Origin of the sequence: uncultured Acetobacteroides sp., assembly GCF_963667355.2 — a bacterium.
In the GTDB taxonomy this organism is placed as follows: domain Bacteria; phylum Bacteroidota; class Bacteroidia; order Bacteroidales; family ZOR0009; genus Acetobacteroides.
In genome coordinates this window covers 3,349,213-3,406,883 of record NZ_OY763328.2, presented here as the reverse complement: position 1 = coordinate 3,406,883, position 57,671 = coordinate 3,349,213, and the positions used below count along the sequence as shown (strand labels likewise).

The window sequence follows — 57,671 nt, the reverse complement described above, 5'->3', positions numbered from 1 at the left end:
TTATCCATTTCGGTAACCAAGCCTGTCCAGTTGGCAATGCACTCACCAAGCCAAAACCCGTACAATTTGTTGGCGTATTCCGACCGAGAAATTACCCGATCGCTCTTCTTCGGATGATAGCTTTTATAGGTCAACTCCGGGTCGAAAATGGTTTTCCCTGATTGAGCATACGAGCTACTGCCAAATAGTACAGCCAAAATCATCAAAACAGCAAGCTGTCTGACATAAAAGTATCCTTTCATCGAATTATATGCTTCTGGTTTATTGTATCTCTCTTACTTTACGGCGTTACTTCAACACCCTTCTAACGGTAGCATATAGAATCTAGCTATCATCACTACGACCTGAAGCCCGTGAAGGCTTTAATTTTAATAGCCCCGAGTTTCACTCGGGGAGTTAGGTTGGAAGATGGAAACAAACCCGAAGAGGGTTGAATAGATTCTCTGAGAAACGAGCTAACTCATCACTAATACCCACCCTATTCGTTATCGAACCGCTAAGCGTAGGTGCTAGTTTAGTAGACATCTTCCCATAACACCCCGTTACGGTATTCGTTTTATTGCGGTCAAAGACCGCTACTTACCTTCGACATAGTCACAGACTATGCCGAGCCTTGTGCCGCTGCTAAGCGTAGGCTCTGCCTACGCTTTTATGCCTTACGGCCTCCGGCCGTACTGTGGCAAGATGGAAGCCTTGGCTACATAAGTTTAGAGAGAAAACTCATAGCCGAAAAACTCAACCTACTCCCCATATACAACCCCTTTTCTTGCATCATCCGAATAAATATGCAACGAATAAGAGATATCGCTCAAACAGGTAATCCGATGAATATGGTTAGTCATAACATTAGCCTTACCCAACGCATAAAACCCGGTATTATCGTCTACTTCAACCACTCTTGCAAGCTCAACTTCGCCGGTGCCATCTACCTCTTCGAATATCTCCAGCTTCAGTTTACCCTTTAGTAGGTTGTAGGCAGCAAATTCGGGGTGACCATGAATGCTGCTCTGCGCCCCCTTGTGCCAGGTCATAATTAAGGCTTCCCATCCAGACTCATCCCTTCCTATAAGCGTACGCTCGTAAGGTGTATCGCTGACTTTACGAAACTGGGTTAAGTCATTCTTGCAGGAGAAAGTCAACGCTAGCTGCTTTAGCTCTTCACCCAGCTTATCGTTGATTTGTCCTTTTCTAACTATATCCATTATCTCCCCAAAAAACTCTTCAAATCCAGGTTTAACACCAAGAATCTCATTGGGGTTTCCAACTGTTTCTTTCAACTCCATTCTACTTTAGTGCTTTATTCCACATTCCTACAAATACTCCTTTTGCCAGCATGCGCTCTACGGCAGGTAGCTGCAAAGCGCGTGACTGCGGTCTTCAAGCTTATCAAACCGCACCGACATTAAGGCCAGCAACAGCCCTTAAATATACTATTATCCCGTTGCTAAACGTAGGCTCTGTCTACACTTTTATGCCTTACGGACTCCGGCTGTATAGGTAAGCTAGAGAACTTGGTTACTTGAGCGTAACGATGAGGTAACACTCTGCTGGGGGCTGCCTTTCTTCCTGTTTTTATATGTCACACAATGCGGTCACAGGATATTTTCTTTGCTGAAATAATTTTATGTGATTTTCTAAGTCGCCAAAAATTGTTTCAAACCTTTCAAAGCTCTCTTCATAACCAAAAGAACCTGTTTCTTTTAGACCTTCGACTATTTTTAATGTTCCAACCTTTTCAAATCTGTCTTTGAAATTGATGAAGTCTTTGTGGTCAACTGCAAATTTGATAACACCAAAGAAGAAATTACAATTACCGCCAGTTAATTGCCAAATTCTCTCTATTCCTGGTTGACGCTGTTTTGTTGTTTGCTGGTCGTAACCGCTACCAATTTGTCTGCCTAAAATTTCTTTGTCCTTCAAATCGTCAGCTGTCGGTTTTTTACTTGAGTTGTATGTTGTTGGAACTAAGATATAATTGCATTGTCCTCGGTATTGCTCTATAGAAGCACAGATAACAGCTCTGTAATTCCCGTCTCTAAGATGAAACGTCAATAAGTCGTCAGGTTGAAAATAGAATTTAGTTATTTTTCTGAACTTTTTCCTGGCTCTTACTTTCGTGTTTGTCTGACTGATTTTCTTCCACAATTTGTCAAGTTCTTTTTGTCGTGCCTTGCCTTCTTTCAGATCATATTCCTCAGTCCAAACCTTTACACAAGCTCCTTTGTCGATTACCGATTTAACGTAAGAAAGTTTATCTTCTGTCATTTGTCCTATTTCCCAAAGAGCCAAAGCACAGGAAGTAACATAAATTTCATTGTCGAAGTCGTCAAAGTAGTCTGCTTGAATAAGAGGAAACTCTTCGCTTATATTATCTACGTCTACACCACTGTCATACAAGTCTATAATACCCCAGTAAGTGTCGTGGGCTGTATCTCCGTCAATTATTTTAACTCCGTCTGTTGCCATTACAGTCTTTCTTTAAGGTTGCTCATAAATCGCATTACTGTTGAGGTAAACATAACCTTTAAATCATAAATTGGCACAAGTTCTCTACCTAGAATAATCCATAATTCAGACCCCTGAATAGAACATTTGATACTTTCAGGAATTTCAATAGGGAAAAGTGGTCGCAATCTTCGTGTATAATGAGTGTACGAACAATAATGGTCGATAAGTTTTGTTCAGTGAAATACATATCTTCATAATTTTCACTCTCGCTAAGCACAGGCTCTACCTAAGTTTTTATTCCCTACGACCTCCAGCTGTACTGTACAGGCAAGCTAGAAGCCTCGGCCACCTGAGAGTAGCGAGGAGGCAACGCTCAACTAGAGAATACTGTTACTACATCCCATTTTCAATTAATGTCATATTGTATAATTGTTCATTATCAAAACAATTTCTACCCCGCTTTGAAGTCAATAAGCCAAAACCTTCAAATTTGATAAGGCGGATTTGAAATTCATCTTCTCCACTTTCTGTTTGAATATCCTTTGTGATTTCTGTTTGCATCTTATTTGGTTTACTTGTCGCCAACGATGGGGGATGTAGCATTAGTGGCGGATTGCGGACGAATCTCCTTTCAAGCCGTTAAGTGGCAGATGCGGGAAACGAACCTTACGGAACGTGCTTCACCCGCCATTAATGCTACACAATGTTACCAGCTGACGTCTTTGGGGAGAGTTAGTTGAAATCATACGGATAACCAATTTCATTCAAGTCGGTTTCAAGTTGTTTCCAGTCTTCAAGTTTCTCTACGATTGTCAAAACCATTTTCTTTGTCAAAGTTTGTCCGTTATAAATTTTTGATGCTGTCTCTAATGGAATTCCACTTTCAATATAACTTCCTTCAAAATATTCGGTCGCCCAATCAATGTAAGTCTGTGGATTCTCATCAAAAATTTTTAACAAGTCATCCGAGCCATCTCGAAAATGTTCAAGTTCTCCAATCTGCCAATTGTTTTGTTCGGTGATCCAAATACAAAACGTTGTGCCAACTGATTGTACAGGTTCTCCAAATATAAACTCACTAAATATCTCAGGTAATTTTTGTGTCAACTTTTCTTTTGCAGGCAGTTCTTCTTTATAATCATAGAGTTCGTGAGCAAATCCATTTATTACACAACCATTTTGTGTAAATAAAATTAGCATTTGATCGCCTTCACCATTTCTCATTTCACAAAATTCTTCATTGTCTGCCCATTGATTATTGTAAGAATAGTAACGGTATTCCCATTCTTGCGAAAGTATTGCATCTAAAACAGAAATGGCTTTACAAATTGTTTGTAGCTTTATTCTATCTGGAAGTAAATTCAGCTTTTTAGTTGAAATCATTTGTCAAATTATCTTTATGTTGTGTATCTACTTACGCTTGCTGCTTGCGGCTGGGCTTTACGTTCGGGCTACCGAACTTCACTATTTTACTTCAGCCTACCTGACGCCAAAGCCAGTGCTAGCATTAGGTAAGTCGTTTAAAATTCGCTACTAAATCCCATTTTCACTTAATGTCATATTGTATAATTGTTCATTATCAAAACAATTCCTACCCCGCTTTGAAGTAAATTTACTTTTCCAATAATCTCTGATAGAGCTTATATAGTTTTTAAAATTATCAGACTTATCCTTTACCTCTCCTTTTTCGATATGCTGAACTCCAAAACGAAGAACGTATATTCCGTTTGTTCCGTTAAGGATACTATTTGTCATAGGACAATACATTTCTATCAGCTCATTTTTCCTCCATAAAGCTTCGTGTGTAACAGCTCCAGCTTTGTCATCCGAATAAGCAATAAAGCGATCTATGGCTATTTCTTCTTTGGCGATGTATATTATAAAGTATTTATTTTCAAAAGCTACCTTTGACACATTCTTACAATCAAGCTTTTCGAAGAATCGCAAGGATTTTTCCTTGTCCCAATACCATATATATAGATGTGATTGTAATGCTTCTTCTGTAAATCTTAGAAAATTCTCAACATCGGTAAAACTCCAGTACGTGTTAATCCATTCCGACTTACATTTCAGTTTTGGCTTTTCACAAAAAGTAATCGGTTCATCAATCAGGTGTTGTGTTGGTGAATATCTGATGTCAATAGAATACTGTGTTATTTGCTTTTGACATTTTGTACAAGTTGACTTTACAATGATTTCTCTTACATCTTCTGTTTCAAATCTTGGAACATAGGTAAGTTGAATATTAAACCAAATATTTTTACAAGAACATTTTTTCGCCGTTGGATATTTATCCTGTATCAGGTCATACCAATAATCAATGCTGTCTAAGAGTAAATAGCTCTTTTCAGATTTTGAAGTCAATAGGCCAACACCTTCAGATTTAATGAGGCGGATTTGAAATTCATTTTCTCCACTTTCTGTTTGAATATCTTTTGTGATTTCTGTTTGCATCTCGTTTGGTTTACTTGCCGCCATCGGCATGTAGCATTAGTGGCAGATTGCGGGCGAATCTCCTTTCAAGGCGTTAAGTGCATGATAAAAAAACAAACCTTGCCAAACGAGCTTCACCCGCCGTTAATGCTACACAATGATGGCAGTAGTTGTTTTTACCATGTCCTAGTTTCTTCAATTTGTTGTTCTATACTTGTCTTATCTATTCCTTTAGATAATGCAATCTCTGATAATTTCTCAATAATATTTTCTGCTTCTATTGTAGTTATAAACGTTTTCTTATCATCAAGCTTGTTTATGGCTAGAATGCTTTTTTTTAACTCTTTTGAAAACATTCTAGGGTCTGAACAATTTTCAAATTTTGCAATAATCTTTTCAGTCTTAATGATTTTTTCAGAATCCACATATTCTATCCATCCTTTAAAATATTGTGGTTTGACGCTAAGTTTTCTCTTTGTTTTGCCAATTTCTTCCTGCTCAATTCCCCAAAGTAAAACTTGTAACTCTAAATGTTGGTATGTTACTTGAATACCTTCATCATTTAACTTGCATTCATTTTGTGGAGAAAAATCATAGCTAATCTCAGGTTTAAGCTGCTTACAAACCGTTGTGTTGCCAAAGTATGTCAAATGATATTTGTCTTTTAGATTGTAGTACATCATATCCTTTCTAAATATAATGTTCGGTTCGTCATTCCATATACCGGTAAAAAGAAGTGTTTTTTTCCATAAATATTTAGGTTGATAGATATTTTTTAAGTCTAATTCATTCATTGAGCTTGGTAAGCATCTAAAGGTCTTGTCAAACACAACTAGAAAGTAACCATTCTTTTTTTCGATTTCATTTGCTCGTTCAATATGAATTATCTGCAGAAAATAATAGGTCTTATTGACATTAACATAGAAAATGTCTCCTTTTTTAATGTTTGTTAGTGCAATATCGCTTGTCTGCATATAGGTTCTTTTCTTACAATTACCGGCAACTCATTTATCAACACTTTAAGCTAGGCGAAGTCACAGATTTCGCCATTGCTAAATTGCGATCTATAGCCTACAATCAAAAGTAGCAAAAAAGTCAGCGCAGCCGTTGTGCAGACTGCGCTTTTATATGGACCGTTGCTTTGGCGTTATATTGCTATCAAAGACCGCTACTTACCTTCGACATTGTCATAGACTATGCCGAGCCTTGTGCTTCTATTCTACGCTTATCAGTGGATGCAACCGTATATAAAATCTACTAGCGGTAATGCTTACCTCGTTATTACTTGAGCATCCAGCAAGCTAACTTCGCCATTGGGCAGGTACTGGTACAAGTTAACAAATAGGAGGTTCGAGTTCTGGTCCTTTGGTGGAATAAGTACCACAAATGTCATCGTCGGATTACTCTTATTGCTATCTATCCATGTACCCGAATTGGCGTATACCGCTCTTTTATTGTCGGTGGTGGTATAGGAAAGGATGCGCGCCACGTGCGAATGGCCAAAGATGACAACCCGCTTGTTAGAGCTCGCATTGCCGAAGTACTGAACGTTCGACATATCATCGGTACCATCAGCGCTATCCGATTGCTCAATTGCCGTAATTGTGGGAATGGGTACCGCCACACGATTATACCGCTGACGCTCGCCCCATGTATCCTGAATCCCTGGATATAAGATAGTGTAAAGCCTACCATCAGTGCCAACTTGGGGCGTTAGGTCTTGCTCGGAGTAAGGACCAGCTAGCCCATCGATATTGGTAACAATGAATTTCTCTTCGTACTTCTGCTTAACCGGAAAATCTTTAAAAACAGATTGCCAAAGCTGTCCGTATAGCGAGCACAAGAATTGGCTTTCATCACCGTAGGTTAAGCTAATGCTGTAGGGCGAATTTTGACGCTGCTGAAGTCCGTTGTATACCGATTCCACTGCTATTCTTGTAAAGAAATAGCCAGGAGGAAGAATTGGCCCCTTGCCCGGATAGTTTTTGTTGTTAGAGATAGGATCTGGAGCGCAGAAGAAGTTGTAGCGGTGCCCGTGCTCAATAGCAACCTCAGGGAAGTCTTTGGGCTCGTATGTTCCTAATCCAATAATAACGTTGCCCGCTGCGTCCCTTTCACGAGCCTGCTCCATTTTGGGTAAAACGTTTCTGATTTCGTCATCCGTTATCAACAAATCGTGATTTCCAGGAACGTATGTCACCTCAATCTCAGGATTCTCGCATATAGCATTGAGTCCATCAAATACCGTATTATTATTATCCCGAATCTTATTCACAAAATCCTGCTGACTTCCACCTTTTAGGGTATCAACATTTGCAGGCAGAAACCATTCGTCAATAAGGTCGCCTGCAATAACCAACTCTTTAACGTTAGGAGAATCGTTAACCTTTTGCAGAAAATTTATCAAGGAATCGCGGTTTAGCCTACACTCCGTGTACCTTTCGTAGGCACCAAGATGTATGTCGCTTATGCAAACCAGCAGCTTTCGCCCATTAAGAGCGCTCATTCCGGCACTGCCCAAGCTAAGATTGTAGTTTACGGCAAAGTAACCATAATAGTCGTAGGGTATTTTCGACTTTCCCCTATCTGGTACTGCGATGGTTACGCAAACCATATACTCCCTACCCTCATCAAATTTCGCCCCATCACTGGTGGTAATCTTTCGAGCATAATGACAACCAGTAATACTCGACAACTTAATGCTAACCGGGATTGTGGTACCATCGGCATTTACCATATCGAGCTTTACCCCTCTTATTACATCGCCACTAGTACCTATCAAATCGCTAAAATCAACAACTATCGAATTTGTTGGATTAATGACAACAGGCCTGCTTGCGTCGTTGGACATGGCGACATTTATAATCGCCTTTTTTGCTGTTAGAGTCTTCATATAATTCTCGTTTTAAGTACTATTCTTACCTTAATATTTATCCCATTTATTTCAATCCAACCGCATACTACCATTGTAGCCTATGCAAAGCGCAAGCTCTGCCGCTCTCTTCTACCTTTGTTCCCTCCGCTAAGCTAAGACGCAGCCACGCCTTTTGCTCTTTGCAGGTTCGACCCGCAAACCTTGCAAACCAAGCGTAGCGAGAACGCTAGATTTGCTGATCTCTTCCCATAACACTCCGTTATAATATTCGCGTTATTGCAGCCAAAGACCGCTACTTACCTTCGACATAGTCACAGACAATGCCGAGCCTTGTGCTTCGGTTGTACTACGCTCAACCGGGGGGCTTCATGCTGGGCGCTGCGTGTCGCTTAAAGCCCTATTTATCGTACGCTGGCCTTTTTTTCTATATAACTAATGATGAAACAATCTTATACCTGTATTTATTATAGTTATCCCATATTTGTTTGCAGTATCAATTATTTCATTGTCCCTAATTGAACCCATTGGAGTTGCTATATATCTTATTCCAAATTTGTTTGCTAATTCAATATTGTCTTTTTGTGGAAAATATCCATCAGAAAGTAAGCATGTATTTGGCAATTCATTTAATATAACTCTATCACCATACTGGCTCTGTCTTTGTAGCTCAATCAATTGGTCAAGGTCAGTTCTTTTTATGTTTTCAAGTGGATTTAAAAATGAATAATTTAGCCTCAGTTTTTGATACCAAATATTTGCTTTTGTTAAAGCTAAGCTTGAGCATAGAATTCTGGATTGTTGACCTGAACCTATACCAATTACCTGACCATTTGACACAACACAAATTGAATTAGATTGAGTATACTTCAACGTAAGCATCCCAAGTTTTAAGTCAGAAAGAATATCTGACGGTATTATTTTTTTGGGGGTTACTACATTTGAAAAATGTTCATCATTGATTTTTAAATTGTTCCTTTTTTGTTTTATTGTTATACCAAATACTTCCCGTGATTCAATTTCGTTAGGTTCAAAATCTTTATCTATTTGAAATATTACATAACTCCCATTTTTTTTTGAGCGCAAAATCTCTAAAGCTGCATCATTGAATTCAGGTGCTATAACACCATCAGATACTTCTGATTTTATTAATAATGCGGTTTCCTTATCAACACAATGGCTTAATGCAATAAAATCTCCAAATGAAGCCAGTCGGTCTGCACCTCTCGCTCTTGCATAGGAAGTAGCTAACTTAGTTAATGATTTGTTTATCAAATATGCCTGTTTATCAATAATACTCAATTCCCTAAAAATTGCCACTCCTGAAGGTGTAACATGTTTAAAAGATGTACTACATTCTGAATTTAATGTTTGACTTGCTTCTTTTACCAATTGCCAAGAATTCAAAGCATCCAATATATTGATAACACTTGGATTTCCATTTAATAATCTCAAAGAGTTTGAATCATCAATAATTTCTGCGTAATCTTGATACGGATTCATTCCATATTTTAATTTCATAGAATCAAATTAATCGTTAATATTTCGTTCGTTCTTTTGGCTTGCATACAACGCTGCAAATAAGACTGTGGCGGACTGCGGACAAAATTTTCTCAAGCCGTTACAAAGTTGAAGCGGGCAACTGAACGCCCCAGACGTGATAAACCCAAACTAAGCACAGGCCCTGCCTACGCTTTTATACCTCACGCCTTCCGGCCGTACTGTATAGGCAGGCTAGAAGCCTTGGCTACTTGAGCGTAGCGAGGATACTACGCTAGCGGAAGGATGAAACGAGGGGTTGTTTAATTTTTGTCATCTATTGAATTCACCTTGTAAATGAATTGAAATTTAATTGTGTACTTATTAGACTTAGGAAATCTTTCCGATAGAACTCGTTTTTCAAATTTTCTCATAATATTCAAGTCTAAATTATCTCTAATTGAAAATCTAATTACATTATCAATGTCTTTTTTCAACTCAAATTGAATCATAATCTTTCCAGATTGCTTAGACTCTCCAAAAAGGTCAATAAATATTTTATCTATCTTATCTTTTATGGTTTTAAACTCTTCAATTGAAATAGATTCATTTAGTTCTTCATTAGAACTTAATAAAATTACTCTTTCTAACTTTGTTTCTTTTTTTAGACTACGTTGAATTGTATCAACTTCCACTCCGTTCCTATATCTTTTAAAACTCCCTTCGGTTCTATAAGTTCTATTTTCAATAGGGTTGTAATATTTATCTCTGGAAAGAGTGTCATTTTCAAATTTGCTCTGTCCTAAACAAAACTTTGAAACTATTAATAAAGTGATAATTAAATGTAGTGCTTTCATGTTTCTTGTTTTAATAACCTTCAATTCGTTTATATCCCCCTTACACTGTAGTCTGCATCAGCGCTAGAGGCTAGGCGAAGTCGCAGACTTCGTCTTTGCTAAATTGTGGTATATAGACCGCAATCAAAAGTAGCAAAAAAGTCAGCGCAGCCGTTGTGCAGGCTGCGCTTTTATATGGACCGTTGCTTTGGCGTTTTATTACGGTCAAAGACCGCTACTTACCTTCGACATAGTCACAGACTATGCTGAGCCTTGTGCTTCTAGTCTTCGCCTAGCAGAGTGCTAATGATTTATTTGTAACTATTATCTTCTTGTCCATTCCAACGATAATGCTTAACTCGTCCATCAGATGAAGATTCGTATGTTCTTTTATCATCATTTAGCATTTTCTTTAACAACCATCCTGCATCTTTACCAGCTTGCTCTACATCTTCTGACTTTTCATATAGTGCAATCATTGGTGTACCTTCCCAAAAGAAATTTTCTCCACCTAATAAATCTCGTGCGGCAAACCATTCATCTCTTCTATTTTTACACCAACAATAAACCGCTCCTTGTAAAAAGTCAAGAATTCTTTGCCTTTGTTCATCGGTGATGCCGTGAACTTCTCTGATTTCTGATTCTTTTACTAGCATATTAAATCTTAGTTTAGTTTATTATACTCATTTTCTGAAAAATCAATTTCACTCTTAAACGTATCGTCTTGTTTTTTTAAACATCTATATTCGTCTTCTATTGTTCTGAAAATCTACTGTATTCCTTTGCCATTCGAATAATCCAAGTTGGGTCACAGACTTCGTCTTTGCTAAATTGCAGTATATAGCCTGCAATCAAAAGTAGCAAAAAAGTCAGCGCAGCCGTTGTGCAGGCTGCGCTTTTATATGGACCGCTGCTTTGACGTTATATTGCAGCCAAAGACCGCTACTTACCTACGACATTGTCACAGACTATGCCGAGCCTTGTGCTTCTATTCTACGCTTATCAGAGGATGCAACCGTATATAAAATCTACTAGCGGTAATGCTTACCTCGTTATTACCTGAGCATCCAGCAAGCTAACTTCGCCATTGGGCAGGTACTGGTACAAGTTAACGAATAGGAGGTTCGAGTTCTGATCCTTTGGTGGAATAAGTACCACAAAGGTCATCGTCGGATTACTCTTATTGTTATCTATCCATGTACCCGAATTGGCGTATACCGCTCTTTTATTGTCGGTGGTGGTATAGGAAAGGATGCGCGCCACGTGCGAATGGCCAAAGATTACAACCCGCTTGTTAGAGCTCGCATTGCTGAAGTACTGAACGTTCGACATATCATCGGTACCATCAGCGCTATCCGATTCCTCAATTGCCGTAATTGTGGGAATGGGTACCGCCACACGATTATACCGCTGACGCTCGCCCCATGTATCTTGAATCCCGGGATATAAGATAGTGTAAAGCCTACCATCGGTGCCAACTTGGGGCGTTAGGTCTTGCTCGGAGTAAGGACCAGCTAGCCCATCGATATTGGTAACAATGAATTTCTCTTCGTACTTCTGCTTAACCGGAAAATCTTTAAAAACGGATTGCCAAAGCTGTCCGTATAGCGAGCACAAGAATTGGCTTTCATCACCGTAGGTTAGGCTAATGCTGTAGGGCGAATTTTGATACTGCTTAGGTCCGTTGTATAACGATTCCACGGCAATTCTTGTAAAGAAATAGCCAGGAGGAAGAATGGGACCCTTGCCCGGATAGCTTTTGTTGTTAGAGATAGGATCGGGAGCGCAGAAGAAGTTGTAGCGGTGCCCGTGCTCAATAGCAACCTCAGGGAAGTCTTTGGGCTCGTATGTTCCTAATCCAATAATAACGTTGCCCGCTGCGTCCCTATCACGAGCCTGCTCCATTTTGGGGAAAACATTTTTGATTTCGTTCTCCGTTATCAACAAATCGTGATTTCCAGGAACATATGTCACCTCAATCTCAGGATTCTCGCATATCGTGTTGAGTCCGCTAAATACCTTACTATTATTATCCCGAATCTTATTCACAAAATCCTGCTGGCTTCTACCTTCAAGGGTGTCAACGGATGCTGGCAGAAACCATTCGTCAATAAGGTCGCCCGCAATAACCAGCTCCTTAACGTTAGGCGAATCGTTAACCTTTTGCAGAAAATTTACCAACGATTTGCGGTTTAACTTACACTCGGTATAGCTGTCGTAGGCACCCAGATGTATGTCGCTTATGCAAACCAGCAGGTTTCGTCCAGTTAAGGCACTCATTCCTGTACTACCCAATTTAAGGCTGTAGTTTACGGCAAAGTACCCATAGTAGTTATCGTCTACTGGCAGCTTCTTTGAATAGGAAGTCGCTATATGTACATGAATCCGATACTCCCTACCCTCCTCAAGATTACTACCATCGCTAGTAGTGATTTTACGCGCATTAGGACAACCGGTAACTTCCAAAGACGTAATACTAATCGATTTCATGCTCCCGTCGGCATTTACCTGGTCGAGATATAACCCGACTATTTGACTGCGACTTGAACGCATCGAGTCACTAAAATCAACAACTATCGAATTTGTTGGATTAATGACAACAGGCCTGCTTGCGTCGTTGGACATAGCGACATTTATAATCGCCTTTTTTGCTGTTAGTGTCTTCATATAATTCTCGTTTTAAGTACTATTCTTACCTTAATATTTATCCCATTTATTTCAATCCAACCGCATACTACCATCGTAGCCTATGCAAAGCGCAAGCTCTGCGGCTCTCTTCTATCTTTGTTCCCTCCGATAAGCTAGGGCGCAGCCTACGCCTTTTGCTCTTTGAAGGCTCAGCCCGCAAACTTTGCGAAATCAAGTATAGCAAAGATGCTAAGCTTAGCTGATCTCTTCCCATAACACCCCGCTACGGTATTCGTTTTATTACGGTCAAAGACCGCCACTTACCTTCGACATTGTCTCAGACTATGCCGAGCCTTGTGCTTCTATTATACTACACTCAAAAAGGAAACAAAACATGCGGTACGTGTTTCACCTGCTATTAATGCACAGAATATAAAACCCCATATTATTCTATCTTTAGTTTTTCAAATAGTATTCTATTTCGTTTTCTTGCGTCATCAAGAACTTTTTCAAATGGCATTACTTCAAAATATGCAGTATAAAACTTACTTTTTATTTTAAACCAACCTATACCATCAGGGGTGTGCTCAAATTCTCTTCTTTCTAATATTTTCTGTAGCGAAGGTCTTATGTCACAAATAATGTAAACATAAAATGGAGTTCTTTTATCAACTTCTACTATTCGTCCATTTCGACCTTTAACTTTCCCTTCTAGTAATAACTCAATGTATTTCTCTGTTTGTTCAATTGGATTTTTACTATCGTCATAATCCTTATAATCATCTCTTTGTGGTTTTTTAAATTCCACAATTGTAAATGAATTATGAGGTGCATTCTTAGAGTCAGAAAATGCAAACGCTTCATTATAAATCAACAAATCACTTCTATCATTATCAGTTGATGATATTTCAGGAATGCTATTAAATGTTTTATCAGAAGCTAAAAATGAATGATATGAAAGTCTTTCGTCAATCAACCACAAATTTTGTTTGTCAGAAGGAACTTCATCAGAAGATGTTCTAATTGGGAAGAATACAGAATGTATTAAATCTTCATTTTTAAATTTGCCTTCACCATTTGATTCAATTAGCTGTTCTAACAATTCAATAATTGTCTTTCTATGGACTACATATCTTGCTAAATCTGATTTACCTATTTCATTAAAATTACTTAGAAATTTTTCATACTTAAGTCTATAATCCTCACGGCTAGTAACATCCTTATCTTCTGAAAGAAGTTTTATTTTTTCTTTCTTTACTTCTAATCTCCAATTAGCATCAATTTTATAAAGTTCGATGTCTAGTTGTTCTTTTGATAAACTCGGTGGCAATTTCTTTACTTCATCTGCCTTGAAGTGCATTGTGCTTTTATACTGTGGTAATTCCTCGTCAATAAGGGGTTTGTATGATTCTATTTTAAGTTCCCGTACATTACCTAAATAATCAGCCAATAATCCTTCAATGCAATTTATTGATGCTCGTCTTATTTTTGCCAAATTAATATCAACAGATTCTTCTTCTTCTTCTTCTCCATCTGGAAAAATAAACCCAATTCTTTCAGTATCTACATTTTCATTCAAAATTTCACTGACAACATGAGCCTGATAAAAGAATTTAAAATCATCTTCTACAATTGGCTTTTTACCTAGGTCAACAAGTTTTGAATATAAACCTTCAGTTATTACACTTCGATTATGTGCACAGAAGTGTATTTTGTGGCTTTGAAATTCCGATGATTTTGTTAGATATAATTCAAATTTATTATCGCCAATAGAAAAACTATCTGATTTAACATCAGATTTAAATTCAGTTCTAAAAAGAGTTTCTAAATCGTAATGGATATTATTTTGATTTCTAATAATAATTTGAGGATTGGTGCTTCGAATGAAATAAAGTTGAAAATGAGTAACAATTTCTCTTGCAATATAAGACAACTCTTTGGGTAAAGTTTTTTGATATTCTTCTCTTATACCATTGAGTTTAATTATTGAACCATGGGGAATCCCATTAAGGTCAGGTTTAGAGAAATTGTGAAAACCGTCTTTTGTTGGTTTAAAGTCAAATTGAACTGATTTCCTTATTTTATTCTCAACATAGAAACTTGTTATGTTCAGTTCTTTGAATGCTTTTAAGCATACAAAACGACCAACTCCTTTCCCTCCAATTTCAATCTTATGATCAGTATCTGCCTCTATAAATGCTTTTAGATTCTCGTCATCAAGTCCAATGCCATTGTCTGCTACAATAAAAGAATGAATTGGGTAGGTATCATTATTAACAAGTTTTTCTAGTGTTTCTTGCGAACCATTTCTAATACAATCAATAACAATTCTACCTTCATTCGACTGGATTATATTTTTACTAATTGCTTCTTCAATTGAGTGTATTGAATTGCTAATCAACTCAAAAAGAGGCAGTAAAGGTTTTGTTCTTGGTAGTCTTGTATTTCTTACTTTATTAGCAATATTTGATGTCGGTGTGTAATTCATATTAATCTAATTATTGTAATTTAAATTGGCTGAGTGTTTTTGTATATGGTGCACTACATTTATCGACATGGTTAACAAGCGCTTGCAGGTTTCTATCTTTTTAACTTACACTGTGGCTGCTGCGACATTGTAAACTAACACCGACCACTTCATTCGATTGTTGACTACACCGTGTGTTAGCAGTAGTTTTTAGATTCCTTTTTTCACCCATTCTCTAAGCCACCATTTTGTTGTTCCACTTTTTTTAATGCATTGCATTTTCTCTAAATCAAATAGAACTTTCCTGAAATCCTCAAGTATAACTTCATTTTTATTTTTTGATTTTAAATATTGATTAAAAAGGTTATAAGCATCAATTTCATCAATCTTGTTATTGGTTGTGTCTCTATTTTCCCACATTAACATAATTGTCATCGCATGATTTTCGTCTAAATCTATTTTGACATTTGACCATACTTTATTCCAGACAACTAATGCCGCTAAAGGAATCAAATAAGGTGTTGAAATTACACCTGCAATTGTTAATCCTATTTCAGCTGAATTAATTAATAATTTTTTCATATCTAAGACAATATTCCCAGGTTTAATGGAACTCCCTTTGGTGTTAAATTCATCAATGGTTATATATTCAAAATGCGCTTCTGGAAGTTTAAACTCAGGTTCTTGTATTCGACATAATTTATCAATGATTAACATCGAACTTTCTTCTGTTAGTTCAGGAATTTTTTCTCTAATTGTACTTATCAGTTCTTTTTCCATTTTTTTATTGTTTAAAAAGTTGTAAACAAACGTTTATTGTTTAATTGAGTGAGTTAGAATTACTGCTAACTCACTCATATATACACCTCCATCCTCCCAAAAATGCATATAAACACCTCTATTTGTAATGGTATGTATACCTTTTCCGCAAAAAAGGTGTATCTACTATCTATCCCGTAAACCCAAGCATCCCCGAAACAGGACGCACACGAAGTGTCGCTTTACAACTATACTTACCTTAGGTTTACGATTAAAAAATAAAGCTGCAATGTATTAATTTTTCCCTACCGATAGCCATCAAGTACTAATTTTCTACACACCTAACCTGCTACACTAGGAAATCCGTGCAGCATCCCCCTCTTTGCGAATGGCAAGTAGGTGCTTACGGTATAGGCAGGCTTTCTAATGCCATTAGGAGCGAGGGGGTTTGTGGGTGTGTCGGATTTGCGAAGCGGTTAGCCCCTTTTCCGTTGCTTACATACGCTTAGCTTAACGGATATAGGACATCAGACTCATTTAAAATGAGATACACTACTAAAAAGAAACTCGATTTTCTTTAAGCATACGGGGTTTCCTTTAAGCATAAGAGATTTTGTTTAAAGGATAAGAGATTTCCTTTAAAGATAAGAGATAAAGTGAAAGGGAAATGAGATTTCCTTTAAAGGAAATGAGATAATGTTTAAAGGAAATGAGATTTCCTTTAAAGGATAAGAGATATTGTTTAAAGGAAATGAGATATCCTTTAAAGGATAAGAGATATCGTTAAAGCAAAATGAGATTTCCTTTAAGCAAAATGGATTATTTCCCCGAGCATAAGGCATTGCCATACCTTACTAGCACGAATTAGCAACGCCGAGCTCAACTTTGTTCCAGGACTACTGGTGCTGGTGCATCGCATTAGCAGAAGAGTGGTGCTACTACCATACCAATAGGCGCAATCCCCTCCTTAGGCGAAGGCTCCAGCACTCGTCAGCTCTACTATCGCTGGCTACAGCCTACCGAATAGATTCTACAGAAGCAATAGCATCAGCCAAACGGCGAAAACACTCCTGTAGGTGCAGCAGATCTTTCCATCAGCACCTAAGCCATAAGTTTAAGAGCAAAACATCCCCACCAGCCCCCAATTTTCCTATCTTTGTCGGCTGTAAAATTTTGTCACCATGAGTAATCGAAGAGTTCGCGTTCGTTTTGCACCAAGTCCAACAGGACCATTACATATCGGCGGGGTACGCACCGCCCTATTCAACTACTTTTTTGCCCGTCAGCACGGTGGCGACTTCCTGCTTCGCATCGAGGATACCGACTCGCAGCGCTTTGTACCCGGTGCCGAGGAGTACATCAACGAGGCGCTACGCTGGTGCGGCATCACCGTCGACGAAGGAGTCCTTGAAGGAGGCAAGCATGCCCCCTACCGCCAGAGCGAACGCCGGGCCATCTACAAGCAGTACGCCGATCAGCTCGTGGCATCGGGCAACGCCTACTACGCCTTCGATACGCCCGAGTCGCTCGACGCCCTCCGCAAAGAGGCCGAAGTCAACGGTACCGTCTTTACCTATAACTATTCCGTACGTAACCAGCTCCAAACCTCTCTCGCCCTCTCGCCCGACGAGGTACAGGCCCGCATCGCACGTGGCGACCAATGGGTCATTCGTTTCAGGATGCCCGAGAACGAGGAAGTCACCGCCCACGACCTTATCCGCGGCGTGGTAACCGTTAACACCTCCACCCTCGACGATAAAGTCCTCTTCAAGAGCGCCGACATGCTCCCCACCTACCATCTCGCCAACATCACCGACGACTACCTGATGGAGATCTCGCATGTCATCCGCGGCGAGGAGTGGCTCCCTTCGCTCCCCCTCCATGTCCTTCTCTACAGGGCCTTCGGATGGGAAGATCGGATGCCGCAGTTCGCCCACCTACCCCTTTTGCTTAAGCCCACCGGCAACGGCAAGCTCAGCAAGCGCGATGGCGACAAGATGGGATTCCCCGTCTTCCCACTCTTCTGGACTTCTCCAACCGGCGAAACCGCCCACGGCTACCGCGAAGACGGCTACCTTCCCGAAGCCTTCGTTAACATGCTCGCCCTCCTAGGATGGAACCCCGGTACCGAGCAGGAGCTCCTTAGCATGGACGAGCTAATCCAGCTCTTCTCCTTCGAGAGGGTCAGCAAGTCGGGCGCCCGCTTCGATCCCGAAAAGGCAAAGTGGTTCAACCACCAGCACCTTATGCTCAAGAGCAATGCCGAGCTAGCCGAGCTCTACAACCCCATCCTCAAGCAGAATAATGTTGATGCCACCCCCGATAAGGTGGAGCGCATCGTAGGCATCATGAAGCAGCGCGTCAACTTCGTGCACGAGATATGGGAGAAATCCGCCTACTTCTTTATTTCCCCAACAGCCTACGATCCCGCAGCCGTTGCCAAGTTCTGGAAGCAGGACACCCCCGCTATTATGGACGAAGTAAAGGAGGTTCTCGGCGGCATAGATCAATTCGAAGCCCCCGTCATCGAGCAAACGCTCGAATCCTTCATCAAAGCTAAGGAGTACGGTATGGGAAAGGTAATGAACGCCTTAAGGCTTGTCCTCATGGGAACCTCCAGCGGACCAGGCGTGGCCGATATCTGCGAGGTTATAGGCAAAGACGAGGCCATCCAAAGAATATCCACCGCTGTAGCTTCAATTTAGCTTATAATTATAGTTTGTGCTTTGCTTGTGTAGAAATAAGGGTTACTTTTGCACCCGTTCTCACACCGAGGCAGCACAATGGCGCATTCCTCTAACGGTTAGGAGGCCTGATTCTCATTCAGGAAATAGCAGTTCGATTCTGCTATGCGCTACTTAAAGAGACAAAAAGGGAAGTGTAACTGCTTCCCTTTTTTCATTTCCATCCATCCCAAGAAAAGCATTCAACCTACCATCGCCTTTGCAGCGTAACCTACGCCACAAAAGCAAACAGGCGGAGTGCTACATTTAGCATCCGCCCGTTGGTCTATTTCGGTTACAGCAACAGCTGCCTACTCCTTCGCAACCGTTTTAAAGGTGAAGTGCTTCTGCGAAAAGTAGCTGTATATGGCAACAAGAACAGTGGTAACCGTCTTCGATGCGGTTGGATACCAGTGAAAAATCTCAACAAATAGCTTCAAGAATACGTAGTTAAACACAATACACATGGCAACCGTTACCCCATAGCGGAAAAGCTGCACGTGCCCCTTTAGCACCGACTGCGTAAAGGTGATGTACTTAGCCAGCAAGAAGCCCAACGGAAAGGTTATGCAAAACGACATCATAAAGGCAGCAATGTGCGGACTAATGCTAATAATGCCCAAGTCAAGCACCTGCTTATCCAGCACAAAGTTGTAAAAGATAAAGTATAGGAAGATGTCGAGCAGCGTATTTCCCCCTCCACAAACTAGGTAAACAAAGGTCTCACGAGGAATAAATCGCGAAAACAAAGGGTAAAATAGGTCGATTACGTAAAGAATTCCGCGTCTTACTCTTACTGCTGGCCCCATTCTTATTTATTTACAGAAAAAAACAATAGCGTTAGTAGCCTGCAAAGTAAGTAAATAGTTGTGTAAAAACCGAAAATCGCCTGCTGCTACATCTCACTTTTCTTCCGTCACCGTAATTTTTCCTCTTTTTTTAGCAGAAATGGGGTAGCCACTAAACATTTCCCCCTGCCCGTTGTTCTCCCGCAGCAAACAATACCGAGTATTAACTTTAAAATACAATACAACACATGGGACTACTAAATGCGCTAAGCTGGCGTTACGCCACCAAAAGAATGAATGGACAAAAAGTACCATCCGAAAAGGTTGAGCCTATCCTCGAATCCATACGCCTATCCGCATCCTCGTTCGGGCTACAGCCCTACAGGGTAATTGTTGTCGACGATCCCGCGCTTAAGGCAAAGATCCACGAGAGCGCCTGCCAGCAACCTCAAATTGTAGAAGCATCGCACCTACTGGTCTTTGCTTCGTGGAAAACCATCACCCCCGAGCACATCGACAGCTACATATCGCTGGTAGCAAAGGAGCGCAACATGCCAGTAGAGGAGCTTGCTCAGTTCGACGGGATGCTCAAGGACTTCCTTGCCTCTAGAACGCAGGAACGGCTATCCGCTTGGGCAACTCGCCAGGCATATATTGGCTTAGGCACTGGATTAATCGCCGCCGCCATGGAGCAGATTGATGCAACCCCAATGGAAGGTTTCAATACAACCGAAATGGATAAGGTTTTAGGGCTAGACAAAACAAATCTCCAAAGCGTAGCGATTCTTGCCCTAGGCTATCGCGATACAGCCAACGACTACCTGGTAAACCAGAAGAAGGTCCGAGTTAGCAAAGAAGAGTTTTTTATTTACAATAGGTAACCATTAGTTGAACTTTAGAAAAGGAAACGTCCGCTAGGGAGACCTACCGGACGTTTTTTATTTTATACGAGAAACAAAGCCCTGAGATTGAAATCAACACTCTCCCCTATTCCCTACTCACTACTCCCTACTTCCCATCCAGCCAGTTCTTCAGCTTTGGGAGTATCTGCTCTGCCTCCTTAACGGCCACCTCGTAAGCCCTGGCAAGATTCTCCGGATTATTCTCCAACCGCGAAACGGCAATAGGCTGCTCGGGACGAATAACGAATACCTTTCCTTCGGCTTCCAAACGTTCCAGCTCTTCGAGAGCCTGGTTGTACTTATTCGAACGGTCTATTATAGCCTTAACCACATTAGGATAGTTGCGGTAGGCTAGCTTCAGCAGCAGCTTACCCTTTATAGGCTCCTTTCTGTACCCCGCATGACGGGTAAGGATTACAATTGCCCGTTCTTTTCCATCTGCAAAAGCCTTCTTAAAGGGAATAGAATCGGCAATGCCACCATCTAGGTAGCGCTGGTTGCCAATTTGCTGCATCTTCGAGATAAAAGGAAGCGACGAGGTTGCCGCTAACAGGTCTCGAAAGCTCTCGGGCGATGCCTCATTAAAGTCTTTGTACTCGGCAGCACCAGTATGGCAATTGGTTACCACCACCTTCATGCGCGTAGTCGACTTTGCAAAGGATTCGTAGTCAAAAAGCACCTTCGTAGTAGGGAGGTAATGGTAAACGAAATCCCAATCGAAGTAGTTGCCCTTACGGATAAGGTTGTTTAGGCTGCAGTAGCGCTTATCGGATATGTAGGGATTAACGTCGAGGTTTCTACCATACTGCCGCGACACGTACGATACGCCATAGGCTGCACCAGCCGATACCGCAACGGCATAGTCGAAGAACAGCTGCTCCCGGTGGAATACGTCAAGCACTGCTGCTGTATAAATCCCTCTAAATCCGCCCCCCTCTAAAACAAGCCCAACATCCGCATACCTTTCCATTGTATTACCATTTATGATTTGCCGACCAAAGATAGCGCATCCGCTCAATTACGACTTAAAGAGTTTAATCTATTATCACCAAAGAAGTACACCTTTAATGAGGATTAGCTTACACCCGAATACGAACGAAAAAAACTAAACACCAAGGTTTACAATGATTCCCTATCTTTATCCCAAAGATAGAACAATATGGAAAAGCTTAAGCTATACTTCTTTTCTGGAACGGGCAACGCGCGTAGGGTTGCACAATGGATAGAGGAGCGCGCCATTGCGCAGCACGTAGAAACAACCAACGAGGATATCGCCCAAATTAATAGGGCTTCGCTTGACACTCCATCCCAAAATACGGCAATTGGTATTGTTAGTCCAACCCACGGCTTCAACTACCCTCCTATTGTAGTAAACTTCATATTTCGGTTTCCAAGAAGCAAGCACCATAACCGCATATTTCTGGTAAACACCCGCGCTGGATTAAAGCTAAGTAAACTATTCCTGCCAGGAATGAGCGGTATTGCCCTTTGGCTTGCCGCATTGGTACTTATTATAAAGGGGTATCGGGTTGTAGGCATGCGCTCCATCGATATGCCATCCAACTGGATATCGCTACATCCCGGCGTGAAGGAAAAGGTGGCAAACTCCATTGTAGAACGATGCCAACGAATCACCTTCCGCTTTGCCGATACAATGCTTAGCGGGAAAAACTGCTACAGGGCTGCATACGACATCATCCAGGATATGCTTATCCTCCCCATCGCCATTGTATACTACATCCTTGGTCGATTTATCATTGCAAAAACATTCTACGCCAACTCCTCCTGCAACGGATGTAACCTCTGCATCAGCAGCTGCCCTATAAAGGCAATAAAGCTGGTGCATAACGAACCCTTCTGGACCTACCGCTGCGAGAGCTGCATGCGCTGCATGAACATCTGCCCCAAACGCGCCATACAAACAGGGCACGGATTCATCTTTGGCATCATTTACCTTACCTATGCCACCGTTATTGCAGAGTTGTACTCCATTCTAGGTAAGTACTACTCTATAGAAGGTGGAGGTTTCCTTGCAGGAGCAGCAAGGTTTATCCTAGAGTCAGTCATTGTTTTTACGATGCTAATTGTTGGCTACAGAATTCTTCATCGCCTTAAACGAGTTGCAGGATTTAGGCTACTAATTGAGTACACCTCGCTAACCCGATACAAGTTTTGGAGAAGATATTTCCTTCCCAACAAGAAAAAGTAAGGTAATAGTCCTGCACCAAGGCGTAACATCTCGGGTTCTATTTATCGCATTGCAGAAGGTAACTCCCGATTACGAAAAAATGTCATTATCTAACCGTAATTTTGTCACACAACGCACTAATAATCTGCTATATTGTCACTAATCAACGCTTGGCATTCTATTTGAAAAGTTAGGGATAAAACCCAATAGATTAACTTTAAAAAAGGAGGTTACTATGTTAGCTAGAAGAAGCGAATCAGTACCAGCATTCGCAAGACTATTCGGAGATTTATTTGACAGAGAAATGTTCGATTGGAACAACTTTAACTACTCGGACACCAACACAACCCTGCCCGCTGCAAACATTAAAGATACTCCCGAGTACTTCATGGTAGAGGTGGCTGTTCCTGGGATGGATAAAAAGGATTTTACGATCAACCTTAAGGACAACGTGCTCACCATCTCGTCGGAGAGGAAAAAGGAGGAGGAAAAATCGGAGGGCAACTACACCCGTAAGGAGTACAGCTACCAATCGTTCTGCCGCTCATTTACGCTACCCGACAACATTGTAGATAGCGACAAGATCTCTGCCAAGTACGAGAATGGCGAGTTGCTAATCACCATTCCAAAAAGAGAAGAGGCAAAGCCAAAAGAACCACGCATGATCGAAATCAGGTAGGTTCGAGCTTAAGCATTAGGAGAGGAAGCCGTTGGGGCTTCCTCTTTTTATTTGAGGATGTTGAAATCGAACTTGGTCGTTAAATATAGAACCGCCCAAATTTACCTGTTGATTGCCATTTCGTGTAATTTCTCGGTGGCACCACCCATTTCATACCGTTAACAACTGTTTACGAAATTATAGTTCGAAATCAATCTGCTACTTTTATTTACAAAGTGTAAGATCCTCTTTTCCTATTTAAGTCAATAAATCCCAACACATTAAATCATTTTTATCCTCACAAAAAGCACTCCAATATCACCAATTTCATTTTTAGTTAGTTTCGTCCGACTAATTACAGCAATCGAAGCAAAGCAACGAACTCGGACAATGACACTGCTGCCATTCGTCGTCCATCATATATGGTAAGAATGGGCAAGCATTGTAGCGTAGTTCCATCACATGTAAACTAACAATTTTGAATATGGCTTTATTCTCGTATGCGCATGGTGCCTCGGATACCCCGCTAATTGGGGTTCCATTTGGCGAGTATTTTAGGAGAATTGTAAAAAAGCATGGCGACAACGAAGCGCTCGTTGTGGTAAACCAAAACTACAGAGCAACCTACAAGCAGCTATGGGACGAAGTTGACGCAGTTGCCAAATCGTTAATAGCCTACGGTATCGAACGCGGCGATCGTGTGGGAATATGGGCGCCCAACCGCTACGAGTGGGTGTTGGTTCAAATTGCAACGGCCCGTGTTGGTGCCATTATGGTAAACATCAATCCCGGATATCGCTACGCTGATATGAAGTATGCGGTAGAGCAATCGGGCATTAAGCTGCTTATTGCTTCGGCAGGCTTTCGCAAAACCAGCTACACCGAAATGATTGACCAGCTACGCGCGGATGGCTCGTGCCCCGAGAGCGTGGTAGTTATGGAGAACGACTGGCGTACCTTCATCGGTAAGGGATGTGCCATTACCGATAAAGCAATCGAAGAGCGCGAGAGCACGCTTCAGTTCGACGACCCCATCAACATTCAGTATACCTCGGGAACTACAGGGCACCCCAAAGGAGCAACCCTTTCGCACCACAACGTGCTGAACAATGGCTTCTTTATCGGCGAAAGGTTGGAGTACACCCCAAAGGATAGAATATGTATTCCAGTACCCTTCTACCACTGCTTTGGCATGGTGCTGGCCAACATGGCGGCCATCACCCACGGCGCTACCATGGTGGTACCTGGCGAGTTCTTCGATCCCGAAACGGTAATGCAAACCGTACAGAACGAAAGGTGCACCTCGCTGTACGGCGTTCCGACCATGTTTATTGCCGAGCTGGAGCATCCTAGCTTCTCGAAGTACGACTTCTCCTCGCTAAGAACCGGAATCATGGCGGGTTCGCCCTGCCCCATCGATACCATGCAAAAGGTACTCACGCTAATGAACATGCGCGACGTGCAGGTTTGCTACGGCATGACCGAGACTTCGCCCGTTTCCACCCAAACCAACGCCGGCGACCCTACCGACAAGCGCGTGGGCAGCGTTGGTACGGTTCACCCCCACGTGGAGATTAAGATCGTTAACCCGGCAACCAACGAAATTGTTCGCCGAGGCGAAGAGGGCGAGATCTGCACCCGCGGCTACTCGGTGATGCTGGGCTACTGGAACAGCCCCGAAGATACCGCCAAGGTTATCGACCAAAACCGCTGGATGCACACCGGCGACGTGGGCGTTATGGACGACAACGGGTACGTTAAGATTGTTGGGCGCATCAAGGATATCATCATCCGCGGCGGCGAAAACATCTCGCCCCGCGAGGTGGAGGAATTCCTTATCGTTCACCCCAACATCATCGACGCTCAGGTTATCGGCGTGCCCAGCGAGCGCTACGGCGAAGAGGTATGCGCCTGGATTATCCCCCGCGAAGGATCGAGCATCACGCCCGAGGAGCTGGTTGCCTACTGCAAGGGGAAGATGGCCACCTACAAGATTCCTAAGTACTGGAAGTTTGTGCCGGAGTTCCCAATGACCGTAACCGGCAAAATCCGCAAGGTGGATATGCGCAAGATATCAACCGAAGAGCTGGGGCTAAGGAAGGCCTCGGAAATAAAGACAGCCTAAAATAAGCTAGAGGCAGGCAGGCAACCTTTTTGCACGTTACTTACGCCTGCAGGCAAGCCCTAGCATCAAATCTAACATCTCGACACTAAAAGCTCCGGTAGGTTTTCTACCGGAGCTTTCGTTTTTTAGGTGCAGCCACCTTGCTATTTGATGTTTATTGGATATCGGATCAACAGACAATACCTTCTTTGGACGGTAAGCCTATTAATCCCCGTTCGATGACCCTGCAAATTGCATCGGTAGCTGAGCAATTTGCTCATGAAGATGAGGAATTTCCTCCTTCAGCTGTGCAAATTGCTCACCTTCCTGAGCAATTTGCACCAATAGATGAGTAATTTGCTCACTTAGGTGAGCAAATTACTCATGCAAGTGAGCAAATTCCACCAATGATCATTGAAATTGCATCGACGCCGATACAAATTCAACCGACAACCATTGAAATTATATCGATGCCGATGCAAATTCAGCCGGCAACCATTGAAATTATATCGACGCCGATGCAAATTCAGCCGACGACCATTGAAATTATATCGACACCGATGCAAATTCAGCCGACGACCATTGAAATTATATCGACACCGATGCAAATTCAGCCGACAACCATTGAAATTATATCGACGCCGGTATAATTTTAGCCGATGCCCCTGTAAAATGCCTCGCCGCAGGGGATACCACCTAGGGAAATCACCCTTCCACCATTCGCCTTCACCCCCATCTTTTTCCCTTTCACGGAAATATTCGAAATTATTGGGCGGCAGCTGCGTCATACTACTGTAAACAAAGCATGTTTAACTAAATACAAAAAGAACGATGAGAACAGCAATTCAAACCTTAGCATTAGGCATGTGCCTACTAGTAGGCCTATCGGCAGCAGCCCAACGCCAGGGAAACAGAGCCGAAAAAATGGCAAAGCGCCAAACCGAAAGGCTCACCCAAAAGCTCACGCTCTCCGACGATCAGTCGAAGAAGGTGGAGGCAATCATGCTTGACTTCAACCAAAAGGCCATCGCCGACATGAAGGCCGACACCGTCAGAAAGGCGGCCAATCCCGCTTTAGTGGAGAAAAGGAATGCGGACCTAAAGCAGGTGCTTACTCCCGAGCAGTACGCAACGTTCTCCAAGATGGAGCTTGCCAAAGGAACCTTTGGACCGATGCAGCACAGGCGTGGAGAAAATCGCGGAGAACGCCACGGAGACCGCCCGGTAGAATAGCCCAGCAGCCCCTTAGCAGAGCAGGAGCAGAAACTTCTGCTCTGCAATCTCGTTTTAGCAGTAAATCCTAGTTACCTTACAACAATGAAAAAAGTCGTAGCCAAATTATTCCTTTCATTCCTCATTGCCTCAGCCGCTCTGCAGGCCAATGCCCAAGCGGCAAGGGTTTCAGGGACGGTCGTTGAGTCGAGCGACAGGCAGCCGCTCATCAGCGCCAACGTCATACTGGTTAACCTAAAAGATTCGACCAAAAGACACCTCGCCATATCGGATGCCAAAGGGGTATTCGCCTTCTCGAATGTTGCCCCTCAAAAGTATCGGCTGGATATTAAGTACGTTGGCTTCGAAAACTTCTCGAAGGTGGTAACCGTTGGCAGTGCAAGCACATCGCTGGGGACCATTAGCCTTAAGGAAAAAACCGAGATGATTGGCGGAGCCACCATAACGGGGCATGCCGTAAGGGCCAGCGTCAAGGGCGACACCACCAGTTACAACGCCGATGCGTTTAAGGTAACCAAGGATGCCGATGCCGAGGCGCTCATCACCAAGCTGCCCGGGGTAACCTCCGACAACAACACCATAAAGGCGCAGGGCGAGCAGGTAAAGAAGGTGCTCGTTGACGGGAAGCCATTCTTTGGCGACGACCCAACGGTTGCCCTAAAGAGCGTTCCGGCCGAAATCATCGAAAAGATCGAGGTTTTCGATAAGATGAGCGACCAGGCGGCGTTTACCGGCTTCGACGACGGCAACTCAACCAAAACCATCAACATCGTAACCAAGGCCAACAGGCGCGCCGGGCAGTTCGGCAAAATCTACGCCGGCTACGGAACCGACGACCGCTACAACGTGGGCGGTAACGTCAACATCTTTAAGGGAGACTCCCGCATATCGCTTATTGGGATGACCAACAACGTCAACCAGCAGAACTTTTCGAGCGAGGATATCCTTGGCGTGCTTGGCAGCAGCGGCGGACGAGGCGGGATGCGCGGAGGTCCCGGTGGACATGGTGGTGGCGCCTCCAACTTTATGGTTGGCCAGCAGAGCGGCCTTACCAAAACCTCGGCATTTGGCATCAACTTCTCCGACAAGTGGGGCGAAAAGGTAAACTTTAGCGGCAGCTACTTCTTTAACTACAGCAACACCACCAACAACCAGAAAACTAATCGCCAGTACTACGGCGCTGTTGATACGGCTCAACGTTACACCTACGAGGGTTCTAGCAGCAACAACAACTACAACAACCGCCTAAACCTAAAGGTCGAATACACCATCAACCCCAACAACTCGTTTATCGTTACCCCAAGCATCAGCTTCCAAAGCAGCCGCTCCAGCTCCAGTTCGAACGCCCAAACCTCCTCGGGGCCAACGACGCTGCTCAACAAGTCGGTGAACAGGAGCAGTTCGCTCAGCGAAGGGTACAACATTAACAACGAAATACTATACCGCCACAAGTTCGAGCTAAATGGCCGAACCTTCTCCATCTCGCTCCGCAACTCCGTCGCCAACAAGGATGCCAACGCCTTGCAGTACTCGGAAAACGACTACTTCACCAAGGGCAAATCGCAACGCGACACCATCAACCAAAAGAGTAAGCTATCCAACAAGAGCTACAGCGTTAGCGCCTCGGTGATGTACACCGAGCCCGTTGGCAAAAAGAGCCAGCTCATGGCCAGCTACGATGTCGGGTACACCTACTCCGATGTCGACAAGCGCACCAACGCCTACAGCAGGGCCACCCAGCAGTACGCGCTCCTCGACACATCGCTATCCAACGTGTACGAGAGCGACTACATTACCCAGCGCCTAGGGCTGGGGTACCGCCTAAAGGGAGATACGTACAATGGCATGCTAAACCTATCGTACCAAAACTCCAGCCTAAAGGGCGATGAAACCTTTCCGGTAGCCTTCGACCTCAAGAAGTCGTACAACAACATTCTGCCAATGGCCATGCTTAACTTTAAGTTTAACCAGGCCAACAGCCTAAGGCTTATGTGCGGCGCTAGAACGCAAGCCCCATCCATCAGCCAGCTGCAAAGCGTTGTCGACAATAGCGACCCGCTCAACCTGTACGTCGGCAATCCCAACCTCGACCAATCGTACAGCAACAACTTCAACCTTCGCTACAGCTACACCTCCATGGAAAAAGGGAAAACGTTCTTCATCTTCTTCAACGCGCAGAACACCCTCAACTACATAGGTACCTCGTCGCTGTTGGCTGGGAAGGATATCGTTCTTACCGATGGAACAATCCTAAAGAAAGGGGCACAGCTCTCGAAGCCTGTTAACCTCGATGGCTACTGGAACCTCAGCACAATGGTAACCTACGGCTTGCCCATATCGCTTATTAAAAGTAACGTCAACATATCGGCCGGAACAGGCTATAGCCGACTCCCTGCGATATTAAACAACAAGAATGTTACCACCCAAACCTACTCACCCAATGGAGGCGTTGTAATTGGTAGCAACATTAGCCCCAACCTCGACTTTACCATATCGTACAATACGGCCTACAATATTGTATCGTCAACCAACAAGAGCAGCGACGGCAACAACTACTGGTCGCAAACCGGACGCTCGAAGCTAAACTGGACCATCGCCGACCGATTTACCGTTCAGCCCGAAGCAACCTACCAGCAGTACAGCGGCAACAACTTCTACTACGACAACCTCAACCTCAACCTCAACGCAGGATTTAAATTTCTTAGCAATAGGCAAGCCGAGCTGAAGTTTGGAGTCTTCGACCTGCTCAATAAGAACAAAAGCTTCAGCCGCTCGGTTAACAGCCTTTATATCGAAGATAGCTACAACAGCGTGCTAAGCCGCTACTTCCTAGTCACCTTTGTGTACAACCTGAAGAACTTCAAGGGAGGCGCCAGCATGCCTCAACCCGAAAGGGACAAACATTTTGATAGGCCATTCGACAGACCAGATCGTCCCGATAGATCTGACAGACCGATGGGACCTTCGGATAGGCCTCTTGATTTTTAGTAAAAGATGGCTACTTTCGAGAGGAATAACAACCTTCAATACCAAACTTAAATGACCTTTGGCGAACAAGTCGTAGATTTCTTTAATACACTCCGATTCGATCAGCCTCTACCCGATGGGGTAGAGGCTATGAATCCGTACCTGCTTCCCGAAACCATGGATGCCGTCAGAAAGTACTACACCAAGTACTACTCCGATAGCAATCCACGAACCTTTATCGTTGGCATTAACCCGGGACGAAACGGTGCAGGGAAAACGGGGATCGCCTTTACGGATACCGTTCGACTAGAGAATCCATGCCAAATAGAGCATAACCTTAAGCCAACCACCGAACTTTCGTCGGAGTACATCTACGCTGTGGTTGATGCAATGGGAGGCCCAGAGGCATTCTTCTCGAAGTTCTACCTAACTTCAGCTTCGCCCATTGGCTTTACCCACAACGGAAAAAACTACAACTACTACGACTCACCCGCCATGCTTAAGGCAACACTTTCCTATATGATGGAGCACCTCGAGCGCCAGCTAGCGTTTGGCGCCAACCGAAAGCAAGCCATTTGCCTTGGAGCAGGAAAAAACTTTAAATACCTCACCGAGGTAAACAACCTACTCGGCAAACCCTTCGAGCAAATAGTTGCCGTTAACCATCCCCGATTTGTAATGCAGTACCGCCGCAAAAGCATGGAACAAGAAATCGACACCTTTACCAATGCACTAGCCAACGCCCTATAGCAACGCACCATGAACAACAATACGCTCACCAAAAAGATTCTGATATTCCTGTTGCTGGCGCTGATGGTTTGCCTATTTGCCAACATCAACCAAATAGTGGGAATGTACATCGCCGACCCGCACCCTCGGCCACACCCGCCCCGTTTTCCCGGAGAGCCTCGTTTTAGGGAGGATATGTTTCGGTATAGAATGGTATGGGAGATGGTGCTTTCATTCGTTTCTGCCTTTACCATTATTGCCTACAATGCAGGAGTATTCAGGAGCAACAAGAGAACGAAGAAGTCGAATCAGCTAACCGTTGTTGCCATCAGCACTCTGGCAGGGCTGCTGCTCTTTGTTTTCCTTATTGTTGTCTTTCTTCCCAATAAGCATTTTCCTTCGCGCTTTATCTCGCTAATCCTTAGCAAGGCGCTTTTCGTAATAATGGCCTCCATCTCTGCCGGACAGCTCTACCGCCTTATATGGCAGAAGCAGCAGGTGGAAATCGAAAACGAGAAGCTAAAAACCGATAGCTTGCAAAGCCGCTATCAGGGATTAATGAACCAGCTCAACCCCCACTTCCTATTTAACTCGCTCAACTCGCTCTCCTACCTCATCCGCGAGAACGAGCAGAACAAAGCGCTTACCTTTATCGACGAACTATCGTCAATATTCCGTTACGTGCTGCAGAAACGCAGCGAGGAGCTGGTTACGCTCGAAGAAGAAATTCAGTTTACCGAAGCCTACCGCTACCTACTGAGCATCCGCTTCGAGAATAAGCTATTCTTCGAGATTAAGATCGATGAAAGCGACATGAAACTGCTCCTCCCCTTCCTAACCCTGCAACCATTAATCGAAAACGCCGTAAAGCATAACGTAATTAGCACAAAGCAACCGCTGGCGGTCTTTATCTATACCGAAGAAGACAATTTAGTGGTGAGCAACCCTATTTCGGCAAAGCTACCCGATGGCGAGAGTACTGGTATCGGGCTTTCGAACCTAGCAAGCCGCTTTAAGCTGCTTACCGGGAAACAGCTAACCGTTATCAACGACGAGAAAACATTTTTGGTAAAAATCCCTCTTGTATCGAAGCAATGAAGGCTCTTATAGTAGAAGACGAAATAGCAGCCCAGCGCAACCTTATAGCGGTTCTTGCCGAAGTTGCCCCGCATATAACGATAGTTGGCACTACCGATACGGTTACCGATACCGTAGAGTGGCTAAGAAGCAACTCCAAGCCCGACATCATCTTTATGGATATCCATTTAGCCGATGGCCACTCGTTTCACATCTTCGATGCAATTGAGGTAACCACGCCGGTGATATTTACCACCGCCTACGACCAGTATGCCCTCGAGGCATTTAAGCTCAACAGCATCGAGTATCTGCTTAAGCCCATCAAGGCAAACGACCTAGTCCACGCCCTTAATAAGCTCGCAACGTTAACCAACCACGAACTTATTAGGCAGCTACAACAAATCACCAACACCGCTACACCCGTCGACAGCACCAAGCTATTCCTAATACCCTTCAAGAGTAAGCTAATTCCGCTATCCATCGACGACATCTGCTACTTTTACACCTCCAACGAGCATGTCCATGTAACCACCCTTAACGGGCAAACCTACCCCATGGATAAATCGCTCGATACAATTATGGGAACGCTATCCTCCTCCGACTTCTACCGGGCCAACCGCCAGTTTATCGTTGTCCGCAAAGCCATAAAGGATATTGATGTGTGGTTTGGCAATCGGCTATCGGTAAATCTTGTACAGAAAACACCCGAGCGGGTAATTATTAGCAAAAATCGCGTTGCCGAATTTAAGGTATGGCTTGGGGTAATTAGGTAGTTGAATAACCTTATCTCTTAGCATTTTTCAGATATGGCAAAGGAGAAATAAACTCGAACTCCTTCGAAACCTCAAAAAAGTAATTCAACAGATTTAAGTGCCCTGATCCAATTATCAGAAGGATTCTATCATCATTGCTATGAGGGATTCTTTGTATGTTTCGAAATATTCTCAGATTCCGATTAAACCATCTGCCAGTTTGAAAATCTACACCTGTAAAATCATTTGGTTTTTCCTCGTACTTAAACATCCCGTCTAAATACCCAGACAGATCATCCTTTATACTATCTGGATTGTTCGCTTTATTCAATTCATCAATAATGCTTGTTACCTTGGGAACAGTAGGGTTTGAACCAAACAACTTTGTATAGTAATCGTCGAACTTAGATAATCGGAGGCTATCTTTAAACATTGACGTTATGTTGTCGTAATGCCGACCCCAGTCGTTTACACAATAAATATTAGGAAGGTCTAGATCTTTACCAATTCTAAAGCCTAACTGATCTATTTCATTCTTTTCTAACGCATACCTTCCAGCCTTATACTGCAAATAAAGAGAATCGATCTTATATTGTTGGTCAGGGGCTTGCTCAATAGCAATAATCGTAGGCTTAAAATCCTCAATTGCCTTCGAAATGGCAACTATCTCCGATTGGTAAGGCTCGTCGAAAACCGAGATCTGATTTTTCTTTTCCGTTTTAACAACATCCAAATTGTGATAGGCAAAATGGAAAACCCCAAGCGTCATTACTTTTGTTTGTGCTGGGCCATTACCTGTTTGTCCCAATAGTCCAGTGGCAATAAAAAGGCCACACATAAAGAAGATAAATGTTCTCATGCTTGTTTCGTTTAATTTATTCACAAGCCTAGGACGATCCTTCTTCTCTATTGTTACATAGAAATACATAGATAGATGGAGAGCAAGTAAAAAAGAGAAACGCATAAATTGATTTTATGCGTTTCTCTTTTTTACTTGCATATTCTATCACCTTAAAATCGCTCTTCACATCTGCTTTTAGAGCATTCTCAAGAACGTGGTATGATCGCAGTTAGATACTCTCTATTAGGTTATCCTTAATGGCACACACCACCAAGCTAATGGTATTGTTAACGCCCGTTTTTTCGAAAATCTTTGCCTTATGGGTTTCTACCGTTCGGTGGTTGATATTCAGTTCCAGCGCAATCTCCTTCGATGTCTTCCCATCACATAGAAGCCGAATAATCTCCTTCTCCCGTATAGTAAACAAGTCGATCACCGATCTATTCCTTTCGGGCTGCCGCATGCTGGTAATAAGCAGGTCGAAAATATCCTGCGAAAAATGGACACCGCCTTCGTATACGGTTTCAATGGCATCAACAAGTTCGGCCTGACAGCTACTCTTGGATACAAATCCCTTCACCCCCGAATGAATTATCCGCTCTACGATGGCTCCTTTCCCTTCCGATGTCAAAACAATTATGCGCAAGTCGGGCTGCAGCTCCAGCGCCTTTTGGATAGCCTCTTCGCCATCCAAAACCGGCATATTTATATCTACAAGTACGATATCTGGCTGATGAATCGCTAAGAAATCAAGCATTTCACGCCCATTCTGGCATGTTCCAATAACCTCATAGTTATTCGTTGTAGTTAAGAGCAGCTTTAAACCTTCAGTAAAAATGGGATGATCATCAACAAGCAGTACGCTAACCTTAGTGCCCCTCATAGCTTTCCGTCTCTATTTAAAGCCCTAAATATAGATTAATCAAAGAAGAAAGAAGCAGCCATCCGCTACTTTTTTTATGAAAATAAATTCATATACTTGCAGCTATTCGAATCGTACTAAATCCGTATAGAGCAATGTTTAACGAAGATATAATGCTGCAGATCGCTGAGATGGTAGATTCAGGCATCCTCGTTGTTTGCCAAAACCGGATTGTTTACCAAAATCAAACAGCCAACGCACTGCTAAACCAGTTTCAGCACCCTCTACGTGCTGGAGACGTTTTTTTCACAAAAGATATCTCCATCCCAAAAGAAAAAATACGCAGCTGGCAACGAGCAATGGCTGCAGGAGAACTTTGGAATGACAATTTGGAGATTAACCTCGGAGCTAAAAAGACAGTTGTAGAGGTTAAAGCAAAATCTACCGATGGAAAATATGGGAAGCATGGCTCTTACATATTTACCCTACAAGATATCACAGAAAAAGAATCGTCCTCTTCAAACTTCCTTTCGCATATCATGGATAATGCCCCATTTATGCTTGTAGAGTGGGATGAGGATGGAAGAATCTGCTACGTCAACAAGTCGCTGAAACGGTTTATTGGCCTAGAGTCAGAAGAGTTGGTTGGCCGATCGTTTCATGAATTCATGCCCGATCATGTAACCAAACGGATAAATAGGCATTTCAAAAAACTGAAGAAAGAGGGTGGATACACCATTTCCGAAAGCCGGCTTCTAACTGAGGAGAAAGACCGGTTGGCCTTTTGGATGAATGCGCAAACAACGGCCAAAAGAGGCAAGGATCATTTCTTTACCGTTGGTATTGATATCACGGATCGGAATATTGAAGATAACGAGCACGTCATCCTGCGAAAGCAGTGCAACGTGTTGGCCGAAAACCTAAGACATCCGCTTTTTATCCTCAACAGAAACCTTGAGGTTACCTTTGCCAACGACTTCGCCGTTCAATGGTTCGAATCAAAAGGCTATAAAAAAGAAAAGCCTAACAGCGGTATTCTGTTTGACCTATCCGCACATCCCAAAGCCCCCGAGTACAGGGATGCCTTCAAGCAGAACCTCCAAGATTTAAGATCTAAAATATTCTTCGAGAACAACGAGATATTCGAACGCTCATTCCTTCCGCTTATAATCGATAACGAAATCACCAGCGTTATCATTGAACATCGGAGGGTAAACGGATTTAGGCGGGAGCTTATGCTGCTAGACATCGAAGGAGAGATGCCGCAATCCATTATCGAAATGGCAAAGGTTTGCATAGTTCGGCTAAACGAAGAGATGAAGATCACCTATGCCAATTCGGAGTTCGCCTCGCTCCTACAATACCAGCCCTTGGAGTTAATTGGAACCTACATTCCCGATATTATTGTTTCCGAGCACAGAGAGGCCTCAATTGCCCGATTCGCCGAATTTAAATCAGGAACAGCATCTTACTACCACGAGGACGCCGAGATATACCGGAAAGATGGGAATACCATTTGGGTAGAGGTACTAATTTCGGGGGTTAGAAGTGCTGATGGCTCCTTCGCCTCCTTAACCGCAACGCTAAACGATATTACTAAAAGAAAGAAAAGGGAAGCCGAGCTGAAAAGCCAGCTCATTCAGAGTAAAAAGGTGAAGAATAATATGGATAAGTTCTATTCCATTATTGGACACGACCTGAAAAACCCTTTTATAACCACCAAGCTAATATCCGAAAACCTGCTGCTGCATGTCGAAAAGCAGAACGATACAAAATCAGCCAAATACCTAAAAGACATTACCTACCTGGCAGAAGAAGGCCTAAACCTGCTGGACAACCTAGTGTCGTGGACCAAAAGCGTAATAGAGGGCTTCGACTACCAACCCTCCTACTTCAGCTTACGACGCCTTTGCTCCGATGTCGAAAAGCAGCTCATCATAACATCTCAAATCAAGGGAATAACCCTTGCCAATGAGGTAAGCGAGGACATTCGGATATTTGCCGATCGTAATATGCTAAAAACGGTAATCAGAAATCTGGTATCCAACTCCATAAAGTACAGCCATAACGGCGGGGTTGTTACCATAAGCGCCGAAACAAAAGCCGATACGACTGTAATTGCCGTTTCCGATAATGGAACTGGCATAGACGCAAGCATCATTCCTCATCTCCTAGAAATTAATCCTAAGAAGCCCCGAAACCCCGAGAGTAAAACAAGTACTGGAATTGGGCTACTAATCTGCAACCATTTTGTTGAAAGGCATGGTGGACATATCTCTGTAGAAAGCGCGTTAGGCCGTGGCACTACAGTTAGCGTCGAACTAAAGAATTAGAAAAAAGAAAAGCATCTCTCACGAGGTGCTTTTCTTATTTGACTGTTGGTTATAAAAGGGAATTATTAAAAAAAGGGAATTATTAAAAACCTTGATTGCTTTATTAGGGCTACAAAAGTAGCAGCAGCACCTGCAACAGGTTAAGTAATTTTCGGTACGTAACATTACGTTGCTTTTTTACCATATCAATTAACATCCCATAAATACCTTATAGATTGCAATCTACCCTAGGCTTAACCTATCATTCTCGTTCCTTTACAAGTCCTTTTACCTGTACACTTTAACAGAATTAACGTCCAAAAACTCAGATACATCCTCTATTGGGTAATTTTTAACTAACACTCCTGTTACCTCAACTTTTGTATTGTTGTAGTCCTTCAGATCAACCGTGCTACTCGTTAGCGCATACAAGGTTTTTCCATCGTCAGTAGCTAGAATGTGCGTACCATACATGTAGTAGGTACTCCCGGCATCCTTTATGGTACCTACAGCAGTCTTCCTATCAAGATTATCGTCCTCCTTCTTGCAGGCAATACAGCAAACAAGCATGATAAAAACAAAAAGTAAGCGTTTCATATTTTACAGATTCTTAATTAAACATTTCGTAAGTTACTAACATGGTCAACAATTTTGTCACACCCAACTCACTTAATATAAAAGAGTAAGCACATACAAACAGAACCCATTTCAACAAATCTAGCGATTGTACCAATAAAAAAAGGTTACATATAAATAAACGACGTTTCACTAAAGAAAAACCCTATAGGAATTTCCCATAAAAGAAGGTTCTATAACGAATAGAGTGGGTAGTATCGATGATTTTACCTCCTTCCCAGTGAAGCCATTCAACCCTTTCGGGGTTATTTCCATCTTCCAACCTAATTCCCCGAGTTTCACTCGGGGCTATTAAAGTTAAAGCCCTTACGGGCTTCAAGTCGTAGTGATGATAGATAGATTATATGCTAATACGGAGCGTTATCGCACAATGGAGGGTAAGCTACAATCCGAAAGGATTGAATGCTAATAGCCCCGCATGCAATGCGGGGAAACAGCATCCAGCATAATCACAACTGCGGCGCGGTTGAATAGCGAGCAAAAAAGAGAACATCACCCACATAAAACGTTATAGAGCCTAAAAGAGCAGATTATATAACGAATAAGGCAAATTAGGAGGCTGTGCCAATTTCTTTATCGTAGCACCACCATACAAGCTGCCGATCTCTTGTGGCAACAGCAAAAAAAAGGTCCGAGCTGCTACGGTAGCGCCCGGACCTTTCTTCATTTTATTACTGTTGTAACGAGATTTGTGCCGGTACGCTAGAATATGAAGTTGAACGAAGCATCGAGGCTTAGACCTCTCAGCTCCTTGTTGTGCGAGAAGGGGATAAAGTAGCTGGCCTTGGTATCCACCAAGACATACTTGTTCTTGAAGAGCTCCACGCCCACCGATGGCGCCACGTAGCAGAAGTTCGACTTGGAATCTTTTCCCGTAGCGTACACGTAGCCCAGGTTGTAGCCCGAATAAAGGTTTAAGAAGCGACGATCGCCACGGCCAAAGTGACGAGTGTAGAAATCCTGCCCAAATCCGAACAAGAACATCTCCGAATAGGCAGTTAAGTCATCCTGCGATGCACCAACGCTCTTGTAGGCGCCGGTGTACACGAAACTCTTGCCGCGGGTAAAGAGGTACTTCAGGAAGTAGCCCTGGTAGTGGTCGTACGACACTCCCTGCTTGGGCGACTCAATGAAAAGATACGAGTACTGGAAGCCGGGCATGTTCACAAAGGCAATCCGGGTGTTGTCGGGGGTGGTAACCTCGTCGTTAACCGACAGGTTAACTAGGTAGCCGTCGCCTTTCTTGCTCAACCCCAGCTGCGACTTGCTGTTCTCGTAAATTTGCTCGTCGATGCCCTTCAGCTCCTGCCAAAGCGTAAGGAAGCTCTCGGAGGTGCTATCCACCTTGGCCATCATCTTGGCGCACGACTCCCTCTTCTGCTGCAGGTGCTGCCCTTCGAGCTTAAACTCCTGCATACGCTCCTCGCCGTTCGAGGCATTCACCTCCTTGGAGAGCACCTTGCCCAGGGTGCCGAGCATCAGCTCGAACTGACGGTACTGATCGCTGTTAAAGTTAGCCTCCACCGTTAGGCTTTTCAGCCCCTCGTCCTGACGGAGCACCTTAATGTGCTGCTCGCCGATAAGCAGATTAACCTTGGCCTTGGCCCCGGCAAAGTCGATAGCCGACACGCTTACCGTTACGCTGGTGGAGGCGTATGCTGGCACATCTTCCGCATCCGTAGCATCAATTTGGCCAACAGCAGCGCCCGACAGTAATAGCAGCGCGCTAAAAAATAGAATTTTCATACACTTCGGTTTTTTGGTGATAATACTACTACCGATGCGCACCGCACATGCGGGCATCGGGATTCAGCCTTCTATTAAGGTGCGCAAAGATGGCGTTTTTTTCGGGCTTTCGGAAAGTAGTTCAGTGTTTACGCCATTAATGGGATGCGACACAGGGACGAACGAGATTTGCACTAGCATGATTAATGCGATCTACACAGATTCCATTTATCGAAACCCGAAACGCCTACAGGACATTTATGGAAACTCCAATCGGTTCCCAAAAGATGAAGTTCTATTGTAGGATTTGTACTTTGAATAGGGCCAACCAACAACGCAGACCGGAAACTTTTCAAATAGATAAGGGTGAGGCAAAAGACTCACCCTTATGCAGGGGAAACTTTCCCACATCCCTGTTCTCTACTTTTTCGTTAGCACATCAAGCTTTTTTCTTATCGTCGGAAGCTCTTTAATGGATAATGCTTTTGTATAGCAAGCGACTGCCTTTTCGAGTTTGCCGGTTACCGAGTAGTAATCGCCCATAGCATCGTGCACGCTGTAGCTGTTGGGGTAGTTTCTAACATTTGCACTAAATACCAGCTCGCTCTCCTTAAGCCTCCGCTGCCCCAAGAGAGCGTATCCCAAACCACTAGCCATCATCTCGGGGAAGCAGATGGTGTAGCCTAGATTCTTGGAGATAACCTCATAGTGATTCTCAATCCGCTTCAGCGTCTCTTCGCTAAAGGTCATGAAGTCTTCGGGGGTAAGGTTTAGCGTATAGTAATCGAAGATGGAGTGCAGCGCATCGTACTCCGCTATCAGCGGAACTGTGGTGTGGCTTTCGTCGCTGTAGTACTTAGAAGCATACTTCAGATGGTTTGCCTGGTTCTGCCTAAGCAGCGTATCCAGCTTCAAAACACACCTAAAATGGCTGGTAAAAAGGGAGGTGTCCTTCTTTGCCGCTGCAACATCCATTCCCCTAGGCATTGTATTGGCAATTCCCAAGAATAGAGACTTTCCCTCGAACGACTTTTGGGGCAGCACCTTGGGGGCCTGCTGAAGAACCCACCCACTATCCCACCAGGCACTTGGGTCGATGGCCACGTAGGAGCTAAACAGCTCGGTATGGTTTAAAAGGGCATCCATAACCGCTAGGCCTCCCAGCGAATGCCCAATAAGCATCCTGTAGGGCTGCGTTGGGTACTTCGATTCGATATAAGGTATTAGCTCCTTCTCGACAAAGGAGAAAAACCTACTACCTCCACCCGAAACGCTGGCAAAGCTGCTATCGACCAACGGAAAGAAGGGAGATGCTACGTGCGTTGGCGTAAAATCGCGTCTCCTATCCGTATTCCGAATTCCTACCACAATCATCTCGGGGAAAACGGTATTCCCATTGGCAGAGCTTAGCTGCTGTATGAGACCTACAACTGAGTAAAAGTGGGTTTCGCCATCGAGCAGGTAAACCACAGGATACTTCGTAGAGGAAGACACATCACCAGCTAGGCTGCCTGGAAGGTACACCCATACGGTTCGGTCTTCATTCAAAATCGTTGAGTGAATCTTTTCGGTTGATCCAATGGAAATTTTGCCATCGGTTTGGGCGGCACCATTCAACAAGATGGTGCAAAGAATAAAGCATGCAACAAACTTCTTCATATTGGTTATGGATTAAGATTAGTCAAGTAAGCTTTTCATTTTACTAGTTTTAGATTTACAGCTACTCAAAGGTATAATAAACTCACCATGCCTAATTTTTAAACTCGACGAATCGGACGTAAACCTCGATGAAACCGAAATGAGACTCGGCAAAACGGATGTAGGAAACACCGCCATTGCATAAATGAAATGCACAACGAATGGCGGAACTTGAAGAATGCTGTCTTATGCTACCGTTAACAGCAAAAACAGACAACCCCAAGAGGCAAATCGCTTACAATTTACCTCTTGGGGTTGCGGTTATCAGACTGCTATTAAATCACGACAAAACGAGGAAGGAAGTGATAGACCTATTCAAGCCCAATATATTCGCCCCCCGTTCGGAGAAGGCTCTTGTCCATAGCCGTCTCTCAAAACTCAAATGCATATTCATGGCTCGTTATCCTCTCGCTCAGGTGGGAGGGCAGATGGTGAGTTTACTCGTTTAAATCAACATTTTACTTCACTTAGCGTTCTTAACCCACCCCTCCCCCTCCCAAGGAGGGGATAAACAGTTTCAATCATGCGCAGGCTCTTAATTTATATCCTTTTCTTTCAAAAAATATAACTCTATCATCCGCTTAGCGTGACAACTATGGGCTCTTGCCTTCATTAACTCTATCATTGTAGGCTATAGCTAGCAGAATAAATTCAAACGCGGCAACACATCCTCAACACCATAATCCCCAACCACATGCAAACCTGTACTAGCTGCTGCCTTTCCCGGCGTCAAGTTGTTTTTTTAATTGTTTGGCCATTGATTCTATAAACTCGCTCTTATCTTTTTTGGCTTCTTTCATCATAGCTTTCATATCAGCCGAAATATCAAGATTTTTGTCTGCCCACAAATGAATTTCTACAATTATCGGAAGTAGGTCTATTGCTTTTTGCGTGAGTTTATATAGAACCTTTGCCTTACTGTCCGGATGTTCTAACTTTTCAATGAGCTTATTCTCTTCTAAACTTTGAAGCCGTGATGCTAAAATGTTTGTCGAAATACCTTCTGCCGATTTCAAAAAGTCGCCATAGGTTGATTTCTGGAAAAACATCATATCTCTAATAATGAGCAAAGACCACTTGTCTCCAAAAATATCAAGTGAGCAACTTATGGGGCACTCCGACCTTTTCTTAACTGTTTTCATCTTTCCAAAACATTACTTGCATTTCAAAAGTGATTACTATATTTACACTTGCAAAACAAGAGCAAATTTACAGGTTAATTTCAAAAGCAGAAAATGAAACAAACAATATTAGTTACTGGGGCTTCATCAGGATTTGGCTTGATGGTGGCTACTCAGCTTTGTAAACAGGGACATACGGTTATCGGCACAAGCAGAAATCCTGAAAAACATCAGCTGCCATTTAAAATGCTGGCTTTGGATATTGCCGATGACAATTCCGTTAAAGATTTTGGTAAAGAACTGTTTAAGCACATTAGCCAAATTGATTTACTGATAAATAATGCTGGTTACTATTTATCGGGGCTTGCCGAAGAAACAACTATTGAGCAAGGCAGACAACAATTTGAAACTAATTTCTGGGGAACCATTAAGCTTACAAACGTGTTGTTACCATATTTTAGAAAACAAAGGTTTGGTAAAATTATTACTGTTGGCTCAATAATGGGCTTGCTTAACGTTCCAGATGCTTCCTACTATGGTGCGTCAAAACACGCTTTGGAAGGATATTTTAAATCCCTCCGATTTGAGCTGAATGAGTTTAATATCAAAGTAGCAATGGTTGAACCGATGGGCTTTAAAACCAACTTGCTCCACAGTTCGGTAACAGCAGAGACGAAAATAAACGATTACGATAGCTATCGAAATAAAGTCAGCGCCTTTGCAAATGACTTATTTACGAATGCACCCGAACCAACACCTGTAATAAATACGATCATGAAATTGGTGGAAAATAAAAATCCAAAATTCAGCCACCCTGTCGGTAAAGGTGCTTCGGTATTTCTTGCAATCCAACTTTTCGCCTACAAAGCATTTGAGAGTTCAGTCATCAAAAAAATCAACAACTATAAAAGCAACTAAAATGGAAGCATTCGTTGTAAAGAATTACGGCAAAAAGGAGAAACTTCATCTAACAACTGTTAGCGAGCCAGCATTAAAGCAAGATGAGGTACTAGTTCAAATTCATAGTGCTGGTGTAAACCTGTTAGATTCACGAATTAGAAATGGCGACTTCAAATTGTTTTTACCATACAAAACGCCATTCGTAAATGGACACGATATGGCAGGAACTATTGTCAAGGTTGGTTCGGCCGTCAACAATTTTAAAGTTGGTGATGAAGTTTACGCTCGCCCTGCCGATTATCGTATAGGAACGTTTGCCGAATATATTGCAGTCAATGAAATTGATTTGGCATTTAAGCCTAAAAATATTTCAATGGAGGAGGCATCTTCTATTCCACTAGTTGGCTTAACATCTTGGCAGGCTCTTGTTGAAATTGCGAATTTGCAGAAAGGCCAAAAGGTTTTCATTCAAGCCGGCTCTGGTGGTGTTGGAACTTTTGCTATTCAGCTGGCAAAGCATTTAGGCGCATACGTGGCTACAACCACAAGTTCGTCCAATATTCAATTGGTAAAAAGTCTTGGCGCTGACCTTGTGATTGATTATAGAACAGAAGATTTTGAAACAAAGCTGAAAGATTACGATGTTGTTTTACATAGCAATCATGAGGCAAAAATTCTTGAAAAGTCATTACGAATATTAAAACCAAACGGTCAGCTTATTTCGCTTACAGGTCCACCAACGCCTGAATTTGCAGAGAAAATTGGTTTACCCTGGCATTTAAAATTGCTTATGAAACTACTGAGCAGGAGTACAACGAAAAAAGCGAAGAAGCTGAATGTCAATTTTAATTTTCTTTTTATGAGAGCAGACGGGAAACAACTAAGTGAAATCACCAAACTGATAGAAGCAGGAAAAATTCGTCCCGTGATAGATAAGGTTTTTCCGTTTGAACAAACAAATGATGCTATTGCTTATGTCGAGTCGAGTCGTGCAAAAGGGAAAGTAGTTATTAAGGTCAAGTAGCTGTCAGTCGGATGGGGTTTGTTTGACGATTCGGTAATGCAGCAGGGATATCGCTTTAAAAAATATAAGCACAAAATTCAGCTAAGCCTTGAATGCTGCTTATGATTTTAGCCGCGAGCTTTTATTCTTTTCTGTCCTTTTTGTAGGGCAAAAAGGACCAAAAACCCTTGGCACGAATTAACTCGCTCAGTCGCGGAGGAATGGCGCTACCTCAAATGTGGTAATAGCCCTAAGCCCGTTACAGCATTGAGGAACATGGTGGAGGCGACCTCGCTCAAACAGGGATTCGTGCCAGTCTGGTATGGCTGCGCCATGGTGTCTACGGAAGAAGGTTGTTCGATAATACGACGTTTGCCTGCCATTATTAAGTGAACTAATATAGGAAACCTTGTTTGGCGAAGGCTCCTGCCTTCGTCATCTCTATTTCAACAGGCTGTAGCCTGTTAGGATAGAACCGACTGAGGCAGGAGCCCATAGCCGAACTGTGGTAATACGGGCACCCCCAAGAGGCAAATCGTAAATGACTTGCCTCTTGGGGGGGGCGGTTATCAGACTGCTACATAAATCTCGACAAAACAAGGAAGGAAGTGATAGGCTTATTCATCCCCTATCTTTGCGTTCTCCTCGTTGCTAATCATTCGCCAAACCTCCGCTGCTAAAACGAGTACGACACCGCTAAGGTGATGTCGGGAGCCTTACTTACGTCGATGCTCGAAGGATCGTTGGTGGATACGGTGTAGCTAGCGGCAGGGGTTATAGAAAAATGGCTTACCGTATAGGTAATGCCTACCCCAAAGCAGACCGAGTTGAGCGCATACGCCGTATTTATTTCCGTTGGCGATACGCTATTCTTTCCCCCCTTCTTCTTTATGGGATGCTTCTTGGCGTACTCCTGGTAGAAGGATGAGGTGCCGGCAGATGCGGTTGCCGAAATGGGAATCGAGAGCGCATCTTTCTTGCCAAATATCCCCTCGAAATCGAAGCTATGCGATAGGCCAAAGCTTGTGGTAATATCTTTGGTATCGCCAAAGGCATAGCTTACCCCCACCGATGGCGTTAGCACCTTTCCGCTCCAGCTGGTGGCAAAAGACACGCTATTGGCGGCCGATGAGGTAACCTGTTCGGTGGTGTAGTAATGCTCGTAGGTGTAGCCCAAGTCTACCGAGAAGTGATCGCCAAACGTATGGGAGTATCCAACGCCAAATCCGATGTTATCCAACGACTGCTTGCTGGCATCACCCACATAGTTGGCCGAAACGTTGGCATATATTCCGCTTTCGAAGGAGTAGGAAATGGTTGGCATAACGTAGTACTGCTGCGTAGCCGCCTTTTTACCGTTCTCGATAAGGTTACTCCCGCCCATTGCCGAAATGGTAACATGCGTGGGCTTCTCCTCAACGGTAGAATCCTCCTTTGCACCAGTGCTACTTTGATTAGAAAAACCTGTGCTGCGACCAGCACCTGCAGCAGCATTTAGGCTGCAGATAACGCCTAAGATAAGGCCGACACATCCCCTTATACTCATCATACTATTCCCTGGATTTAAAAATTGCACCTAAAGTAGCAATATTTAAATCCCTTTCGACCTTATGCTATAAACATTGGGAGTTGAGAAATGAAAAATGCGGCTCTATAACGTTTAGGTGGGTAATGTTGATTTACTTAGCGTACTTAACCCACCCCTACCTCCCGCCTAAGCGGGAGGATAAGCAGTTTCAATCATGCGCTGCCACTTAATTTCTATCCTTTTCTTTCAAAAAATACAACTCTATCATCCGCTTAGCTTGACGGCTATGGGCAAAAGCATCAACCAAACAAGGGCGCCTACCCTATTCCGGCGGGTAGCACTGGTCGATTCGCTTTACGATCTGCTTCTCCAGCGTCAGAACCTCACGGTACCGCTCCAGAAGCTGCGCCCATGGAATTAGGCCACTGCTGTAGTTGTAGATCTTCCGTTGCTTAAAAATTTGGTAGACCGTTGAGTAGTCGGGATTATCAAACGTAAGGTTGCTTTCCTCCATAAGGTAGTTGATGAGTTTCCCATGTATATTCAACCAGGTGCCTTCCGACACCTTTAAATCGCCGATCTTTTCCTGATACAGCAGCAGAATATCGTTGAGCAGCTGCTGATCTTCTATTTGCAGCAGCTTGCCGCTAGACTTAAACCCTTCGTAGCGGCTGCTGTGCGAACGAAATGAGTTTGATATTTCAAGCGTACTTAGGGATTGAGATAGGCGAGCGGTATCGAGCGTAGAGCGGTCGGGCAAATGGCTGAGGTAGGAATATGCAGAATCTGCACTTTGGTAGAAAAGCAGGTTTTCATTCAGCGATACAATATCCGCCTTTATATCCTCCTTTAGCCCGTGTAGGAACAGGCGGTTCTCCTCCTCCTGATGCTGCTTCAGGCTGTAGTTGTGCAGCATGTTGGCAAGCATCAGCGAAAAAACTATGATGCCGATCTCGGTTGCAATGGAGCCAACCTTTTTCCCCCATCCTCCATCGTTGGACGCCTTTAGTACTGTAACAATCTTCTTAATGTGCTTTTTTAGTTCTAACTCTGCCATAAAGTAAGCCTTCTTATTAGGTTTTTACAGCTATCGACAAGGCAACTGCCATGTCGATAGCTTAAATAGGTGCTGCTCTGCGAAGCCTGGCTAGAAAATGCGTGAGGCGTTCTTCCTTTTCGCGCTTCTAGTTCAGCGATTTTACCTCGTTCTTATACTTTTCGAGTAAGGCCATGGCATTAGGATTTTGCTGCAGCTGCTGCAGGTACTTTTTTGCCTCGTCCTTTTTGCTTAATGCAGCATACGCCCGCATATTGACAGCTAGGAACTCGAGTTTGCCCGCTTCGGTAAGCGTCGCCTCCTTTACCTCCTTGGCCAATGCATCAAGCGCCTTTTGAGGTTTTCCCCTATCAATACTCAGGCCGATTGTACGAATTGTTGATAGCTCGACAACCTGCACGTTCGAAGCCTTATCCGCCAGCTTTGATGCCTTTTTATACGTCTTTTCGGCATAATTAAAGAACCGATGCTTGGTGGCCTCGGCCCCACTTACGCCAGCCTCGGCGTAGGCATCGCCTAGCTTTAGCAGGTCGGTTGCGCTTGCTTTTTCACCACTAAAGAGAATTTCATACGCATCTTTTAGGTTGTAGGAATAGCTCTTCAGCATTGAGATCACGAAGGAGGAGTTCTGGTATCCAACTTCCTGCTCAAGGATGTCGCCATTAGGCATTGCAACTACAATATTGGGCACAGCCTGCACGCTATACCTCAATGCAGTCTCACGATCGGAATCAATATCGACCTTAACCATCACCACATTGCCCATTTGTGCTTTAACGGCAGGATCGGACCAGACATCGGACTCCATTGCCTTACAGGGACCACACCACGTAGCTGAAAAATCAATTAGGATAAGCTTTCCGGATGCCTTTGCAACCTTTACCGCATCTTCGTAGCTGTATAGCCACTGAGCATTTGCACCAATTGATGCCAAAAGAAAACCGAGAACCAGAATGTAATGTTTTTTCATAATGTTAAGATTATTATTCGCCTAAATGTAATATTTTCTTAAGCTCATGATACTCTTATGGCCTTTTTTTTTGGGCACAAGCATCTACCGCTTAAAACATAGCGTGGATTTCCCCTGCGCATAAGGCTCGCTAGATATAAAGGCAAAATTTAGCTACGCCCAGCGCACTACTTTTGGCTGCAACTTGGGCTTTGCCCAGTAGCAGCTGCAAAAAAGTAAAGCGCAGCCGTGGTGGCTGCGCTTTTATGTAGGGGGGCAGGCTTGCCGTTTAATGGCGGTCGAAGACCACTACTTAAGTTCGACGGAATTGCAAATTCCGCCGAGCCCTCTGCGTTTAATTTAAGCTACGGCGAACTAGGGGGCTAACCAAATTCTTTTAAATCATTTTTTGTCCTTTTGATTTCGTGTTCTTTCATTTCAGTCATTAGTTGCTCAATTCGTTCTTCGGTCAAACCAAGTTTGTCTGTGTATGCGGTGTAATATTCTTTCAATTTCTCGTCCAACTGTTTTGACTCGTCAATGAAGTCGCAGAAATATTTAATCATTTCAAGTTGTCCAATGGTCGAATAAAATTTTGCAATATGTAGTTTAAAATATTTGTGAGCCAAATAATTTCTTGTATCAAGTATATTGTCAAGTTGGTCAACAATCGAAGTTGTCAAACTATAGCTTTGTTTGACTTCATTGATGAAATTACCCATTGTCTTTTTTGAGTTTTCAATAGCGTCAATTATTCCATTAACTTCTGCATTGGTCTTGACTTTCTTCTTGAATATTCTGTCTGTACAAAGCATAATTGAAAATGTCTCTTCTAAACACTGCCCAAAGTATATGGCAAGGCCAAAATACGCATAAACAAGACGATGTCTACCGTCATCGTCTTCTGTTTCGTATTCGTTTTTCGCTATTTCGTATCGTCTTTCCATAATAGCAGCTAACGGTTAGCAGTATGTAAAGTTGCCTTGTTTGGCGAAGGCAGGAGCCTTCGCCATCTCTATTTCAACAGGCTGTAGCCTGTTAGGATAGAACCAACTGAGGCTTTGCCAAGTGCGTTTGGATTAAACTATGCTTAACGGTAAACCTTGTGCGCTTATTCTACGCTGGACTCTTAAAGTATTATCTTTTTAAACAAATATTTACTGTATGGGAAATTTGTTTTTTCAGAGTCAAAATAGTAGCAAAAAGAGATGGATGGTAGCATAAACTTCTTTGGATTATAATACGACTCTTGCGTTGCCTTGAACATGATCTTACTCTTTGTTTCTGTAAAAGAAAACCAGCCTTTATTTGATGTATCAATCTTTACCCTAAATGGAAGAGATTTGAGGAATGTCTTGTCAAATTCACCAACTTCGATGCTGTTATGTATCATTCTTCTCTTAAATGCATTCTTAGTTAGCCTGCTTAAAATCGAATCGTAGTAAACTATTCTGTACTTTTCATTTAACTCACGGCTTTGCATTCTTACATAGGTTCTAATCCTTTTACCATATCTTGATTTCAAATAATCCAACTTTGCATCATCTTCTGCATCAACCAAAGTCCATATTGAATCCCCACAAATATCACAAAAAAGGAAAGGTCTCAAATAATATTCATCTAATGCTTTATACCTATCCTCTAGTATTGCTAAATAAGTAAAGTTTGAATCAGTATTTGCAATTCTTTCTACATCTACATTCCCTGAAAATGTTCCTCCCCATTTCTTGCAAGAATCCAAGGTAGCCTCATATTTTTTGTTATAAAGTTCTGTCCTTTTGTGTCGGAATCTTGTATCAGGGTCAGTCAAACTATATAAAAAGACTAAAAGGACACCTACAAGAACACAAAAACTAAAGATTGTAATAATTGTTTTAGGTCTAAACATCATATTTTTATTACTCTTGTTAGCTTATCAAAGACAGCACCAGCCATCCTTCAAAAACAGGATATGACAGAACCTCGCTCCACCGAAATTGGCAAGGATAACAGCCATATTAGCATGCGGAAGGTATTCATTACAGGAAATATTTCCAAGTGAAATTCACGGTTAGACGTTAAAAGTAGCCTGCGGATGGCTCCGTGCTTTCCACCACCCGTAAACGTCCCTCTATTGCAGCCGCAACTCAACGGGTAGCCTATAATGCCTCAACAGCAGGAAGGGCAACCAGCTCCACGGTAAGCTTAACGGGCTTGCTATCGGCAATGGCTACCGTAAGCGTCACGGGCAGGTATCCCAGCTTGGTTACGGTAATGGTATACATGCCGTAGGACATTTTCCGGAAGTAGGTCTTCCCCGTTTCACCGGTTGTTCGTACAAATTTTAGAAGTTTGCGCCCCGATCGGGAACCAACGTCCTTCGACTGCTGCTCAACGGTAATTGAGGCACAGCTTGCCGCCATTTTTGTGGCGGCATCGGTTATGCTGAGCCATAGCAGCGCGGGCTTATGGGCTGGCTGTGCCCTACGCAGCAGCCGGTAGCTCTGGTAGAGCTTTGGCTCGCTAGGCTGTACCATTTCCATGAGATGATCGCTGAGCTGCAGGTGGCGGTGCACCTGCACGGTTAGCCGTGCAACCGTAGCTGCCGCCTCCTTGCGCGTTTGCTCGTGCCCGAGCAGCCTTTCGCAGGCATCGGCGAGCACCTGCTGCCGTGCCGCCAGATCGTCGAGCGTGCCGACGGTGATACTGTAGCTTGCCAGCGCATCGAGGTTCTCGGCGCCAAACTTAACCACCCTATCGCAGAGGGAAAGCAGCGCTTCGCACCCCTTACGCTTGTAGTACGAGGCAAAAATGGTTAGGCTTTCGGCGGTAACAACATCGCCCCTGCGCTTGTAGATCTCCCTAAGCGAAATAAGGGGGCCGTGCAGGAAACCCTGTAGCGCACTATGCGCCGCCTTTACGCGCAGGCGCAGCTTGCTCTCCTTGCTGTTGAGCAGCGCAACCGCCGGAGCGAGCTGCTGGTAGACGTTTTCCATTTCGGCCACGTGCTGGGCGAAAGCCGGGATGTCGGCAGCAGACTGGCTCCGCTGCAGGAGCCGAGTCACCTTTTCGTACCGGCTGTAGAAGTGCTTTTCGCGAGCTCTCATAACCTGTAATTATGCTATTTATACCTAATCGTTATGCCTATACCATAAAAGTAGGTAATTAGCCCCATACCGCAAAGCATTTGCCCCAATAAATTGGAATATGCCCAATATACACAGGGGGGGACCTCGTGGGAGACAAGCCAATGGCTACCATTCTTAAACGAGGTGCTTATGGAAAACCGATTTTCGACTCACCCCTAAATCCCCTCTCTTAGCCGAGTGGTTAGTTAACCAGTAAAAGAACGTTTCGACTTCTGCCTCCTTTACTCAGGCGACGCCTGCTCGGCTAAAAGAGGTGACTTCCTGCACTCCGATTAGGCTGCAGCGGCAGGGGCTTTAGAAGGTCAACATCGCCGGCACCTCTTGGAAAGCTTACCGGTAATCGATACCTTCCGCCTCCGAATACGGCCAGAGGTCTCGCCAAAACAAAGGAGGGCGAGCTTATGTTCCAACTGGAGGTAGCGTACCCGATGGCTTTATCAGCAGCCATCGCTTCGGAAGTTACACGTGGATATTTACAAAGTTATAATCAATAAAAGACACTGGTTATGTTAAACCAAGATAAATTACTGAGGTTTTTAATTTGTATTTTCTTATGTATTATGATTTTTTCGTGTAATAATAATTCAGATTGTAATGAAAGTCGAATATGGATGATGTATTCAAAAAGAATTGTTTCAGAAAACAAATATGTAAATATCTATCACCAAGCTGGTGATACAGTGAAAAAGTGGATAGAAAATGATATTGAATACTTTAATGATGTTGTATTTGGTAAAACAATTACTGTTGACTCATTATTGTGTTTTAATTCGAATAAGACAAAACTTATCACGGCCATTTTGACAAGGAAGTATTGGAATACAGAGAGCGATGGTATTACATATTTTTATGGAGTCAATATAGATGGTAACTGGTACTTTTTTCAGGGTCCTTTTATAGTTATCTCTCGCGAAATGTATGTATCAAAGAGTAAAATCCATGAGCCGCTCTCCTTTGAAATGCTGCACGAGATTGCCATGAAGGAGGTGTTTAATGGGTATCTAAAAAAGGGCTCTAAAGGGAAATGGGAGGTAGATGACAGCTTCTTTGCAGATATCACTAGTCAGGCATGGTGCACAACCTGCCATAGTCAGGCCGATTGGGATTCAACTTATTTATCCATTGTGAGGAAGAATTGGAAGATTAAAAAGTAAATAGGATACAAACTAAAATGCATTACCTTGGTTAGCCATAGTCTAATTCAAATGCACGAGGCTCGGCGCATTTTGCAAATGCGTCGAACTTAAGTAGCGGGCTTATACTACCATTAATCGGCGAATATAAAAAACACACCAGCGCAGCCACCACTACGGCTGCGCTTGGCGTTTTTGAGGGGCTGCTTTACCAGGAGTAGCTGCAGTAGGTGGGTCGTTAGGAGGTAGACATCGCTGACACCTCTTGGAAAGCCCATTTTCAACTCACCCCTAAATCCCCTCTCTTAGCCGAGTGGCTGGTTAACCAGTAAAAAAACGTTACGGCTTCTGCTTCCTTTACTCAGGCGACACCTGCTCGGCTAAAAGAGGGGACTTCCAGCGCTCCGATTAAGCTGCAACTTCTGGACCTTTACGAGGTCGACATCGCTGACACATCTTGGAAAACTTACCGGTAATCGATACCTTCCGCCTCCGAATACGGCTAGTGGCCTCGCCAAACAAAGCGTAGCGAGGGGGCTAGGCTTAGGGGAAGGGGATATATTAAGCAGCTTTATTGCATATATAAACGATTTAGCGGTAATTGCAAAAAAATAGAAAAGCAACATAATATGAGGCAAATATTTACAATAGTCGGACTTTTAATTTCTGGACTCGTATGTGCGCAGCAACCTAAAACGACAAATTTTATAGCTGAGCTAACTAAGTATGATATTTCTCATTTATGGACTCTGAACAAATTTCAAGTAGAAAATGACACAACAATTGTAGAACGCAAAGAACCTTTGGGTTACATTGGAGATAATTATCAGCGCTTCTACATTCACTTTTGCTCAGCGATCCAAAATCCTAAGAACAAGCTTGAATATTTTATTTGCGGTAAGACAAGAGTACGTAACAATATTTGTAATTTTCAAGGAAAACTTATAATTAAAGAAGCAAAAATATATAAAACAGAAGATTACTTTCCTGAATTAACACAAGGATCTGTTTTAGGAACATATGAATTCTTTGAAGATGCAAAGCAAAAAGGAACTGGTATCTTATCAGGTACTTTCTCTACTTATTTCTATTTAGACGAAAAAGGACAATTGAAGTATAATGCTTTATTATTTGTGGCTGATACGTTTTCGAATAACTTATTTGAAGGAATATGGTCAAACTATATGTCAAAAGAAACTAAAAAGTGTAACTGGGGTGATTATAGAATTCCCGACAGTAATGAGCTTGATGGTGGAACTTGTGAATTTATGGTTAAGAGTAAATACGCTACAAATGGATGGATTGGATACATGATAGCAAATGGAGCAAGTCCTGATAGAATGGACATAATTAGTGCACAAAAAGAAGAAAACAGAAAATGGTGGCTTGAAGATGATAAAACAATGAACCGCTAACAAGCGGCTTCGCCTCCTCGCCCCACTTTAGCAACCAAGACCTCCAGCCTTAACGATTATCACCAATGCTGTGCTTTATGGGCTGCTTTACCAGGAGTAGCTGCAGGGGCTGGGGCTTTAGGAGATCGACATCGTCGGCACCCCTTGGAAAGCCCATTTTCAACTCACCCCTAAATCCCCTCTCTTAGCCGAGTGGCTGGTTAACCAGTAAAAGAACGTTACGGCTTCTGCTTCCTTTACTCAGGCGACGCCTGCTCGGCTAAAAGAGGGGACTTCCAGCGCTCCGATTAGGCTGCAGCGCTAGGTCTTTACGAGGTAGACATCGCTGACACATCTTGGAAAACTTACCGGTAATCGATACCTTCCGCCTCCGAATACGGCTAGTGGCCTCGCCAAACAAAGCGTAGCGAGGGGGCTAGGCTTAGGGGAAGGGGATATATTAAGCAGCTTTATTGCATATATAAACGATTTAGCGGTAATTGCAAAAAAATAGAAAAGCAACATAATATGAGGCAAATATTTACAATAGTCGGACTTTTAATTTCTGGACTCGTATGTGCGCAGCAACCTAAAACGACAAATTTTATAGCTGAGCTAACTAAGTATGATATTTCTCATTTATGGACTCTGAACAAATTTCAAGTAGAAAATGACACAACAATTGTAGAACGCAAAGAACCTTTGGGTTACATTGGAGATAATTATCAGCGCTTCTACATTCACTTTTGCTCAGCGATCCAAAATCCCAAGAACAAGCTTGAATATTTTATTTGCGGTAAGACAAGAGTACGTAACAATATTTGTAATTTTCAAGGAAAACTTATAATTAAAGAAGCAAAAATATATAAAACAGAAGATTACTTTCCTGAATTAACACAAGGATCTGTTTTAGGAACATATGAATTCTTTGAAGATGCAAAGCAAAAAGGAACTGGTATCTTATCAGGTACTTTCTCTACTGATTTCTATTTAGACGAAAAAGGACAATTGAAGTATAATGCTTTATTATTTGTGGCTGATACGTTTTCGAATAACTTATTTGAAGGAATATGGTCAAACTATATGTCAAAAGAAACTAAAAAGTGTAACTGGGGTGATTATAGAATTCCCGACAGTAATGAGCTTGATGGTGGAACTTGTGAATTTATGGTTAAGAGTAAATACGCTACAAATGGATGGATTGGATACATGATAGCAAATGGAGCAAGTCCTGATAGAATGGACATAATTAGTGCACAAAAAGAAGAAAACAGAAAATGGTGGCTTGAAGATGATAAAACAATGAACCGCTAACAAGCGGCTTCGCCTCCTCGCCCCACTTTAGCAACCAAGACCTCCAGCCTTAACGATTATCACCAAGGCTACGCTTGAGGGGCTGCTTTACCAGGAGTAGCTGCAGGGGCTGGGGCTTTAGGAGATCGACATCGTCGGCACCCCTTGGAAAGTCCATTTTCAACTCACCCCTAAATCCCCTCTCTTAGCCGAGTGGCTGGTTAACCAGTAAAAGAACGTTACGGCTTCTGCTTTCTTTACTCAGGCGACACCTGCTCGGCTAAAAGAGGGGACTTCCAGCACTCCGATTAGGCTGCAGCTTATATCAGTGCCGCTGCCCCCTCTTTGCGAATGGCAAGTATAGGCGCTTACGGTATGGGCAGACTTGCTAATGCCATTCGGAGAGAGGGGGATTGGGGGTGAGTCGGATTTGCGTAGCGGTTAGCACCTTTTTCGTCGCTTACATCTGCTTAGCGTGATGGCTATGGGCAGGAGCCTTCGCCTAATGAGGGGACAGTATCTTTAAAGGCAAAACTCCTGCACAAAGATGATAACATGCTGATCTTTAAAACTTACACCATACATACAGGGGGATTTTAGTCAATTCCAGGCCTCCTCAACAAGCTACCACCTTTCATCAACTTGCTACCGGGGCATTTCAAGAGAAATACTTTGAGCCATTTCTCTGGGTTTTCCTGAAGTTTGATGCTACCACACCGTTTCAAGTCACTTCCAGCCCATTTCAAATCGCTTACAGGGAGATTCAAATTAAACGTTGCCGCTTGTTTTTCGGAAGCAGGTTCCTGCTTACAGAGAATATTGCTTTGCAGATGGATCTTCCCCCTTGTTCTTCCACATGCTCCTCTGTGAAATACGAATACCAGTGCCCTTCCGCGGCTCAACCAAAGACAACTTACGAAAGTAGCGGGCGGCTTACGAAATCGACCAGCTGCTCAAGCGCAATCGAAATGATTTCTCGGCACGACTAGCCCTTGCTGAAGCATTAGCAATGGCCACAATCGGCAGAGATTGCATGGGAAAGGAAGCACATCTCGAAAAAACACAGGGAGTAGCCTTAGGAATTTCGCTTATCACAATGCACATTGCCCTACTATGGAGAGCGAAACGTACGCAGAATGCCGCTTGAAAGAGATCCTAATAGGAAAATCCCATTCGTCCCCAAAAATTCCTCTTCACCGCCCAATGTTTCCCTTTCACCCCAATCGAGCAATAAGTACTAGCTGAAATACGCTTCTTTACTAGTTCTTACGTTAAATCACACGCATTAGCTATGGCAAATAAGGGAATGCTGCTTCTTCTACTTCTGCTATCACTTGCAGGAGGCGCAAGCGGGCAAAAATCGCTCGACTACAAGCTGTCGGACTGGTACCTGGGGACGCTCGACAACGTTCTCGACAATATCTCGAAGCAATCGAAGGTTCAATTCGAGTTCGATCGGCAACGGCTTGGCGCCATCCACGTCGACCATCATCCCATCAGCCAATCTCTAAAGGATTTCCTCGATGTGGTGGTGTGCAAAAACAATAAGCTGAAGTACTACATCAGCGATGGCGGTAAGGTAATTATCGTAGACCGCTGGGTGGTGACGAATGAAGTAAAACTTGATGAAGGAGTGCGCTACAAGGGAAAACCTACCCGCTACCGATTCGCGCTTACGGGTCGAATCATCGATAATGCCTCGGTGGAGCCGCTACCCTTTGTTACCATTGCCGTAAAGGGCACAACAATTGGGGCAAACTCCAATGCCGATGGATACTTTACCCTGCAGCGCGTTCCGAGCGATACGGTTTCGCTGGTGCTAAGCGCCGTAGGCTATAAACCCAAGACGGTTCACCTAACACCGCAAACTCCGCAAAGCAACCTGCTGGTAAAACTCGAAAGCGAAAGCGTTGCCCTTCAGGAGGTGGTTGTCAACGGGGAGAAGCAGGATGTGCTGCAAACCAACAGCAAGGTGGGCATGATAAAGATGTCGCCCATCAAGCTGGTATCGCTCCCAAGCCTTGGCGAGAAGGATATTTTCCGCTCCTTTCAGCTGATGCCGGGCATAAGCGCTGCCAACGAGAACTCGTCGGGGCTGTACGTTCGAGGAGGAACGCCCGATCAGTCGCTGGTGGTGTACGATGGATTTACGGTGTACAACGTAGAGCATCTCTTCGGGTTCTTCAGCTCGTTTAATAGCAACGCCATAAAGGATATCCAGCTCTACAAGGGCGGATTCGATGCCAAATACGGAGGACGCATCTCCAGCGTTGTAGAAATCACCGGTAAGGAGGGAAACAAGACCGACTGGGGAGGATTTGCCGACGTCAGCCTAATGTCTGCCAACGGTTTTCTGGAGGCTCCCATTGGCGAGAAGTTTACCGTTATTGCCGCGGGTCGCCGTAGCTGGCAAAGCCCGCTTTACGATAAGATCTTTAACAAGTACTCGAGCACAAAAGCCACTTCGGGAAGCGGAAACGTTAACGGTAAGAACCCATTTGGGAGCACCGACATCAACTCGTACTTCTACGACTTCAACACCAAGCTAACCTACCGCCCCACCGATAAGGATATCATCTGGCTAAGCTACTACGCCGGCAACGACGACCTCACCAACGACGTTTCGTCAGGTTTCAAAGGTGGCGAACCCGGTGGCATGGGTGGCGGAGGTGGCGATGCCCCCCGCATCAGCAACTTCAGCATGAGCAACACCGACAACTCCAACTGGGGAAACCACGGCGTATCGCTCAAGTGGTCGCGCAAGTGGAACGAGAGCTTCTACGGCAACTTCCTCATCGGCTACTCCAACTACTACAGCAACCGCGATAAAACATCCAGCGGTTCTTATGTAGATTCGAATGATATTACCCAAAGCATTAAGCGCGGGGTGATGGAGTACAACCATCTCGACGACTACTCGGCAAAAGCCGACATCGAGCAGAAGCTTAACGCCAACAACGTGCTCGAATATGGCGTTAACGCCACCTTTAACAAGATAACCTACAGCTACGCCCAGAGCGACACCATGAAGCTTATCGACCGCAGAAACGAAGGGGTACTGCTCTCGGCATACCTTCAGGATAAAATTTCGCTTTACGACAACATGCTTAAGATAACCCCCGGACTTCGCTCCAACTACTACAGCGTAACCGGCAAAATGTACTTCGAACCACGACTTACCTCGTCGTACCAGCTAACGGATAGCTGGAAGCTAAAAGCTTCGGTGGGTCGCTACTACCAGTTTGCCAAACGCGTCGTTCGCGAGGATGTTATGTCGGGCAACAAGGATTTCTGGACGCTGAGCGACGGCAAGAACCTTCCGGTAACCTACTCCGACCAGCTTATTGCCGGCTTCTCGTGGGAGAACAACGACTACCTAATTGATGTAGAAGGCTACTTCAAAAGAATAACCGATCTTACCGAATATTCGCTACGCTTCTCGAAATCGCTCGCCAACGGCAGCTTTAGCCCCGAGCATGGTGGCGATCAAAGCGCCGTAACCTACCAAGACCAGTTCCTTACCGGCTGGGGACGAGTTCACGGCATCGATCTCCTCTTGCAAAAGAAACAGGGCAACCTAACGGGATGGATTGGCTACACCTTAGGGCGTGTGGTAAATCACATCGATGGCTACGGCGATTACGACTACTACGCATCAAACGACGTCACCCACGAGTTTAAGGCGGTAGCAACCTACCACTGGCACAACTGGGATTTTTCGGGAACTTGGATTTGCGCAACCGGCAAACCCTACACCGCTCCCGAAGGCGGCTACACCGTTACCCTACTCGATGGCACCAAGAAGTCGTTTGTAACGGTATCGACCAAAAACGGGAAACGCCTCCCCACCTACCACCGCCTCGACCTATCGGCAACGCTTAACATGAAGTTAGGCGGACGAATCCCTGCAACAATTGGGTTCTCGGTGTTCAACGCGTACAACCGCAGCAACGTTTGGTATAAGCAATTCGAAATTGTCGACAATACCATTGTAGAAACCAACGTCAACTACCTCGGCATTACACCCAACATCAACTTTACCATTAAA

At 43.6% G+C, this 57,671-nt stretch carries 46 protein-coding genes and 1 tRNA gene (2 of these 47 only partly in view); 19 read left to right on the top strand and 28 right to left on the bottom strand.

Translation table 11 applies throughout. The features are described from left to right. The 14 genes from ACHZA1_RS14075 to ACHZA1_RS14010 form a co-directional block, all read right to left on the bottom strand. Positions 1–242, bottom strand: partial view of an ADP-ribosylglycohydrolase family protein gene (locus ACHZA1_RS14075; protein WP_320052498.1) — the 5' portion only. 1,147 nt of this gene lie to the left of the window's left edge; 242 of the gene's 1,389 nt are visible here — the first part of the coding sequence; its start codon is at positions 240–242; its stop codon lies beyond the left edge, outside the window. A 498-nt stretch (positions 243–740) separates the two neighbouring features. Further along, entirely contained in the window at positions 741–1,283 is a 543-nt protein-coding gene (locus ACHZA1_RS14070) for a cysteine dioxygenase (protein ID WP_320052497.1), read from the bottom strand. A gap of 289 nt (positions 1,284–1,572) precedes the next feature. Continuing rightward, a complete protein-coding gene (locus ACHZA1_RS14065; protein WP_320052496.1) occupies positions 1,573–2,466 on the bottom strand; it encodes a hypothetical protein in 894 nt (297 codons plus the stop codon). 375 nt (positions 2,467–2,841) lie between these two features. After that, entirely contained in the window at positions 2,842–3,009 is a 168-nt protein-coding gene (locus ACHZA1_RS14060) for a hypothetical protein (RefSeq protein ID WP_320052495.1), read from the bottom strand. A gap of 171 nt (positions 3,010–3,180) precedes the next feature. Further along, positions 3,181–3,831: a hypothetical protein gene (locus tag ACHZA1_RS14055; RefSeq protein WP_320052494.1), complete on the bottom strand. Its 651-nt coding sequence runs from the start codon at positions 3,829–3,831 to the stop codon at positions 3,181–3,183. Positions 3,832–3,981: 150 nt separating this feature from the next. Continuing rightward, positions 3,982–4,902, bottom strand: a complete 921-nt coding sequence (locus ACHZA1_RS14050; protein WP_320052493.1) for a hypothetical protein — start codon at positions 4,900–4,902, stop codon at positions 3,982–3,984. Positions 4,903–5,057: 155 nt separating this feature from the next. Continuing rightward, positions 5,058–5,855, bottom strand: a complete 798-nt coding sequence (locus tag ACHZA1_RS14045) for a hypothetical protein (RefSeq protein ID WP_320052492.1) — start codon at positions 5,853–5,855, stop codon at positions 5,058–5,060. A 296-nt stretch (positions 5,856–6,151) separates the two neighbouring features. Further along, positions 6,152–7,774, bottom strand: a complete 1,623-nt coding sequence (locus ACHZA1_RS14040) for a metallophosphoesterase (RefSeq protein ID WP_320052491.1) — start codon at positions 7,772–7,774, stop codon at positions 6,152–6,154. Between the two features lie 414 nt (positions 7,775–8,188). Further along, positions 8,189–9,274, bottom strand: coding sequence for a phosphoribosylaminoimidazolecarboxamide formyltransferase (locus ACHZA1_RS14035; protein WP_320052490.1), 1,086 nt, complete (start codon positions 9,272–9,274; stop codon positions 8,189–8,191). A 281-nt stretch (positions 9,275–9,555) separates the two neighbouring features. Further along, positions 9,556–10,089: a hypothetical protein gene (locus ACHZA1_RS14030; RefSeq protein WP_320052489.1), complete on the bottom strand. Its 534-nt coding sequence runs from the start codon at positions 10,087–10,089 to the stop codon at positions 9,556–9,558. Between the two features lie 290 nt (positions 10,090–10,379). Further along, on the bottom strand, positions 10,380–10,724 hold the full coding sequence (locus ACHZA1_RS14025; protein WP_320052488.1) for a cell division protein SepF: 345 nt from the start codon (positions 10,722–10,724) through the stop codon (positions 10,380–10,382). 388 nt (positions 10,725–11,112) lie between these two features. After that, on the bottom strand, positions 11,113–12,735 hold the full coding sequence (locus ACHZA1_RS14020; RefSeq protein ID WP_320052487.1) for a metallophosphoesterase: 1,623 nt from the start codon (positions 12,733–12,735) through the stop codon (positions 11,113–11,115). 406 nt (positions 12,736–13,141) lie between these two features. Further along, positions 13,142–15,184, bottom strand: coding sequence for a hypothetical protein (locus tag ACHZA1_RS14015; RefSeq protein ID WP_320052486.1), 2,043 nt, complete (start codon positions 15,182–15,184; stop codon positions 13,142–13,144). A 189-nt stretch (positions 15,185–15,373) separates the two neighbouring features. Then, positions 15,374–15,943 carry a hypothetical protein gene (locus ACHZA1_RS14010; RefSeq protein ID WP_320052485.1) on the bottom strand — a complete coding sequence of 190 codons (570 nt, stop codon included), beginning with the start codon at positions 15,941–15,943 and terminating at the stop codon, positions 15,374–15,376. A 1,160-nt stretch (positions 15,944–17,103) separates the two neighbouring features. Between ACHZA1_RS14010 and gltX the strand changes: the two genes are divergently transcribed. Together gltX and ACHZA1_RS14000 are read left to right on the top strand one after the other, a co-directional pair. Next, on the top strand, positions 17,104–18,627 hold the full coding sequence (gltX, locus tag ACHZA1_RS14005) for a glutamate--tRNA ligase (RefSeq protein ID WP_320052484.1): 1,524 nt from the start codon (positions 17,104–17,106) through the stop codon (positions 18,625–18,627). An 80-nt stretch (positions 18,628–18,707) separates the two neighbouring features. Continuing rightward, positions 18,708–18,779: transfer RNA gene (locus tag ACHZA1_RS14000), tRNA-Glu, on the top strand. Between the two features lie 177 nt (positions 18,780–18,956). On the opposite strand, the gene ACHZA1_RS13995 is transcribed toward ACHZA1_RS14000, so the two are convergent. Further along, positions 18,957–19,454, bottom strand: coding sequence for a GtrA family protein (locus ACHZA1_RS13995; RefSeq protein WP_320052483.1), 498 nt, complete (start codon positions 19,452–19,454; stop codon positions 18,957–18,959). A 227-nt stretch (positions 19,455–19,681) separates the two neighbouring features. Between ACHZA1_RS13995 and ACHZA1_RS13990 the strand changes: the two genes are divergently transcribed. Continuing rightward, positions 19,682–20,314, top strand: a complete 633-nt coding sequence (locus tag ACHZA1_RS13990; RefSeq protein WP_320052482.1) for an NAD(P)H-dependent oxidoreductase — start codon at positions 19,682–19,684, stop codon at positions 20,312–20,314. Between the two features lie 127 nt (positions 20,315–20,441). On the opposite strand, the gene ACHZA1_RS13985 is transcribed toward ACHZA1_RS13990, so the two are convergent. After that, a complete protein-coding gene (locus ACHZA1_RS13985; protein ID WP_320052481.1) occupies positions 20,442–21,305 on the bottom strand; it encodes a patatin family protein in 864 nt (287 codons plus the stop codon). Positions 21,306–21,494: 189 nt separating this feature from the next. Between ACHZA1_RS13985 and ACHZA1_RS13980 the strand changes: the two genes are divergently transcribed. The 9 genes from ACHZA1_RS13980 to ACHZA1_RS13940 all read left to right on the top strand — a co-directional run bounded on the left by ACHZA1_RS13980 (position 21,495) and on the right by ACHZA1_RS13940 (position 32,064). Then, on the top strand, positions 21,495–22,544 hold the full coding sequence (locus ACHZA1_RS13980) for an EFR1 family ferrodoxin (protein ID WP_320052480.1): 1,050 nt from the start codon (positions 21,495–21,497) through the stop codon (positions 22,542–22,544). A 214-nt stretch (positions 22,545–22,758) separates the two neighbouring features. Further along, positions 22,759–23,202 (top strand): Hsp20/alpha crystallin family protein, encoded by a 444-nt coding sequence (locus ACHZA1_RS13975; RefSeq protein WP_320052479.1) that lies wholly within the window; start codon positions 22,759–22,761, stop codon positions 23,200–23,202. A gap of 463 nt (positions 23,203–23,665) precedes the next feature. Further along, the gene (locus ACHZA1_RS13970; RefSeq protein ID WP_320052478.1) at positions 23,666–25,306 is read left to right on the top strand and encodes an AMP-binding protein; all 1,641 of its coding nucleotides are present in this window, start codon (positions 23,666–23,668) and stop codon (positions 25,304–25,306) included. A gap of 386 nt (positions 25,307–25,692) precedes the next feature. Further along, positions 25,693–25,935 (top strand): hypothetical protein, encoded by a 243-nt coding sequence (locus ACHZA1_RS13965; RefSeq protein ID WP_320052477.1) that lies wholly within the window; start codon positions 25,693–25,695, stop codon positions 25,933–25,935. 181 nt (positions 25,936–26,116) lie between these two features. Further along, the gene (locus ACHZA1_RS13960; RefSeq protein WP_320052476.1) at positions 26,117–26,518 is read left to right on the top strand and encodes a hypothetical protein; all 402 of its coding nucleotides are present in this window, start codon (positions 26,117–26,119) and stop codon (positions 26,516–26,518) included. 84 nt (positions 26,519–26,602) lie between these two features. Then, positions 26,603–29,506 carry an outer membrane beta-barrel protein gene (locus ACHZA1_RS13955; protein WP_320052475.1) on the top strand — a complete coding sequence of 968 codons (2,904 nt, stop codon included), beginning with the start codon at positions 26,603–26,605 and terminating at the stop codon, positions 29,504–29,506. A 51-nt stretch (positions 29,507–29,557) separates the two neighbouring features. Beyond that, positions 29,558–30,235 carry a uracil-DNA glycosylase family protein gene (locus tag ACHZA1_RS13950; protein WP_320052474.1) on the top strand — a complete coding sequence of 226 codons (678 nt, stop codon included), beginning with the start codon at positions 29,558–29,560 and terminating at the stop codon, positions 30,233–30,235. A 9-nt stretch (positions 30,236–30,244) separates the two neighbouring features. Continuing rightward, positions 30,245–31,312: a histidine kinase gene (locus ACHZA1_RS13945; RefSeq protein ID WP_320052473.1), complete on the top strand. Its 1,068-nt coding sequence runs from the start codon at positions 30,245–30,247 to the stop codon at positions 31,310–31,312. Continuing rightward, positions 31,309–32,064, top strand: coding sequence for a LytTR family DNA-binding domain-containing protein (locus tag ACHZA1_RS13940; RefSeq protein ID WP_320052472.1), 756 nt, complete (start codon positions 31,309–31,311; stop codon positions 32,062–32,064). Before ACHZA1_RS13945 ends, ACHZA1_RS13940 begins: the two co-directional genes overlap by 4 nt. A 10-nt stretch (positions 32,065–32,074) precedes the next feature. On the opposite strand, the gene ACHZA1_RS13935 is transcribed toward ACHZA1_RS13940, so the two are convergent. Both ACHZA1_RS13935 and ACHZA1_RS13930 read right to left on the bottom strand, forming a co-directional pair. Beyond that, on the bottom strand, positions 32,075–32,902 hold the full coding sequence (locus tag ACHZA1_RS13935; protein WP_320052471.1) for a DUF5694 domain-containing protein: 828 nt from the start codon (positions 32,900–32,902) through the stop codon (positions 32,075–32,077). A 211-nt stretch (positions 32,903–33,113) separates the two neighbouring features. Continuing rightward, positions 33,114–33,767 carry a response regulator transcription factor gene (locus ACHZA1_RS13930; RefSeq protein WP_320052470.1) on the bottom strand — a complete coding sequence of 218 codons (654 nt, stop codon included), beginning with the start codon at positions 33,765–33,767 and terminating at the stop codon, positions 33,114–33,116. Between the two features lie 134 nt (positions 33,768–33,901). Here ACHZA1_RS13930 and ACHZA1_RS13925 point away from each other — a divergent pair, with 134 nt between their 5' ends. Continuing rightward, positions 33,902–36,079, top strand: a complete 2,178-nt coding sequence (locus tag ACHZA1_RS13925; RefSeq protein WP_320052469.1) for a PAS domain S-box protein — start codon at positions 33,902–33,904, stop codon at positions 36,077–36,079. 267 nt (positions 36,080–36,346) lie between these two features. Here the strand turns inward: ACHZA1_RS13925 and ACHZA1_RS13920 are convergent, their stop codons facing one another. The 4 genes from ACHZA1_RS13920 to ACHZA1_RS13905 all read right to left on the bottom strand — a co-directional run bounded on the left by ACHZA1_RS13920 (position 36,347) and on the right by ACHZA1_RS13905 (position 41,259). Next, positions 36,347–36,655, bottom strand: a complete 309-nt coding sequence (locus ACHZA1_RS13920) for a hypothetical protein (RefSeq protein ID WP_320052468.1) — start codon at positions 36,653–36,655, stop codon at positions 36,347–36,349. Between the two features lie 741 nt (positions 36,656–37,396). Continuing rightward, complete coding sequence (locus tag ACHZA1_RS13915) at positions 37,397–38,440, bottom strand: hypothetical protein (protein ID WP_320052467.1); 1,044 nt, start codon at positions 38,438–38,440, stop codon at positions 37,397–37,399. Between the two features lie 399 nt (positions 38,441–38,839). Then, complete coding sequence (locus tag ACHZA1_RS13910) at positions 38,840–40,078, bottom strand: alpha/beta hydrolase-fold protein (protein WP_320052466.1); 1,239 nt, start codon at positions 40,076–40,078, stop codon at positions 38,840–38,842. 746 nt (positions 40,079–40,824) lie between these two features. Further along, entirely contained in the window at positions 40,825–41,259 is a 435-nt protein-coding gene (locus ACHZA1_RS13905) for a helix-turn-helix domain-containing protein (RefSeq protein WP_320052465.1), read from the bottom strand. A gap of 93 nt (positions 41,260–41,352) precedes the next feature. On the opposite strand from ACHZA1_RS13905, the gene ACHZA1_RS13900 reads away from it, so the two are divergent. After that, positions 41,353–42,156, top strand: coding sequence for an SDR family NAD(P)-dependent oxidoreductase (locus tag ACHZA1_RS13900; protein WP_320052464.1), 804 nt, complete (start codon positions 41,353–41,355; stop codon positions 42,154–42,156). A 1-nt stretch (position 42,157) separates the two neighbouring features. After that, positions 42,158–43,162: an NADP-dependent oxidoreductase gene (locus tag ACHZA1_RS13895; protein ID WP_320052463.1), complete on the top strand. Its 1,005-nt coding sequence runs from the start codon at positions 42,158–42,160 to the stop codon at positions 43,160–43,162. Between the two features lie 655 nt (positions 43,163–43,817). On the opposite strand, the gene ACHZA1_RS13890 is transcribed toward ACHZA1_RS13895, so the two are convergent. The 6 genes from ACHZA1_RS13890 to ACHZA1_RS13865 all read right to left on the bottom strand — a co-directional run bounded on the left by ACHZA1_RS13890 (position 43,818) and on the right by ACHZA1_RS13865 (position 49,761). Next, positions 43,818–44,690: a hypothetical protein gene (locus ACHZA1_RS13890; RefSeq protein ID WP_320052462.1), complete on the bottom strand. Its 873-nt coding sequence runs from the start codon at positions 44,688–44,690 to the stop codon at positions 43,818–43,820. 301 nt (positions 44,691–44,991) lie between these two features. Continuing rightward, positions 44,992–45,726, bottom strand: a complete 735-nt coding sequence (locus ACHZA1_RS13885; protein WP_320052461.1) for a hypothetical protein — start codon at positions 45,724–45,726, stop codon at positions 44,992–44,994. 127 nt (positions 45,727–45,853) lie between these two features. Continuing rightward, entirely contained in the window at positions 45,854–46,696 is an 843-nt protein-coding gene (locus tag ACHZA1_RS13880) for a thioredoxin family protein (RefSeq protein ID WP_320052460.1), read from the bottom strand. Between the two features lie 362 nt (positions 46,697–47,058). After that, complete coding sequence (locus tag ACHZA1_RS13875) at positions 47,059–47,622, bottom strand: hypothetical protein (protein WP_320052459.1); 564 nt, start codon at positions 47,620–47,622, stop codon at positions 47,059–47,061. 182 nt (positions 47,623–47,804) lie between these two features. Further along, a complete protein-coding gene (locus tag ACHZA1_RS13870) occupies positions 47,805–48,566 on the bottom strand; it encodes a hypothetical protein (protein ID WP_320052458.1) in 762 nt (253 codons plus the stop codon). A 247-nt stretch (positions 48,567–48,813) separates the two neighbouring features. Next, positions 48,814–49,761, bottom strand: a complete 948-nt coding sequence (locus ACHZA1_RS13865) for a carboxypeptidase-like regulatory domain-containing protein (protein WP_320052457.1) — start codon at positions 49,759–49,761, stop codon at positions 48,814–48,816. Between the two features lie 548 nt (positions 49,762–50,309). On the opposite strand from ACHZA1_RS13865, the gene ACHZA1_RS13860 reads away from it, so the two are divergent. From ACHZA1_RS13860 to ACHZA1_RS13845, 4 genes are all read left to right on the top strand, one after another. Then, positions 50,310–50,957: a hypothetical protein gene (locus ACHZA1_RS13860; protein ID WP_320052456.1), complete on the top strand. Its 648-nt coding sequence runs from the start codon at positions 50,310–50,312 to the stop codon at positions 50,955–50,957. 608 nt (positions 50,958–51,565) lie between these two features. Continuing rightward, a complete protein-coding gene (locus ACHZA1_RS13855; protein ID WP_320052455.1) occupies positions 51,566–52,351 on the top strand; it encodes a hypothetical protein in 786 nt (261 codons plus the stop codon). 507 nt (positions 52,352–52,858) lie between these two features. Next, positions 52,859–53,644, top strand: a complete 786-nt coding sequence (locus ACHZA1_RS13850) for a hypothetical protein (RefSeq protein ID WP_320052454.1) — start codon at positions 52,859–52,861, stop codon at positions 53,642–53,644. Positions 53,645–54,914: 1,270 nt separating this feature from the next. Then, a protein-coding gene (locus ACHZA1_RS13845) for a TonB-dependent receptor (protein ID WP_320052453.1) crosses the window boundary here: on the top strand, positions 54,915–57,671 show its 5' portion. The gene runs 6 nt beyond the window's last position; the window shows 2,757 of its 2,763 coding nt (coding positions 1–2,757); its start codon is at positions 54,915–54,917; its stop codon lies beyond the right edge, outside the window.

Coding starts and splice junctions, on each gene's coding strand:
- ACHZA1_RS14070 (WP_320052497.1), bottom strand. CDS start 1,283: ATGGAGTTGAAAGAAACAGTTGGAAACCCCAATGAGATTCTTGGTGTT.
- ACHZA1_RS14065 (WP_320052496.1), bottom strand. CDS start 2,466: ATGGCAACAGACGGAGTTAAAATAATTGACGGAGATACAGCCCACGAC.
- ACHZA1_RS14060 (WP_320052495.1), bottom strand. CDS start 3,009: ATGCAAACAGAAATCACAAAGGATATTCAAACAGAAAGTGGAGAAGAT.
- ACHZA1_RS14055 (WP_320052494.1), bottom strand. CDS start 3,831: ATGATTTCAACTAAAAAGCTGAATTTACTTCCAGATAGAATAAAGCTA.
- ACHZA1_RS14050 (WP_320052493.1), bottom strand. CDS start 4,902: ATGCAAACAGAAATCACAAAAGATATTCAAACAGAAAGTGGAGAAAAT.
- ACHZA1_RS14045 (WP_320052492.1), bottom strand. CDS start 5,855: ATGCAGACAAGCGATATTGCACTAACAAACATTAAAAAAGGAGACATT.
- ACHZA1_RS14040 (WP_320052491.1), bottom strand. CDS start 7,774: ATGAAGACTCTAACAGCAAAAAAGGCGATTATAAATGTCGCCATGTCC.
- ACHZA1_RS14035 (WP_320052490.1), bottom strand. CDS start 9,274: ATGAAATTAAAATATGGAATGAATCCGTATCAAGATTACGCAGAAATT.
- ACHZA1_RS14030 (WP_320052489.1), bottom strand. CDS start 10,089: ATGAAAGCACTACATTTAATTATCACTTTATTAATAGTTTCAAAGTTT.
- ACHZA1_RS14025 (WP_320052488.1), bottom strand. CDS start 10,724: ATGCTAGTAAAAGAATCAGAAATCAGAGAAGTTCACGGCATCACCGAT.
- ACHZA1_RS14020 (WP_320052487.1), bottom strand. CDS start 12,735: ATGAAGACACTAACAGCAAAAAAGGCGATTATAAATGTCGCTATGTCC.
- ACHZA1_RS14015 (WP_320052486.1), bottom strand. CDS start 15,184: ATGAATTACACACCGACATCAAATATTGCTAATAAAGTAAGAAATACA.
- ACHZA1_RS14010 (WP_320052485.1), bottom strand. CDS start 15,943: ATGGAAAAAGAACTGATAAGTACAATTAGAGAAAAAATTCCTGAACTA.
- gltX (WP_320052484.1), top strand. CDS start 17,104: ATGAGTAATCGAAGAGTTCGCGTTCGTTTTGCACCAAGTCCAACAGGA.
- ACHZA1_RS13995 (WP_320052483.1), bottom strand. CDS start 19,454: ATGGGGCCAGCAGTAAGAGTAAGACGCGGAATTCTTTACGTAATCGAC.
- ACHZA1_RS13990 (WP_320052482.1), top strand. CDS start 19,682: ATGGGACTACTAAATGCGCTAAGCTGGCGTTACGCCACCAAAAGAATG.
- ACHZA1_RS13985 (WP_320052481.1), bottom strand. CDS start 21,305: ATGGAAAGGTATGCGGATGTTGGGCTTGTTTTAGAGGGGGGCGGATTT.
- ACHZA1_RS13980 (WP_320052480.1), top strand. CDS start 21,495: ATGGAAAAGCTTAAGCTATACTTCTTTTCTGGAACGGGCAACGCGCGT.
- ACHZA1_RS13975 (WP_320052479.1), top strand. CDS start 22,759: ATGTTAGCTAGAAGAAGCGAATCAGTACCAGCATTCGCAAGACTATTC.
- ACHZA1_RS13970 (WP_320052478.1), top strand. CDS start 23,666: ATGGCTTTATTCTCGTATGCGCATGGTGCCTCGGATACCCCGCTAATT.
- ACHZA1_RS13965 (WP_320052477.1), top strand. CDS start 25,693: ATGATCATTGAAATTGCATCGACGCCGATACAAATTCAACCGACAACC.
- ACHZA1_RS13960 (WP_320052476.1), top strand. CDS start 26,117: ATGAGAACAGCAATTCAAACCTTAGCATTAGGCATGTGCCTACTAGTA.
- ACHZA1_RS13955 (WP_320052475.1), top strand. CDS start 26,603: ATGAAAAAAGTCGTAGCCAAATTATTCCTTTCATTCCTCATTGCCTCA.
- ACHZA1_RS13950 (WP_320052474.1), top strand. CDS start 29,558: ATGACCTTTGGCGAACAAGTCGTAGATTTCTTTAATACACTCCGATTC.
- ACHZA1_RS13945 (WP_320052473.1), top strand. CDS start 30,245: ATGAACAACAATACGCTCACCAAAAAGATTCTGATATTCCTGTTGCTG.
- ACHZA1_RS13940 (WP_320052472.1), top strand. CDS start 31,309: ATGAAGGCTCTTATAGTAGAAGACGAAATAGCAGCCCAGCGCAACCTT.
- ACHZA1_RS13935 (WP_320052471.1), bottom strand. CDS start 32,902: ATGAGAACATTTATCTTCTTTATGTGTGGCCTTTTTATTGCCACTGGA.
- ACHZA1_RS13930 (WP_320052470.1), bottom strand. CDS start 33,767: ATGAGGGGCACTAAGGTTAGCGTACTGCTTGTTGATGATCATCCCATT.
- ACHZA1_RS13925 (WP_320052469.1), top strand. CDS start 33,902: ATGTTTAACGAAGATATAATGCTGCAGATCGCTGAGATGGTAGATTCA.
- ACHZA1_RS13920 (WP_320052468.1), bottom strand. CDS start 36,655: ATGAAACGCTTACTTTTTGTTTTTATCATGCTTGTTTGCTGTATTGCC.
- ACHZA1_RS13915 (WP_320052467.1), bottom strand. CDS start 38,440: ATGAAAATTCTATTTTTTAGCGCGCTGCTATTACTGTCGGGCGCTGCT.
- ACHZA1_RS13910 (WP_320052466.1), bottom strand. CDS start 40,078: ATGAAGAAGTTTGTTGCATGCTTTATTCTTTGCACCATCTTGTTGAAT.
- ACHZA1_RS13905 (WP_320052465.1), bottom strand. CDS start 41,259: ATGAAAACAGTTAAGAAAAGGTCGGAGTGCCCCATAAGTTGCTCACTT.
- ACHZA1_RS13900 (WP_320052464.1), top strand. CDS start 41,353: ATGAAACAAACAATATTAGTTACTGGGGCTTCATCAGGATTTGGCTTG.
- ACHZA1_RS13895 (WP_320052463.1), top strand. CDS start 42,158: ATGGAAGCATTCGTTGTAAAGAATTACGGCAAAAAGGAGAAACTTCAT.
- ACHZA1_RS13890 (WP_320052462.1), bottom strand. CDS start 44,690: ATGATGAGTATAAGGGGATGTGTCGGCCTTATCTTAGGCGTTATCTGC.
- ACHZA1_RS13885 (WP_320052461.1), bottom strand. CDS start 45,726: ATGGCAGAGTTAGAACTAAAAAAGCACATTAAGAAGATTGTTACAGTA.
- ACHZA1_RS13880 (WP_320052460.1), bottom strand. CDS start 46,696: ATGAAAAAACATTACATTCTGGTTCTCGGTTTTCTTTTGGCATCAATT.
- ACHZA1_RS13875 (WP_320052459.1), bottom strand. CDS start 47,622: ATGGAAAGACGATACGAAATAGCGAAAAACGAATACGAAACAGAAGAC.
- ACHZA1_RS13870 (WP_320052458.1), bottom strand. CDS start 48,566: ATGATGTTTAGACCTAAAACAATTATTACAATCTTTAGTTTTTGTGTT.
- ACHZA1_RS13865 (WP_320052457.1), bottom strand. CDS start 49,761: ATGAGAGCTCGCGAAAAGCACTTCTACAGCCGGTACGAAAAGGTGACT.
- ACHZA1_RS13860 (WP_320052456.1), top strand. CDS start 50,310: ATGTTAAACCAAGATAAATTACTGAGGTTTTTAATTTGTATTTTCTTA.
- ACHZA1_RS13855 (WP_320052455.1), top strand. CDS start 51,566: ATGAGGCAAATATTTACAATAGTCGGACTTTTAATTTCTGGACTCGTA.
- ACHZA1_RS13850 (WP_320052454.1), top strand. CDS start 52,859: ATGAGGCAAATATTTACAATAGTCGGACTTTTAATTTCTGGACTCGTA.